39 protein-coding genes and 1 rRNA gene (1 of these 40 only partly in view) are annotated in these 41335 nt (G+C 55.2%); 13 read left to right on the top strand and 27 right to left on the bottom strand.

Annotated features, from left to right (window positions below; translation table 11 throughout):
• On the bottom strand, positions 1 to 1198 hold the 5' portion of the coding sequence (gene glyA, locus KW829_RS05765) for a serine hydroxymethyltransferase (protein ID WP_046888197.1). Its footprint begins 56 nt before the window's first position; the window shows 1198 of its 1254 coding nt (coding positions 1-1198); its start codon is at positions 1196 to 1198; its stop codon lies off the left edge, out of view.
• Positions 1199 to 1503: 305 nt separating this feature from the next.
• On the opposite strand from glyA, the gene hmpA reads away from it, so the two are divergent.
• Entirely contained in the window at positions 1504 to 2694 is a 1191-nt protein-coding gene (hmpA, locus tag KW829_RS05770) for an NO-inducible flavohemoprotein (protein ID WP_218307783.1), read from the top strand.
• Between the two features lie 80 nt (positions 2695 to 2774).
• Here the strand turns inward: hmpA and glnB are convergent, their stop codons facing one another.
• The 5 genes from glnB to purL all read right to left on the bottom strand — a co-directional run bounded on the left by glnB (position 2775) and on the right by purL (position 11117).
• Positions 2775 to 3113 (bottom strand): nitrogen regulatory protein P-II, encoded by a 339-nt coding sequence (glnB, locus tag KW829_RS05775; protein ID WP_003860685.1) that lies wholly within the window; start codon positions 3111 to 3113, stop codon positions 2775 to 2777.
• Positions 3114 to 3178: 65 nt separating this feature from the next.
• Entirely contained in the window at positions 3179 to 4516 is a 1338-nt protein-coding gene (gene glrR / locus KW829_RS05780; protein ID WP_218307784.1) for a two-component system response regulator GlrR, read from the bottom strand.
• Complete coding sequence (qseG, locus tag KW829_RS05785) at positions 4513 to 5265, bottom strand: two-component system QseEF-associated lipoprotein QseG (protein ID WP_218307785.1); 753 nt, start codon at positions 5263 to 5265, stop codon at positions 4513 to 4515. The genes glrR and qseG overlap by 4 nt, the downstream gene beginning before the upstream one ends.
• A 1-nt stretch (position 5266) precedes the next feature.
• Positions 5267 to 6694, bottom strand: a complete 1428-nt coding sequence (qseE, locus tag KW829_RS05790) for a two component system sensor histidine kinase QseE/GlrK (protein ID WP_218307786.1) — start codon at positions 6692 to 6694, stop codon at positions 5267 to 5269.
• A 535-nt stretch (positions 6695 to 7229) separates the two neighbouring features.
• Complete coding sequence (gene purL, locus KW829_RS05795; protein WP_218307787.1) at positions 7230 to 11117, bottom strand: phosphoribosylformylglycinamidine synthase; 3888 nt, start codon at positions 11115 to 11117, stop codon at positions 7230 to 7232.
• Positions 11118 to 11384: 267 nt separating this feature from the next.
• On the opposite strand from purL, the gene mltF reads away from it, so the two are divergent.
• Positions 11385 to 12935 carry a membrane-bound lytic murein transglycosylase MltF gene (gene mltF / locus KW829_RS05800; RefSeq protein ID WP_218307788.1) on the top strand — a complete coding sequence of 517 codons (1551 nt, stop codon included), beginning with the start codon at positions 11385 to 11387 and terminating at the stop codon, positions 12933 to 12935.
• On the opposite strand, the gene tadA is transcribed toward mltF, so the two are convergent.
• Genes tadA through murQ form a run of 4 tightly spaced genes read right to left on the bottom strand, consistent with a single transcriptional unit; the run spans position 12823 to position 16295 of the window.
• Positions 12823 to 13362 carry a tRNA adenosine(34) deaminase TadA gene (gene tadA, locus KW829_RS05805; protein ID WP_089597789.1) on the bottom strand — a complete coding sequence of 180 codons (540 nt, stop codon included), beginning with the start codon at positions 13360 to 13362 and terminating at the stop codon, positions 12823 to 12825. The two genes, mltF and tadA, sit on opposite strands and share 113 nt — an antisense overlap.
• A gap of 24 nt (positions 13363 to 13386) precedes the next feature.
• The gene (gene yfhb / locus KW829_RS05810) at positions 13387 to 14022 is read right to left on the bottom strand and encodes a phosphatidylglycerophosphatase C (RefSeq protein ID WP_042715843.1); all 636 of its coding nucleotides are present in this window, start codon (positions 14020 to 14022) and stop codon (positions 13387 to 13389) included.
• Between the two features lie 3 nt (positions 14023 to 14025).
• A complete protein-coding gene (locus KW829_RS05815; protein ID WP_010434052.1) occupies positions 14026 to 15390 on the bottom strand; it encodes a PTS transporter subunit EIIC in 1365 nt (454 codons plus the stop codon).
• An 11-nt stretch (positions 15391 to 15401) separates the two neighbouring features.
• Positions 15402 to 16295 (bottom strand): N-acetylmuramic acid 6-phosphate etherase, encoded by an 894-nt coding sequence (gene murQ, locus KW829_RS05820; RefSeq protein WP_218307789.1) that lies wholly within the window; start codon positions 16293 to 16295, stop codon positions 15402 to 15404.
• Between the two features lie 118 nt (positions 16296 to 16413).
• Between murQ and KW829_RS05825 the strand changes: the two genes are divergently transcribed.
• Positions 16414 to 17262, top strand: a complete 849-nt coding sequence (locus KW829_RS05825) for a MurR/RpiR family transcriptional regulator (RefSeq protein ID WP_010434058.1) — start codon at positions 16414 to 16416, stop codon at positions 17260 to 17262.
• A 46-nt stretch (positions 17263 to 17308) separates the two neighbouring features.
• The gene (locus KW829_RS05830) at positions 17309 to 17569 is read left to right on the top strand and encodes a YfhL family 4Fe-4S dicluster ferredoxin (RefSeq protein ID WP_010434061.1); all 261 of its coding nucleotides are present in this window, start codon (positions 17309 to 17311) and stop codon (positions 17567 to 17569) included.
• Here the strand turns inward: KW829_RS05830 and acpS are convergent.
• From acpS to rseD, 12 genes are all read right to left on the bottom strand, one after another.
• Positions 17566 to 17946, bottom strand: a complete 381-nt coding sequence (acpS, locus tag KW829_RS05835) for a holo-ACP synthase (protein WP_042715848.1) — start codon at positions 17944 to 17946, stop codon at positions 17566 to 17568. The two genes, KW829_RS05830 and acpS, sit on opposite strands and share 4 nt — an antisense overlap.
• Positions 17946 to 18677 carry a pyridoxine 5'-phosphate synthase gene (pdxJ, locus tag KW829_RS05840; protein WP_218307790.1) on the bottom strand — a complete coding sequence of 244 codons (732 nt, stop codon included), beginning with the start codon at positions 18675 to 18677 and terminating at the stop codon, positions 17946 to 17948. Before pdxJ ends, acpS begins: the two co-directional genes overlap by 1 nt.
• 76 nt (positions 18678 to 18753) lie before the next feature.
• On the bottom strand, positions 18754 to 19461 hold the full coding sequence (recO, locus tag KW829_RS05845; protein WP_089598411.1) for a DNA repair protein RecO: 708 nt from the start codon (positions 19459 to 19461) through the stop codon (positions 18754 to 18756).
• Between the two features lie 18 nt (positions 19462 to 19479).
• Positions 19480 to 20385, bottom strand: coding sequence for a GTPase Era (era, locus tag KW829_RS05850; protein WP_006176722.1), 906 nt, complete (start codon positions 20383 to 20385; stop codon positions 19480 to 19482).
• Positions 20382 to 21062, bottom strand: a complete 681-nt coding sequence (gene rnc, locus KW829_RS05855; RefSeq protein WP_010434072.1) for a ribonuclease III — start codon at positions 21060 to 21062, stop codon at positions 20382 to 20384. The genes era and rnc overlap by 4 nt, the downstream gene beginning before the upstream one ends.
• Positions 21063 to 21284: 222 nt before the next feature.
• Entirely contained in the window at positions 21285 to 22259 is a 975-nt protein-coding gene (gene lepB / locus KW829_RS05860; protein ID WP_089598412.1) for a signal peptidase I, read from the bottom strand.
• Between the two features lie 16 nt (positions 22260 to 22275).
• Positions 22276 to 24075, bottom strand: a complete 1800-nt coding sequence (gene lepA, locus KW829_RS05865) for a translation elongation factor 4 (RefSeq protein WP_089598413.1) — start codon at positions 24073 to 24075, stop codon at positions 22276 to 22278.
• A 185-nt stretch (positions 24076 to 24260) separates the two neighbouring features.
• Positions 24261 to 24737: a SoxR-reducing system protein RseC gene (gene rseC, locus KW829_RS05870; protein WP_010434077.1), complete on the bottom strand. Its 477-nt coding sequence runs from the start codon at positions 24735 to 24737 to the stop codon at positions 24261 to 24263.
• Positions 24734 to 25687, bottom strand: a complete 954-nt coding sequence (gene rseB, locus KW829_RS05875) for a sigma-E factor regulatory protein RseB (protein ID WP_010434078.1) — start codon at positions 25685 to 25687, stop codon at positions 24734 to 24736. Before rseB ends, rseC begins: the two co-directional genes overlap by 4 nt.
• A complete protein-coding gene (rseA, locus tag KW829_RS05880) occupies positions 25687 to 26337 on the bottom strand; it encodes an anti-sigma-E factor RseA (protein WP_010434079.1) in 651 nt (216 codons plus the stop codon). Before rseA ends, rseB begins: the two co-directional genes overlap by 1 nt.
• A gap of 31 nt (positions 26338 to 26368) precedes the next feature.
• Entirely contained in the window at positions 26369 to 26944 is a 576-nt protein-coding gene (rpoE, locus tag KW829_RS05885; protein WP_006176728.1) for an RNA polymerase sigma factor RpoE, read from the bottom strand.
• The gene (gene rseD / locus KW829_RS22910) at positions 26941 to 27006 is read right to left on the bottom strand and encodes a rpoE leader peptide RseD (protein ID WP_226348011.1); all 66 of its coding nucleotides are present in this window, start codon (positions 27004 to 27006) and stop codon (positions 26941 to 26943) included. The genes rpoE and rseD overlap by 4 nt, the downstream gene beginning before the upstream one ends.
• 363 nt (positions 27007 to 27369) lie before the next feature.
• Here rseD and nadB point away from each other — a divergent pair, with 363 nt between their 5' ends.
• Positions 27370 to 28989, top strand: a complete 1620-nt coding sequence (gene nadB, locus KW829_RS05895; RefSeq protein WP_218307791.1) for an L-aspartate oxidase — start codon at positions 27370 to 27372, stop codon at positions 28987 to 28989.
• Here the strand turns inward: nadB and KW829_RS05900 are convergent.
• Positions 28974 to 29711 (bottom strand): tRNA1(Val) (adenine(37)-N6)-methyltransferase, encoded by a 738-nt coding sequence (locus tag KW829_RS05900; protein WP_218307792.1) that lies wholly within the window; start codon positions 29709 to 29711, stop codon positions 28974 to 28976. The genes nadB and KW829_RS05900 overlap by 16 nt on opposite strands.
• Before the next feature lie 132 nt (positions 29712 to 29843).
• Between KW829_RS05900 and srmB the strand changes: the two genes are divergently transcribed.
• Entirely contained in the window at positions 29844 to 31172 is a 1329-nt protein-coding gene (gene srmB / locus KW829_RS05905) for an ATP-dependent RNA helicase SrmB (protein WP_042715662.1), read from the top strand.
• Between the two features lie 54 nt (positions 31173 to 31226).
• On the opposite strand, the gene grcA is transcribed toward srmB, so the two are convergent.
• Complete coding sequence (gene grcA / locus KW829_RS05910; protein WP_008502190.1) at positions 31227 to 31610, bottom strand: autonomous glycyl radical cofactor GrcA; 384 nt, start codon at positions 31608 to 31610, stop codon at positions 31227 to 31229.
• A gap of 313 nt (positions 31611 to 31923) precedes the next feature.
• Between grcA and ung the strand changes: the two genes are divergently transcribed.
• Positions 31924 to 32613: a uracil-DNA glycosylase gene (gene ung / locus KW829_RS05915; protein ID WP_089598417.1), complete on the top strand. Its 690-nt coding sequence runs from the start codon at positions 31924 to 31926 to the stop codon at positions 32611 to 32613.
• Positions 32614 to 32652: 39 nt separating this feature from the next.
• Here ung and KW829_RS05920 read toward each other — a convergent pair whose 3' ends face one another.
• Positions 32653 to 33783 (bottom strand): tRNA/rRNA methyltransferase, encoded by a 1131-nt coding sequence (locus KW829_RS05920; RefSeq protein ID WP_089598418.1) that lies wholly within the window; start codon positions 33781 to 33783, stop codon positions 32653 to 32655.
• Positions 33784 to 33987: 204 nt separating this feature from the next.
• On the opposite strand from KW829_RS05920, the gene trxC reads away from it, so the two are divergent.
• The 6 genes from trxC to KW829_RS05950 all read left to right on the top strand — a co-directional run bounded on the left by trxC (position 33988) and on the right by KW829_RS05950 (position 39708).
• Entirely contained in the window at positions 33988 to 34407 is a 420-nt protein-coding gene (gene trxC / locus KW829_RS05925; protein ID WP_089598419.1) for a thioredoxin TrxC, read from the top strand.
• 69 nt (positions 34408 to 34476) lie between these two features.
• The gene (gene tapT, locus KW829_RS05930) at positions 34477 to 35175 is read left to right on the top strand and encodes a tRNA-uridine aminocarboxypropyltransferase (protein WP_089598420.1); all 699 of its coding nucleotides are present in this window, start codon (positions 34477 to 34479) and stop codon (positions 35173 to 35175) included.
• 35 nt (positions 35176 to 35210) lie between these two features.
• On the top strand, positions 35211 to 37874 hold the full coding sequence (gene pat, locus KW829_RS05935) for a protein lysine acetyltransferase (RefSeq protein WP_218307793.1): 2664 nt from the start codon (positions 35211 to 35213) through the stop codon (positions 37872 to 37874).
• Between the two features lie 84 nt (positions 37875 to 37958).
• Positions 37959 to 38006 (top strand): hypothetical protein, encoded by a 48-nt coding sequence (locus tag KW829_RS05940; RefSeq protein WP_214594211.1) that lies wholly within the window; start codon positions 37959 to 37961, stop codon positions 38004 to 38006.
• Complete coding sequence (pssA, locus tag KW829_RS05945) at positions 37987 to 39339, top strand: CDP-diacylglycerol--serine O-phosphatidyltransferase (protein WP_237702340.1); 1353 nt, start codon at positions 37987 to 37989, stop codon at positions 39337 to 39339. The genes KW829_RS05940 and pssA overlap by 20 nt, the downstream gene beginning before the upstream one ends.
• Before the next feature lie 45 nt (positions 39340 to 39384).
• Entirely contained in the window at positions 39385 to 39708 is a 324-nt protein-coding gene (locus KW829_RS05950; RefSeq protein ID WP_010434103.1) for a YfiM family lipoprotein, read from the top strand.
• Here the strand turns inward: KW829_RS05950 and KW829_RS05955 are convergent.
• Positions 39705 to 41000, bottom strand: a complete 1296-nt coding sequence (locus tag KW829_RS05955) for an MFS transporter (RefSeq protein ID WP_029485167.1) — start codon at positions 40998 to 41000, stop codon at positions 39705 to 39707. The two genes, KW829_RS05950 and KW829_RS05955, sit on opposite strands and share 4 nt — an antisense overlap.
• A gap of 213 nt (positions 41001 to 41213) precedes the next feature.
• Positions 41214 to 41329, bottom strand: a 5S ribosomal RNA gene (rrf, locus tag KW829_RS05960).
• Between the last annotated feature and the right edge of the window lie 6 nt (positions 41330 to 41335).

Below are 41335 nucleotides of genomic sequence, written 5' to 3' on the forward strand. Positions count from 1 at the left end.
CGATAACCGCTTCGTCATTGATGTTGTCCAGAACGTCACACATCCAGCCCGCCAGCTCTTTCACTTCCGCTTCTTTGAAGCCGCGGCGAGTCACGGCCGGAGAACCGATACGGATACCGGAGGTCACGAACGGGCTCTTCGGATCGTTTGGCACGCTGTTTTTGTTCACGGTGATGTTGGCGCGGCCCAGGGCTGCGTCAGCTTCTTTACCGGTCAGGTTCTTATCAACCAGATCCAGCAGGAACAGGTGGTTTTCAGTACCGCCAGACACCACTTTGTAGCCACGGCTCAGGAACACTTCCACCATCGCTTTGGCGTTTTTGGCAACCTGCTGCTGATAAACCTTGAACTCTGGCTCCATCGCTTCTTTCAGCGCTACCGCTTTTGCGGCGATAACGTGCATCAGCGGGCCGCCCTGCGCGCTTGGGAACACGGCGGAGTTCAGTTTCTTATACAGCTCTTCGTCACCGCCTTTCGCCAGGATCAGGCCACCGCGTGGACCCGCCAGGGTTTTGTGGGTGGTGGTGGTCACAACGTGAGCGTGTGGAACCGGGTTCGGGTAAACGCCTGCCGCGATCAGACCCGCAACGTGCGCCATATCAACGAACAGGTAAGCACCGATGCTGTCTGCGATTTCACGCATTTTTGCCCAGTCAACGATACCGGAGTAAGCAGAGAAGCCACCGATGATCATCTTCGGTTTGTGCTCTTTGGCCTGCTTAGCCATGTCTTCGTAGTCAATTTTACCGGACTCATCAATACCGTAAGGGATGATGTTGTACAGTTTGCCGGAGAAGTTAACCGGGGAGCCGTGAGTCAGGTGGCCGCCCTGCGCCAGGTTCATACCCAGAACGGTATCGCCCGGCTGCAGCAGCGCGGTGTAGACAGCGAAGTTAGCCTGAGAGCCTGAGTGCGGCTGCACGTTCGCGTAGTCTGCGCCAAAGAGTTCTTTCGCACGGTCAATCGCCAGCTGCTCAACGATATCAACGTACTCGCAACCGCCGTAGTAGCGCTTGCCCGGATAACCTTCAGCGTATTTGTTGGTCAGCTGAGAACCCTGCGCCTGCATCACGCGCGGGCTGGTGTAGTTTTCGGAGGCGATCAGTTCGATGTGCTCTTCCTGACGTACTTTTTCCTGCTCCATAGCCTGCCACAGTTCGGCATCATAATCGGCAATGTTCATTTCACGCTTTAACATCCGCATCTCCTGACTCAGCTAACAAGTAAATTTTGGCCTGAAAAGGCAGTCCTGTTGGACGACGGGCAACAGTATAACTGAATAGTTCTGCGATAACAGGTCTTGACAAACGATTTTACGCAAACGTTTACCTCCACGCCGCGCAAGGGTTTGAGGAATAAAGCCCTCATCATTTTCAACGGATTTCTTTTCAGGTTTGTGATGCATATTTTTCATCTTGCAAAGAACCATTTACAACGCAGGGTTATTTTTTATAAGATGCATTTAAAATGCATCATTAAATATAACATCAGAAGGACGCGCTCATGCTCGACGCTCAAACCATCGCTACCGTTAAGGCCACCATTCCCCTGCTGGTGGAAACCGGCCCTAAACTCACCGCGCATTTCTACGATCGCATGTTCTCGCACAACCCGGAGCTCAAAGAAATTTTCAACATGAGCAACCAGCGCAATGGCGACCAGCGTGAAGCGTTGTTTAACGCCATCGCAGCCTACGCCAGCAATATCGAAAACCTGGCGGCATTGCTGCCTGCGGTAGAAAAGATTGCGCAGAAACATACCAGCTTCCAGATCCAGCCTGAGCAGTACAACATCGTTGGCGGCCACCTGCTGGCCACGCTGGACGAAATGTTCAGCCCGGGCCAGGAAGTGCTGGACGCGTGGGGTAAAGCCTACGGTGTGCTGGCAAACGTATTTATCAACCGTGAAGCGCAAATCTACCGCGAAAACGCCAGCAAGAACGGCGGCTGGGAAGGCACGCGCGCGTTCCGCATCGTCGAGAAAACCCCACGCAGTGCATTGATTACCAGCTTTGAATTTGAGCCGGTGGACGGTAAACCTGTTGCCGAATATCAACCGGGCCAGTATCTGGGCGTGTGGCTGAAGCCTGAAGGCTTCCCGCACCAGGAGATCCGCCAATATTCTCTTACCCGAAAGCCAAACGGCAAAGGCTACCGCATTGCGGTGAAACGCGAAGATGGCGGTCAGGTTTCAACCTGGCTGCACAACGAAGCCAGCGTGGGCGACGTGGTTCATCTGGCCGCGCCGGCGGGTGATTTCTTTATGGCCGTTGACGGCAATACGCCAGTGACGCTGATCTCTGCGGGTGTTGGTCAAACGCCAATGCTGGCGATGCTCGATACGCTGGCAAAAGCAAACCACGACGCGCAGGTAAACTGGTTCCACGCCGCAGAGAACGGCGACGTGCACGCCTTTGCGGATGAAGTGAAAACGCTCGGGGCGTCCCTGCCGCGCTTCACCGCGCATACCTGGTATCGCCTGCCGACGGACGCAGACCGCCAGGCCTCACGCTTCGACAGCGAAGGTCTGATGAATTTAAGCCAGCATGAAGGGGCGTTTAGCGCACCGGACATGCAGTTTTACGTCTGTGGGCCGGTGGCGTTTATGCAGTATGCTGCGAAGCAGCTGGTTGAGTTGGGCGTGAACAAAGACAACATTCATTACGAATGTTTCGGACCGCATAAGGTGCTGTAATCGCCCGGCGGCGCTTCGCTTGCACGGGCCTACGAAGGGTTTTGTAGGCCGGGTAAGCGCAGCGCCACCCGGCAAGAATGTTAAATCGCAGCGTCGTCTTCTTCACCGGTACGGATACGGATCACGCGCGCCACGTCAAAGACGAAGATTTTCCCGTCGCCAATTTTGCCCGTCTGCGCGGTACGAATGATGGTATCCACGCAGGTATCCACGATATCGTCACTGACCACGATTTCAATTTTCACTTTCGGCAGAAAGTCGACCATGTACTCCGCGCCACGGTAAAGCTCGGTGTGGCCCTTCTGACGACCAAAACCTTTCACTTCCGTTACTGTCATCCCGGTGATGCCAACTTCCGCCAGCGCTTCACGTACATCATCCAGTTTGAAAGGTTTAATAATCGCATCAATCTTTTTCATGGTGGGTCCTTAAACTCATGCCTGTAAGCTGCCTCGTAATCGATTGCTCACAGTACCATACGGCATTACTCTTTAAAATCGTTTGCTTCCAGCTCGTGGCGCGACAGCAGCTTGTAGAACTCGGTGCGGTTGCGTCCGGCCATGCGCGCCGCGTGGGTTACGTTACCCTTCGTAATCTGCAGCAGTTTGCGCAGGTAGTTCAGTTCGAACTGGTTACGCGCTTCGGCAAAGGTCGGCAACGCCGTGTTTTCTCCTTCCAGCGCCTGCTCCACCAGCGCGTCGCTGATAACGGGCGACGACGTCAGCGCCACGCACTGCTCAATCACGTTGACCAACTGGCGCACGTTGCCAGGCCACCCGGCGGTCATTAGCCTTTTCATTGCATCAGTGGAAAACGCGCGCACGAAGGGTTTATGGCGATCCGCGGACTGACGCAGCAGATGGTTTGCCAGCAGTGGGATATCTTCCGCACGCTCGGCCAGCGCAGGAATTTTCAGGTTCACCACGTTCAGGCGGTAGTAGAGATCTTCACGAAACTCATTGCGCGCCATCACTTTTGGCAGATCCCGGTGGGTGGCGGAAATAATACGCACGTTGATGTCGATATCGCGGTTGCTGCCGAGCGGACGCACCTTTCTCTCCTGCAACACGCGCAGCAGTTTCACCTGCAACGGCGCAGGCATATCGCCAATCTCGTCGAGGAACAGCGTGCCGCCTTCCGCCGCCTGGAACAACCCTTCCCGGCTGCTCACCGCGCCGGTGAAGGCGCCGCGCGCGTGACCAAAGAGTTCGGATTCAAGAAGCTGTTCCGGCAGCGCGCCGCAGTTAATGGCGATAAAGGCATTTTTAGCGCGCGGGCTGGCGTTGTGGATCGCCTGTGCCAGGATCTCTTTCCCGGTACCGCTCTGGCCGTTGATCAAAACGCTGACGTCAGATTGCGCCACCATTCGCGCCTGCTCAAGCAGACGCAGCATGACAGGGCTTCGCGTCACGATGGACTCACGCCAGACATCATCACCAGAAGGCGCGGCATGCTCCAGCGCGCTGTCGATGGCTTTATAAAGCGCGTCCTTGTCCACCGGTTTGGTGAGGAAGCTGAACACCCCTTGCTGGGTTGCCGCGACCGCATCCGGGATCGAGCCGTGGGCGGTCAAGATGATAACCGGCATGCCGGGCTGCTGCTTTTGAATCTCTGCAAAAAGCTGCAGGCCATCCATTTCGTCCATCCGCAGATCGCTGATCACCAGATCAATCTTCTCGCGGCTGAGCACTTTCAGCCCCTCCTGCCCGCTTTCCACCGTCACAACGCTGTAGCCTTCACTGACCAGGCGCATTCCCAGCAGCTTTAACAGCCCAGGATCGTCATCGACCAGTAAGAGATGGGCAGGTTTACGGCTTGTCATGGCTTCACATCCTCTTCTTTCTGTGCGTCACCGTCCGGCGACGCGGCAGAATTTCCTTTCGACGAATCTGGCAAATAGCTGCCTGCGGGTTTACGCGTCGACAGTTGCCTTTCAATATCGGTCAGATTTTCAAGCTTGCGCGTGGTGGTCTCAAGCTGGGTGCGCAGATAATTCTGCTGCTGGCGAAGCGTATCAAGCTCGCCGTCCGTTGACTGCTGTAATTTGCTGTAGCGGGAACGCTCTTCAGACAGCTGAAGCTGTAATGCCTGGCCGTCCCGCCAGAGTTGATATATCGGCCGCACCTGCGCAGGAATGTTGGCGCTGAACGCGTCCAGGCGCGTGATATTCGTGCGGCGCTCCACGGGCGTGATTTTGGCATCGCCAAGCAGAATGGCACGTTTAAAGGTCGCCTGCCATGCGTTGTCGCCCCACATCGTGGCTTGCGCCCGTGCCTCTACGGGTTCCAGACGCTGCGCACAATCGATGCCACGCAGCCAAAACAGCGGGTTGGTATCAACTTCATGTCCTGATAAGTGCCAGATGCCCTCGCAGGGGGTGGTCAGGAAATCCGCCAGCTGATTTTCAGGCCATTTTTCTTCCGGCTTTTCACTGATTGCGCTCTTCGGAACATGGGTCACACACCCTGCCAGCAGTAAACACGGCAGACTTAGACGTACAGTATTGCGGGAAAACATCGCGCATGCGGCGCGGAAAAAAACGTGTGACATACTCACCAGACTTAGATTCATTTTATTGATTTTCCGGCTTAAGAGGCAGTTCGATACGAAAGCACACATCCGACCGTTCATCACTGACGATATTAAGTTCGCCGTGCATGCGTCGTATGCCGTCGCGGGCAATACTGAGGCCCAGACCACTTCCTTTTACCGCACCTTTTCGCTGATGACTGCCCTGGAAAAAGGGTTCAAAAATCATCGTTTTTTCTTCATCCGGAATCGGGGTGCCCGTATTCGCTACATCGATAAACACCCGGGAACCCGCCCTGTAGCTTCGGATATAAATGTTACCGGATTCAGTACCATAGTGCACCGCATTGGAATAAAGATTATCCAGAACGCTCATAAACAGCATGGGCTCTGCAAGACAAGCGGGCTCACTAAGATCGACCTGGGTATGCATCATTTTAGCTCTTGCTGGCAGGCTATGGGCGGAGATCACCATATCCACTATCGGTGCAATCTCCACAGTTTCCAGTACCACTGCCCCGTCCGCGAGCTTACGGTTGTAGTCCAGCAGTTGCTCAATCAGCTTTTGCAGATTCCGGCTGCTGTCATCGAGGATCTCGACAATCTCTTTTTGCTCAGAGGTCAGCGGGCCGGCCACTTCGTCCGCCAGCAGCTCGGTGCCTTCTCGCATGCTGGCGAGAGGCGTTTTGAGTTCGTGGGAAATGTGACGGAGGAACTGATGACGCTGCGTTTCCAGCCACGCCAGACGTTCGGAAAGCCAGATGATCCGCTGACCCACTGAACGCAGCTCGCGCGGCCCGGTGAAAACAACCGTATCACCGAGAGACTTCCCCTCACCCAGACGGTTAATCATCCGCTGTATGCCCTTCACCGGACCGATAATCATGCGGGTGAACAGCAGAACCAGAGCAAGACTGACCAGGAACAGGACCAGCGCCTGCCAGCCGAAGAATTGACCGCGCTCGGCGATTTCCTGCTGCAGCTGCTGCCCGCGAGAGAAGATCACCGTGCGTGTAGACTGGACCATTTCCGTATTGGCATTAGCAAAAGCTTCCAGCCGCGCGGCGGCGGCGGCATCCGGGCCGCTATTTTTACACTGTAGCTGAGCCAGATCGTTCAGGTCCTGACGTAATGCCTGGTAGAGTTTGTCGTCCGGCAGCACGCCCGCGTGGGCATCCAGCATTTCGCTGTAGCGTTTACGTTGATTCTGGTAAACCCGCTCCAGGGTGCGATCGTCCAGCACGCAATACTGGCGATAGCTACGCTCCATCTCCAGCGCGGCGTTAGTCATTGCTTCGCTTCGCCTTGCATCAATTAGCGTCGTGCGATTCGTCAATGCCGCCTGTGCGCTTAGCGCATTGAGACTTTGCCAGGCCTGCCACGCCAGTATCAGTAAAGGGAGCAGGATCAGCAGGAATGCCATCATGACGAGCTGTCGCAGGGAGCGAGGGAAAACAGACCAGCGTTTCAACGCATTACTCTCTTAATGGGGGTTTACGCAGAGCGTAACTGAGTCTGCCCTTCAGATACAACAAAGCCGGGTAAAAACCCGGCTTTGTTGTGGAATGAGGCGGTGCCTAACTCGACGTTTCGCCCTGTCCTGATAAAGCATCGCTATGATCAGTAGTTGGACGGCAGGCACCTTTTTGTGCGTCATTCTAAGTTTATGTAGCGCGTCCCGAAGGGGCTGACATAAGAAGGTGAATGAGCCACTGATTAATATTATGCAACAGCCGTGCCAGTTTGCAAAACAATAAATTAACTTGATGAATTAAATAGGTTTTATACACTCAACCTATTACTTGTTGGCAGAATGATTTTCAGGCTAAGTGTCGCTATTTAACAACACCTTTAGACCATGATTTTTGTACTTATATAAATCAACAAGTTAAGTGTCACCTTTTGGAGACATTGACGGAGCGGGATTGTCGCAATTTTGCGACACGCATAAAAAAGCCCGGTTGCGCTCACGCGTACCGGGCCTACAAGGGTGAAGGTGCTAAAACTTAACCCAGTTGCTTACGCGCGTTGCGGAAGATACGCATCCACGGGCTGTCCTCGCCCCAGTTTTCCGGGTGCCAGGAGTTGCTCACGGTGCGGAACACGCGCTCCGGGTGCGGCATCATGATGGTCGCACGACCGCTTTCACTGGTGACTGCCGTAATACCGTTGGCGGAGCCGTTCGGGTTAGCAGGGTAGGTTTCTGTCACCTTGCCGAAGTTATCGACAAAGCGCAGCGCCACCAGACCTTTGCTCTCCAGTTGAGCCAGATGCGCAGCATCACGCACTTCTACCTGACCTTCACCGTGGGAAACGGCGATTGGCATCTGCGAACCCACCATTCCCTGCAGCAGCAGAGACGGGCTTTGGGTCACTTCCACCAGGCTGAAGCGCGCTTCGAAGCGGTCAGACTGGTTACGCACAAAGCGCGGCCAGGCTTCGCTGCCCGGGATCAGTTCTCGCAGGTTAGACATCATCTGGCAGCCGTTACACACGCCCAGCGCCAAGGTCTGCGGACGATGGAAGAAGGTTTCGAACTCGTCACGCACGCGGCTGTTGAACAGGATGGACTTCGCCCAACCTTCGCCCGCGCCCAGCACGTCGCCGTAGGAGAAACCGCCGCACGCCACCAGCGCCTGGAAATCTTCCAGACCGGTACGTCCGGCCAGCAGGTCGCTCATGTGGACGTCGATGGCGTCAAAGCCCGCGCGGTGGAAGGCAGCCGCCATCTCAACGTGGGAGTTAACGCCCTGCTCGCGCAGCACGGCTACCTTTGGACGCGCGCCTGTCGCAATGTACGGTGCAGCGATATCTTCGTTGATATCAAAGGAGAGCTTCACGTTCAGGCCTGGATCCTGGTCATTCGCTTTTGCGTTATGCTCCTGATCGGCACATTCCGGGTTATCACGCAGGCGCTGCATCTGCCAGGTGGTTTCTGCCCACCACATGCGCAGCGTGGTGCGGCTTTCGCTGAACACCGCGTGGCCGTCTGCTTCAATGACGAAGCGGTCACCCTGAACGGCTTTGCCCAGATAGTGCACGCAGTCTGCCAGACCGTGCTTCGCCAGAATCGCTTCAACCGCGTCGCGATCTGCGGCGCGTGCCTGAATCACCGCACCCAGCTCTTCATTGAACAGCGACGCCAGACGGTCTTCGCCAAGCGTTGCAATGTTCGCTTCAACGCCGCAGTGGCCAGTGAAGGCCATCTCTGCCAGCGTCACCAGCAGGCCGCCGTCGGAACGGTCGTGGTAGGCCAGCAGCTTACGCTCCGCCACTAGCGCCTGGATGGCGTCGTAGAATCCTTTCAACTGCGCGACGTCGCGCACATCGGCTGGCTTGTCGCCGAGCTGGCGGTAAACCTGTGCCAGCGCGGTGGCACCCAGCGCGTTTTGGCCTTTACCCAGGTCAATCAGCAGCAGGGCGTTGTCTTCGGTCGCAAGCTGCGGCGTAACGGTGTGGCGCACGTCTTCCACGCGCGCAAACGCGGTGATCACCAGCGACAGCGGAGAGGTCATCTCGCGCTGCTCGCTGCCTTCCTGCCAGCGGGTTTTCATCGACATGGAGTCTTTACCCACCGGAATGGTCAGGCCGAGGGCAGGACACAGCTCCTCGCCCACCGCTTTCACGGCTTCATACAGGCCAGCATCTTCGCCAGGGTGACCGGCTGCGGCCATCCAGTTTGCGGAGAGTTTGATACGTTTGATGTCGCCGATCTGCGTCGCGGCGATGTTGGTCAGCGCTTCACCGACCGCCAGACGGGCGGAGGCGGCGAAGTCCAGCAGCGCCACCGGGGTGCGTTCGCCCAGGGCCATCGCTTCGCCGTAGTAGCTGTCGAGGCTCGCGGTAGTCACCGCGCAGTTTGCCACCGGGATCTGCCACGGGCCAACCATCTGGTCGCGCGATACCATACCGGTCACGGTACGGTCGCCGATGGTCACCAGGAACGTTTTCTCCGCCACGGCAGGCAGGTGCAGCACGCGGTTAACCGCTTCTGCCACGGTGATGCCCTGGCGATCCAGCGCTTTGCCCGCCGCTTTGCGGGTTGTCACGTCGCGGGTCATCTTCGGCGTTTTACCGAGCAGGACGTCCAGCGGCAGATCGATCGGCTGGTTGTCAAAGTGGGTGTCGCTTAAGGAAAGGTGCTGCTCCTCGGTCGCTTCACCGATGACCGCATACGGCGCACGCTCGCGGCGGCACAGCTCGTCAAACAGCGGCAGTTGATCCGCGGCAACCGCCAGCACGTAGCGCTCCTGGGATTCGTTACACCAGATCTCCAGCGGGCTCATGCCCGGCTCATCGCTCAGGATATCGCGCAGGTTGAAACGGCCACCGCGGCCACCGTCGCTCACCAGCTCCGGCATGGCGTTGGACAGACCGCCCGCACCTACGTCGTGGATGAACAGAATCGGGTTGGCGTCGCCCAGCTGCCAGCAGCGGTCGATCACTTCCTGGCAGCGACGCTCCATTTCCGGGTTGTCACGCTGCACGGAAGCAAAATCGAGGTCCGCATCAGACTGGCCGGAAGCCATAGAAGACGCTGCCCCGCCGCCCAGACCGATGTTCATCGCCGGACCACCGAGTACAATCAGCTTCGCGCCGACGACGATCTCGCCTTTCTGCACATGATCGGCACGGATGTTGCCGATCCCGCCCGCCAGCATGATCGGTTTGTGGTAACCGCGCAGCTCTTCGCCGTTGTGGCTGTCCACTTTCTCTTCATAGGTACGGAAGTAACCGTTCAGCGCCGGACGACCAAACTCGTTGTTAAACGCCGCGCCGCCCAGCGGGCCGTCGGTCATGATATCCAGCGCGGTGACAATGCGCTCTGGCTTGCCGAAATCTTCTTCCCACGGCTGTTCAAAGCCCGGGATACGCAGGTTTGAGACGGAGAAACCGACCAGACCCGCTTTAGGCTTAGCGCCACGACCGGTCGCGCCTTCGTCACGGATTTCACCGCCGGAGCCCGTCGCCGCACCCGGCCACGGGGAGATCGCCGTTGGGTGGTTGTGGGTTTCCACTTTCATCAGGATATGCGCGGGCTCCTGATGGAAGTCATAGCGCCCTGCTTCGCGATCGGCGAAGAAGCGGCCCACCTCGGAACCTTCCATCACCGCGGCGTTGTCTTTATAGGCAGACAGCACATGGTCAGGGGTTTGTTCCATGGTGTTTTTGATCATTTTGAACAGCGACTTCGGCTGCTGTTCGCCGTCAATAATCCAGTCGGCGTTGAAAATCTTATGTCGGCAGTGCTCAGAGTTGGCCTGCGCGAACATGTAGAGTTCGATGTCGTTCGGGTTGCGGTTGAGCTTAACGAACGCGTCCTGCAGGTAATCAATTTCGTCTTCTGCCAGCGCCAGGCCGAGACGCAGGTTGGCGTCAATCAGCGCCTGACGGCCCTGCCCCAGCAGGTCTACGCTCTGTACCGGCGCAGGCTGATGGTGTGAGAACAGCTTCTGCGCGTCGTCGAGAGAGGCAAATACGCTCTCCATCATGCGGTCGTGCAGCTCAGCCGCAACCGCCTGCCACTGCGCGTCGCTCAGGGTGGAGGCTTCAACATAGTACGCCACGCCGCGTTCCAGACGGTTAATCTGGCTCAGACCACAGTTGTGGGCGATGTCGGTGGCTTTGGAAGACCAGGGGGAGATGGTGCCCGGACGCGGCGTCGCAAGGATCAGTTTGCCGGTTGGCGTATGGCTGCTCAGGCTTGGACCATACTTGAGCAGGCGTTCCAGCTGTACGCGCTCCTCTGCATTCAGGGGGGCATTCAGGTCAGCAAAATGGACATACTCAGCGTAAATATTGCTTACCGGAAGGTCGGCCGCCTGAAAACGTGCCAGCAGTTTGGTAATACGGAAGGCAGACAGTGCAGGCGAACCACGCAGAATTTCCATCATAAGTCTCTCGTCTTCGAAGCGCCGGGGCGCTTACAGTGTGCGCAAGGGGGGAAAACGGGCGTCATTATAGAGAATCCTGAGCGCCGACGAAACCGTTTGCGTCGAAATAAAATTTGTACAGCGGTTTAACAATAGGTGTGACCTGTCTCTCTAATTTGTTGCCAAGTGGCGTAACTTTGCGCAAAATGCCGCTCATTCAATGGCAAACCTTATTCTTAACATGGCTACAGCATACTGAGGCAACCGGCGTCGCAGAGAATTAACTAATTGAAAAAATTAAAGATTAATTATCTGCTCATCGGCATTGTTACGTTGCTGCTGGCAGTGGCCCTCTGGCCTTCTATCCCCTGGTTCGGTAAAGCCGAAAACCGTATCGCCGCCATTCAGGAGCGGGGGGAATTGCGCGTCAGTACCCTCTCCTCTCCGCTGATTTACGGCGACATCAACGGCAAAACAATTGGTCTGGATTATGAACTGGCCCAGCAGTTTGCCGACTATCTGGGTGTTAAGCTCAAAATTACCGTGCGTCAGAACATCAGCCAATTGTTCGATGACCTGGATAACGACGACGCCGATATCCTTGCAGCCGGGCTGGTGTACAACAGCGAGCGCAGCAAGAACTATCAGCCAGGCCCGACCTACTACTCTGTCTCCCAGCAGCTGGTTTACCGCGTGGGAAGCGTGCGCCCGCGCTCGCTCGCCACCATTAACGAGCAACAGCTGACGATTGCCCCCGGCCATGTCGTGATTGACGACCTGCGTGCGCTCAAAGAGAAAAAGTATCCTGACCTGAGCTGGACGATTGACCCAAAACTGGGCACGACAGAACTGCTCGATCAGGTTAAAGACAAAAAGCTGCCCTACACCATTGCCGATTCGGTGGCCATCAGCCTGTTCCAGCGCGTGCACCCTGAAATCGCCGTGGCGCTGGATGTGACTGACGAACAGCCGGTGACCTGGTTTACCCAACTGGATAACGATCAGACCCTCTCTGCGGCCATGCTCGATTTCTATAACGCCATCAATGAAGACGGTACGCTGGCGCGCCTGGAAGAAAAATACCTCGGCCATGGTGATGACTTCGATTACGTCGACACCCGCAGCTTCTTGCGCGCAGTTGATAGCGTCCTGCCGGACCTGCAGCCGTTGTTCGAAAAATACGCCCAGGAGATTGACTGGAAGCTGCTGGCGGCGATTTCGTATCAGGAATCCCACTGGGATACTCAGGCTACCTCTCCGACCGGCGTGCGTGGTCTCATGATGCTGACGAAAAATACCGCGCTGAGTCTGGGCGTCAATGACCGTACCGATGCGGAGCAAAGCATCAGCGGCGGCGCACAGTATTTACAGGATATGATGGCCAAAGTACCGGAGACCGTGCCGGAAGAAGAGCGGATTTGGTTTGCACTGGCCGCCTACAACATGGGTTATGCGCACATGCTGGACGCGCGCGCGCTGACGGCAAAAACCAAAGGTAACCCGGACAGCTGGTCTGATGTAAAACAGCGTCTGCCGCTGCTGAGCCAGAAACCGTGGTACAACAAGCTGACCTACGGGTATGCGCGCGGGCATGAAGCCTACGCTTACGTGGAAAATATTCGTAAGTATCAGATAAGCCTGGTGGGGTATCTGCTGGAGAAAGAGAAAGAAGCGGCAGAAGCTAAACAGCTGGCTCAGAGCTACCCAGTGGTCGCACCGGACGAACTTAATCGTCCACCTGCTTCAATTCTGCCTTTTGTTGCTTTTTCTGCTGCCGGCGCATTCGAAAGAAGTCACTTAGCAGACCCGAACACTCTGGTGCAAGTACCCCACCGATAGTCTGCACCTGGTGGTTCATCCCCGGATGGCCTAGCACGTCCATTAGCGAACCGGCCGCGCCTGTTTTTTCATCCCGAGCACCAAACACCAGCGTACCGATACGACTGTGCACCATCGCGCCGGAACACATAACGCAGGGTTCAAGGGTGACGTACAGAGTCGTATCGAGCAGACGATAGTTTTGCAGTACCAGCCCGCCCTGACGAAGCGCCATAATTTCGGCGTGCGCGGTAGGATCGTGGCGGCCAATGGGGCGGTTCCACCCTTCGCCAATCACCTGATTATGATGAACCAGCACCGCGCCCACGGGCACTTCGCCCTCATCCCAGGCACGTTGAGCCAGCGTTAGCGCGTGGCGCATCCAGTATTCATGATTGTGTTCAGGGTTGGACAACGGTTGATACTCCAGTCGAAAAGCGGGCGGCATTATACACGCCCGTTTTAGAGAAGACTATTCGAGTTGCTGAAGTTCACCTGATGGCGTGACGCGCCAGCGGTGCTGGCAAAAATAGAGCAGCGGGTTGTCCTGCTTGCTGTCGCTGTAGCCGCTGTACAGGCGCAGCGGCGTGCCAATGCGCTTCTCCAGCTGAACCACTTTCTCGTGTCCCAGGCAGCGCATAGTCAGCACCCAGCCGCCGTAAGCGCGGGAAATTTGCGTGGCGATAAGATTTACGCGCGGCAGCCATGGCGTATCAAAATAGACCTGCTCCACCAGCGTCTGCGGGGAGCCGGTAATCAGCCAGATGTCGGCATCGTTCGCGTCGAGGTAGCTGGTGAGACGCGCCTGCACCACGGGAAACGCGGCGACATGGCCGCGAAACCAGTGCGCAAAATCCTGTTCGAGCTGTTTAAGCCGTGCTTCGCTGTGACCAAAGGTGCATCCCCATAGCAGCAGGCTCATCGGCCAGCGCGCTGCACGGCCTTTCACCAGCAGCGCGATGCCAATCACGGGTAAGAGCGGTAAGACGAGCAGCGCATTCAGAGGCTGACGCCGCAGCAGATAGCGCATAAAGGTGCCAAACATATCCTGCTGGTGCAGCGTTCCATCCAGGTCGAAAAAGACAACGCGACGCGCGTGATTTGCCAAACCTTACTCCTCTGGGTCGTTGAATCCTAACAGCCAGGTAAACAGGAACCCGGCGATTACCGCTACTAAATAGCCTAACAGATAGAGCATCACTTTTCCGGTCACGATGGTTAATGCCAGCGGTAAACCGGAAAGTCCAAAGGTGATCACCGTCGCCACTTTCCAGTAGCTAATGAGCGCCCCGCCCACCGCGCCGCCCAGACAGGCTGCGAGGAAAGGTTTCCCCAGCGGCAGCGTAACGCCGAAAATCAGCGGCTCGCCGATGCCGAGCAGTCCGACCGGGAGCGCGCCTTTAATCACTTTTTTCAGTCGCGCGTTGCGGGTTTTCATCAGTACGGCAATCGCCGCGCCGACCTGCCCCACGCCCGCCATCGACAGGATAGGCAGCAGCGCGTTATAGCCGTGCGCCTGCACCAGCTCGACGTGGATCGGCACCAGCCCCTGATGCAGGCCGGTCAGCACCAGCGGCAGGAAGGTTCCCGACAGCACCGCCCCCACTAACAGGCCGCCGCGGTCAATCGCCAGAGACGCACCGTGGGCGATGGCGTCAGAGATCCAGCCACCTAGCGGCTGAAGGACCACAATCGCTACGCTACCGGTAATTAATGTGGTCAGCAGCGGGTTGAGGATAAGCTCAATCGAACCAGGCAGGATCGCGCGCAGCCTTTTCTCGATCCAGCACATCAGGATGACCACCAGCAGCACGGCAATCACCCCACCGCGGCCCGGCTGAAGCGCCTCACCAAACAGCGTGATCTGCGCCAGTTGCGGGCTGGACAAGATGCCCGCCATTACCCCGCCCATGGCCAGCGATCCGCCAAACACCTTCGCGGTATTCACCCCGACCAGAATGTTCATGATGGCGAAAACTGCGCTGCCGAAGATCCCGAGGATCCCCAGCAGGTTTGGATACTGCGTGGCAAAATCCCCGACGATATCCGGCCGCTTGAGGATATTGATAATCCCGGTGATCAGGCCCGAAGCAATAAACGCCGGGATCAGCGGGATAAAGACGTTTGCCAGCTGTCGCAGCGCATCGCTCATCGGCGCCTTGTATTTGGCTTTTGCCTGCGCTTTGGTGCTTTCGGCATCGTCAAATGAGGCCGTCGCCTCACCGCCAACCATCAGCGCGCGCATGGCATCAACAACCTGCGCCGCTTTCCCCGGTCCGACAATGAGCTGGTGCTGCTGTCCCTGTTTGACGTATCCACTTACGCCGGGGAGTTGCTTCAGGCGCGGTAGATCAAGATCGTCGTCGTTATGCACCTCGACGCGCACGCGCGTCATGCAGTTTTCCAGACGCTGGATATTCTTTTCTCCGCCGATCCCCTGCAGGATGCCGCTGGCGAGCGCTGCTGTCTTTTCCATACACGCCTCTGTTAGTTTTCTAATGCAGCCCGTAAGAACCCGTTATGCGCATCGAGTTTGGTTCTCGCCGCCGTGGCGTCCAGCCCGCTTAAGATCATCAGAATGGCCGGTTTAACATCGTGATCGGTTTGTTTCAGGACCGCTTCTGCCTCTTCACGGCCTGCACCTGTCGCCTCCATCACCATACGGCAGGCTCTGTCCACCAGCTTGACGTTGGTGGCCTGCATATCGACCATCAGGTTCTGATAAACCTTGCCGAACTTCACCATCGCGCCGGTGGAGATCATATTGAGCACCAGCTTTTGCGCGGTCCCTGATTTCAGGCGCGTGGAGCCGGTCAGCGCTTCCGGCCCGACAACCGGAGAGATGGCGATAGCGGCCACCTGGGCAATCGGCGAGCCGGGGTTACAGGAGATGGCAACCGTCGTGCAGCCTGTCTGGTTGGCGTATTCCAGGCCGCCAATGACGTACGGCGTGCGCCCGGATGCCGCCAGCCCAACCACCAGATCCTGCGCGGTCAGGTTCAGCGCTTTGAGATCATCTTCACCGAGCTGTTTGTTGTCTTCCGCCCCTTCAACAGCTTTCAGCAGCGCGCCTGGGCCACCGGCAATCAGCCCGATCACCAGGCCGTGCGGAACGCCAAAGGTTGGCGGACATTCGGAGGCATCCAGAACCCCCAAACGTCCGCTGGTGCCCGCGCCCATGTAAATAATGCGCCCACCGGCCTTTAGCGCAGTTGCGGCCGCATCAACCGCTTTCGCCACCTCAGGTAATGTCTCTTTCACTGCCTGCGCGACCAGCGTATCCTGTTGATTAAAGCGGTTAACCAGCTCCAGCGTGGAGAGTGCGTCAAGATCCATGGTTTGCGGGTTACGCGTTTCAGAAACCAGTGAGCCAAGATTCATTTTTTGTACCTCAAGAATTTTTAATTCATAATAATCACACTATAGTGGAATATAAAATTCATTCAGGCGAGCAAAATTCGTATTTGAGCAGATAATCACATTTTCGCCAGGAGACCGTATGAACTGTTTAATTCGCATTCGCCAGCGTTATGCAGGCTTTGCCCAAAGCGACAAGAAGCTGGCGGATTTTCTACTTTCTCAACCCGACCACGCGCGCCATCTTAGCTCGCAGCAGCTGGCGAGTGAGGCCGGTGTGAGCCAGTCCAGCGTGGTGAAGTTTGCCCAGAAGATTGGGTTTAAGGGCTTTCCGGCCCTCAAGCTTGCGATCAGCGAAGCGCTGGTGAGTAACCCCAATCCGCAGTCGATGCCGGTGCATAATCAGATCCGGGGCGATGACCCGATGCGTCTGGTGGGCGAAAAGCTGATCAAAGAGAACGTGGCGGCCATGCATGCGACGCTGGATGTGAATACCGAAGAGAAGCTGCTGGAAAGCGTGGCGATGCTGCGCGCGGCACGGCGCATTATTCTGACCGGGATAGGTGCATCCGGGCTAGTGGCGCGTAACTTTGGCTGGAAGCTGACGAAGATCGGTTACAACGCGATAGTGGAGCAAGACATGCACGCCCTGCTCGCCACCGTCCAGGCAATGGATCCTGACGATTTGCTGCTGGCGATCTCTTATTCCGGTGAACGTCGAGAGATCAATATGGCGACCGATGAAGCGCTGCGCGTCGGCGGTAAAATTCTGGCGATCACGGGTTTTACGCCAAACGCGCTCCAGCAGCGGGCAACGCGCTGTTTATATACCATTGCCGAGGAGCAGGCCACGCGCAGCGCGGCTATTTCGTCCACCAGTGCTCAAATGATGCTGACGGATTTGCTGTTTATGGCGCTGGTGCAGCAGGATCTTGAGCGCGCGCCCGAGCGCATTCGTCACAGCGAAGAACTGGTAAAGAAACTGGTTTGACGCGTATAATGCCCGCCCAGTTTGTGTTGTTTCTGAGAATTTCCTGATGGCGCTGTTAATTACCAAAAAATGCATTAATTGCGATATGTGCGAGCCCGAATGCCCTAACCAGGCCATTTCGATGGGCGACAGCATTTATGAGATTAACAGCGACCGCTGCACGGAATGCATCGGCCACTATGAAACGCCGACCTGTCAGAAAGTGTGCCCGATCCCGAATACTATCCTGAAGGATCCGGCCCACGTCGAGAACGAAGAACAGTTATGGGATAAGTTTGTCCTGATGCATCATGCAGACAAACTCTAGCTTTCAATGATCACCGTTGCGCAGGCGTAGTGGCGTTCATCGGCGAGCGTCACGTGCATGTGATTCACCCCCAGCTTTTCAGCCAGCTTTTGCGCTTCCCCCCACAGACGCAGGCTCGGTTTGCCCAGCTCATCGTTAAACACTTCGAACTGGTTAAACGCCAGGCCGTTGCGGATACCGGTTCCGAAAGCTTTAGCTGCCGCCTCTTTAACCGCAAAGCGCTTCGCCAGAAAACGCACCGGCTGCTGATGCGCTTCCCAGATGGCCCACTCGTTATCGCTCAGCACGCGTCTTGCGAGGCGATCGCCGCTCCGGGCGATCACCGCTTCAATACGGGCTATTTCAACGATATCAGTGCCTAAGCCCAGAATGGCCATTACTGACGCGCTTCCAGCATCAGGCGTTTCATCTCTGAGACCGCCTCTTTTAGGCCGCTCATCACCGCACGGCCAATAATGGCGTGGCCGATGTTCAGCTCGTGCATTTCCGGCAGCGCGGCAATGGCTTTCACGTTGTGGTAGGTCAGGCCGTGGCCGGCGTTAACCTTCAGGCCTAGGCTTGAAGCGTACGTGGCCGCTTTAGCGATACGCTCCAGCTCTTTCGCCTGCTCGGCGTCGTTTTTGGCATCGGCATAGCTGCCGGTGTGAATTTCGATATACGGTGCGCCCACGTCGGCCGCCGCTTTAATCTGGGTGAAATCAGCGTCGATAAACAGAGAAACCAGGATATCGGCATCCGCCAGACGCTTGCAGGCATCGCGCATTTTGTCGAGCTGCCCGGCTACATCCAGACCTCCTTCGGTGGTCACTTCCTGGCGTTTTTCCGGCACCAGACAGCAGAAATGCGGTTGGGTCTCGCAGGCAATGGCGAGCATCTCTTCAGTGACAGCCATCTCCAGATTCATACGGGTGTCCAGCGTCTGGCGCAGAATGCGCACGTCGCGGTCAGTAATATGGCGGCGGTCTTCACGCAGGTGAACGGTAATGCCATCAGCGCCAGCCTGTTCAGCAATAAACGCCGCCTGAACCGGATCGGGATACGCCGTGCCGCGCGCATTACGCAGCGTGGCGATATGATCAATGTTGACGCCTAACAGTAATTCAGCCATGACAATCCTCGGTATTTTGGTTCATTTCTCTTCCCCCCTCTCCCGCCGGGAGAGGGCTGGGGTGAGGGGTAAAACGTTAACGTTTCGGCACAAACTGCCTGAATAATTCGCGGCTCTTTAAGGGCTTGCCGCCAAGATACGGCTTGAGGGCAATCCGGGTAAAGCGTTTTGCTGCGCGCAGGGTGTCTTGATCGGGAAACTCGCGCTCATACAGCGCCCGGAGCTGGCGCCCGGTAAAAGTGCTGTTGTCTATCACGATACTGGCGATAAAGCCTTTTTCTTCGCGATAGCGGTAGGTCATAGTGTCTTCTACCTCGTCCCCGCTCCCCGCACAGTGCAGAAAATCTACGCCGTACCCGAGATGGCCCAGCAGCGCCAGTTCGAAGCGGCGCAACGCAGGCTCGGGTGTGCCGGTTGCGCCAGCAAGTGCCTGGATACAGTGCAGATAATCGAAGAAAAGCTCCGAGAAGCGAGTCTCATGTTCAAGGACGCGAGAAATGAGTTCGTTGACATACAGACCGCTGTAGAGCGTGATGCCAGAAAGAGGAAGCGCCAGAGAGACGGCTTCAGCGCTGCGCAGGGTTTTGACTTCCCCTCGCCCGCCAAAGCGTACCAGCAGCGGGGTGAAAGGCTGTAAGGCACCTTTCAGGTTAGAACGTTTGGAACGTGCGCCTTTCGCAACAAGGCGCACGCGGCCCGACTCTTCCGTGAAGACGTCCAGCATAAGGCTGGTTTCGCTCCAGGGACGACTATGGAGAACGAAGGCACGCTGCCAACCTTCCATTATACTCGTCGTCTTGCGTTACTGGTCTTCGCCGTAACCGAGGCTGCGCAGAGCACGCTCATCATCGGCCCAGCCAGATTTCACTTTCACCCACAGTTCGAGGTGAACCGGTGCTTCGAACATCTCCATCATGTCCTTACGGGCTTCGATACCGATGGTTTTTATCTTGGCGCCTTTATTGCCGATCACCATCTTCTTCTGCCCTTCGCGCTCAACGAGGATCAGGCCGTTGATGTCGTAGCCACCGCGCTCGTTGGTCTGGAAACGCTCGATCTCCACCGTCACAGAGTACGGCAGTTCAGCGCCCAGGAAACGCATCAGCTTTTCACGGATGATTTCAGACGCCATAAAGCGCTGAGAGCGATCGGTGATGTAGTCTTCCGGGAAGTGATGAATCGCTTCCGGCAGATGCTTACGCACGATGCCCGCGATGGTATCAACGTTCAGGCCGGTCTCAGCAGACAGCGGAACGATGTCGAGGAAGTTCATCTGACTTCCGAGCCACTGCAGATGCGGCAGCAGGTCGGCCTTTTCCTGCACGTTATCAACTTTGTTAACCGCGAGAATGACCGGCGTTTTGCCGTCACGCAGCTTGTTCAGCACCATCTCGTCGTCCGGCGTCCAGCGGGTGCCTTCAACAACGAAAATCACCAGCTCTACGTCGCCAATCGAGCTGCTCGCCGCCTTGTTCATCAGACGGTTGATGGCACGCTTCTCTTCCATGTGCAGGCCCGGGGTATCGACGTAGATCGCCTGATACGCGCCTTCAGTATGGATGCCGACGATGCGGTGACGCGTGGTCTGCGCCTTACGCGAGGTGATGGAAATCTTCTGCCCAAGCAGATTATTCAGCAGGGTGGATTTACCAACGTTCGGACGTCCGACGATGGCAATAAATCCGCAATAGGTTTTTTCTTCGCTCATTCCAGCTCCAGCATTTTTAACGCCTGTTCGGCGGCAGCCTGTTCAGCCTTACGACGGCTTGAACCTGTGCCCACCACCGGTTCACTCAGGCCACTGACCTGGCAATGGATGGTAAATTCCTGATCGTGTGCTTCGCCACGAACCTGCACCACCAGATAGGATGGCAGCGGCAGATGACGACCCTGCAAATATTCCTGCAGACGCGTTTTCGGATCTTTTTGTTTATCGCCCGGACTGATTTCGTCCAGACGGCTCTGATACCAGTTCAGGATCAGCTTTTCTACGGTCTGGATATCGCTGTCCAGGAACACACCACCAATTAATGCTTCGACCGTATCGGCGAGAATAGATTCACGACGAAAGCCGCCGCTTTTCAGTTCACCCGGTCCAAGACGCAGACATTCGCCCAGTTCAAATTCACGCGCGATTTCCGCAAGGGTATTACCCCGAACCAGCGTGGCACGCATGCGGCTCATATCACCCTCGTCCACACGCGGGAAACGATGATAAAGCGCATTCGCAATCACGAAACTTAAAATAGAGTCACCTAAAAACTCGAGGCGCTCATTATGTTTGCTGCTGGCACTGCGGTGGGTTAATGCCTGTTGCAACAACTCCTGATGATGAAAAGTGTAGCCCAGCTTCCGTTGAAGCCGATTAATTACGATGGGGTTCATGCGATACCAATAAATGAATGCGTCAAAAATGCAGCACACGAAACCGACCTGAGAAAACCAACGCGGTTTCGTGTGCCGTGGCTCCCTTGCAGGGCCAACCTTAAACTTCGGGGGAATATTCTATACACAACGACAAGGGATGTCGTTAGTTCGAAGAGATTTATCGTGGAAATAATTCACGTAGCCGCGAAATAATGCGGCTACGTGCTCTTTTCGTGAGAATTAATGGATCCCGCCAATACGATTCAGGCGTACCCCGGTCGGCCATTCGCCTTCCTGCTTCTCAAAACTCATCCAGATCGCCGTCGCTTTACCCACCAGATTCGCTTCCGGCACAAAGCCCCAGTAGCGGCTATCGGCAGAGTTATCGCGGTTATCGCCCATCATGAAGTAATGACCTGGCGGTACGATCCAACTGGCAAGCTGCTGACCCGGCTGCTGGTAATACATACCCACTTGATCCTGCGCGATTGGAACCGTCAGGATACGATGGGTGACATCACCCAGCGTCTCTTTACGCTCAACCAGGCGGATGCCGTTCTCTTTGGTCTCGCCTTTCGGTACCTGGAAGAAACCGCTGGTCGCTTCACCGCCGTTACGACGGGCAAAGGTCTGCACAAAATCACTTGGCTCAACGTTTGAGTAGGTGATGGCCAGCGCGTTTTCACATGCGGTACCGGAACTGCAGCCCGGCTGAACGGTGACTTCCTTCGTGGTCGGATCGTAGGTGACTTTATCACCCGGCAGACCCACCGCTCGCTTGATGTAGTCCAGTCGCGGATCTTCCGGGTATTTAAACACCACGATATCGCCACGTTTCGGATGACCGGTTTCGATCAGCGTTTTCTGGTAGATCGGATCTTTAATGCCGTAGGCAAACTTCTCAACCAGAATAAAATCGCCAATCAGCAGTGTTGGCATCATGGAACCTGATGGGATCTGGAACGGCTCGTAAATGAACGAACGCACCACCAGCACAATGGCCAGCACCGGAAATACCGAGGCTCCCGTTTCCAGCCAGCCCGGTTTCGGGCCGACTTTCTTCAGGGTTTTCGCATCAAGCCCATCGCCAGTGGCTGCCTGCGCAGCAGCCTGACGTTCACGGCGTTTTGGGGCGAAGATAAACTTATCCAGACACCACAGCAGACCTGTCACCAGGGTAGCGATGACCAGGATCAGGGCAAACATGTTCGCCATGCCAACTCCTTAAGGGTTATTTGCCGTCTTTACCAACATGAAGAATGGCAAGGAATGCTTCCTGCGGCAGCTCAACGTTACCGACCTGCTTCATACGCTTCTTACCGTCTTTCTGCTTCTGCAGCAGCTTTTTCTTACGGCTGACGTCACCGCCGTAGCATTTCGCCAGGACGTTTTTACGCAGCTGTTTAACGGTAGAACGGGCGATGATATGGTTACCAATGGCCGCCTGAATCGCGATGTCAAATTGCTGACGAGGGATCAGCTCTTTCATCTTCTCAACCAGCTCACGACCACGGTATGGCGCGTTGTCGTTGTGGGTGATCAGCGCCAGCGCATCGACGCGCTCGCTGTTGATCAGCACGTCCACACGCACCATGTTAGAGGCCTGGAAGCGCTTGAAGTTGTAATCCAGTGACGCATAGCCACGGGAGGTCGACTTCAGACGGTCGAAGAAGTCGAGGACCACTTCCGCCATCGGGATTTCGTAGGTCAGCGCCACCTGGTTACCGTGGTAAACCATGTTGGTCTGCACGCCACGCTTCTCAATACACAGCGTGATGACGTTGCCCAGGAACTCCTGCGGCAGCAGCATGTGACACTCAGCAATAGGCTCACGCAGCTCGTGAATATTGTTCAGCGGTGGCAGCTTGGACGGGCTATCGACGTAGATCACTTCTTTCGAGGTGGTTTCCACTTCATACACTACGGTCGGTGCGGTGGTGATCAGATCCAGATCGTATTCACGCTCCAGACGTTCCTGAATGATCTCCATGTGCAGCAGGCCGAGGAAGCCACAGCGGAAACCGAAGCCCAGCGCCGTTGAACTTTCTGGTTCGTAGAACAGGGAAGCATCGTTCAGGCTCAGCTTACCGAGCGCATCACGGAAGTTTTCGTAGTCGTCAGAGCTGACCGGGAAAAGGCCCGCGTAAACCTGCGGTTTCACCTTTTTGAAGCCTGGCAGCGCTTTGTCCGCCGGGTTACGCGCCAGCGTCAGCGTATCGCCCACCGGAGCACCGAGGATGTCTTTAATAGCGCAGACCAGCCAGCCTACCTCGCCGCATTTCAGCTCGGTACGGTCAACCTGTTTTGGCGTGAAGATACCCAGACGGTCAGCGTTGTAGACCTGGCCGGTACTCATGACCTTAATTTTGTCGCCTTTACGCATGGTGCCGTTTTTGATACGTACCAGCGAAACAACGCCAAGGTAGTTATCGAACCAGGAGTCGATGATCAGCGCCTGCAGCGGCGCTTCCGGGTCACCTTCCGGTGGCGGAATATCACGCACCAGACGTTCCAGCACATCGGGAACACCGACGCCGGTTTTCGCCGAGCAGCGTACCGCGTCGGTCGCATCAATGCCGACGATGTCTTCAATCTCTTCCGCGACGCGCTCAGGATCGGCGGCAGGCAGGTCAATTTTGTTCAGAACCGGCACGACCTCGAGATCCATTTCCATCGCGGTGTAGCAGTTCGCCAGGGTCTGGGCTTCTACGCCCTGCCCGGCATCGACCACCAGCAGCGCGCCTTCACAGGCAGCCAGCGAGCGTGAAACTTCATAGGAGAAGTCAACGTGGCCAGGGGTGTCGATAAAGTTCAGTTGGTAGGTTTCACCGTCGGTCGCTTTATAGTCGAGCGTCACGCTCTGCGCTTTAATGGTGATACCGCGTTCGCGTTCCAGGTCCATGGAGTCCAGTACCTGGGCTGCCATTTCACGATCAGACAGGCCACCGCAAATCTGGATAATACGGTCAGACAGCGTCGACTTACCGTGGTCAATGTGAGCAATGATCGAAAAGTTACGTATGTTCTTCATATAGTTAAATAATTATGCCTTACGAATTCCTGGAGGCCGCTGTTCTTAGCCTGACGTTTTTCAGTGCGAAAACGCAGCATTCTACACTACATCCCCGCAACCTGGAAATGCACTTAGAGCCAAGCATAGCGCGAAGAAACGGCGTTTTCTTTTTTGAGATGTAAATAATGATAAAGCCCGGTGGATCACCGGGCTTCAGAAGAGAGCGTCTCGACACGAAGCTGGTCAGGCGCAAGAGCAACATTGAGGATAACGGGTTGCCACTCTTCTCGTGCAGCGAGCTTTGGCGACAGGCCTTTGGCAAGCCAAAATCCACCTACGCCACCCAGTGCAGCACCACACATGGCAGCCACATCGGTGCCAAACAACGTCTGGAAAATACCGCCCATAACAAACAAACCAACCAGAGGGGAGAGATAAACCAGCATCGCGGAGGTCAACAGACTGCCTTCTGCGATGCCCAGTTCCACCTTCTGCCCTGCCACCAGCGGCTGTTCGCTCGGGACGGCGATCGTATGCGACGTTTGCGGCCCCAGCTTGTTGAGCACGCGACTGCCGCAACCTGCTCTGGACGCACAGCTGTTACATGATGCTTTTACGTCACAGTTCACCAGCGCAACGCCATCCTGCCACGATACGACCGTAGCCCACTCTTTAATCATTGCGCAGCCCTGAATTTAATGCTGTCGGAAATGCGCTTCGCCGTTTGCGGCGGCAATTCCCCGACGATGGTGATCTCGGCGTTATCACGTACCGTGGTACTCACCGTACGGCGCCCGGTACGAAGCATTTGTTCTGAACTGTTTGCCGTTGCACGGTTGATGTTCACCGAGAAGCTGAACAAACCATCTGAATAAAGACGCGATTCGACCGGCGTTTCAATGGTCGGTAACTGGCGACGGCTACTGGAGACTTCACTAAATCCTTGCGGGATCCAGGAAGGAACCCAGTTGAAGTTCACAGAATCACCGGCAGGAACAGAAAGCAGCGGCGGCAGGCTGGCTTTGGCCAGATTCTGCATGCTATTGCCCACCTGATTATTCACGCTGAAGGAGATGACGCGGAACTGTTCCAGCGTTTCACCGTCACGGTCGAGCAGGTCAACGCGCATTGGCAGCTTGGTTTCTGCGTCAATCCAGACGATGTAGCTGTAACGCGTACCGTCTCTGGCCACAACGCGGATAACCTCGCAGAGTCTGTCGGCGATGCGAGTTTTGCCGACCGCGATAAAATCGTAGAAAGGCGCAAGACGCTTGAAATCGGTATAGATAAGCGATGGCAAGGAATCAACGATATAGTCGCCATTCAGAGTGAAAGGTTCCAGGCCAGGTTCAAAGTAGCTGATTTCATTGCCACGCTGAACCACTTCCCGACGTGGACCATCCATCTGTAAAAGCTGGGCGAGCGGCTGGTTATCAAGACGGGCATGGCGATAGCGTAACGATTCGACGCCCTGCTTATTAATGCTGATAAATGCCAACTCGTAATTGAGTGACTGGCTGGCCAGATTCATTTGCTGCAACAACGCCCCGGATGAAACATCAGCCGAGGCGTTGGCAGAGAAGAACAGGCTACCTGTCATCAGAGACATGGCGAACCAAAGTTGCTTCATTACTGCGATTGCGTTCCTAAAGTTTGGTTTCCGGGCACTTGCACAGCAGCCTGCTGGGTTTGTGCCTGCTCAAACTGAAGCTGTTCGGAGTGCAGACGACGCTGCAACTCATAATCCTGCAACATCGCATTGATGCGACGGCGCTGCTCTTGTACCTGCTGTTGCTGACCGCCGCTTGCGGAAGCATCTGCCGGTACGCCCAGGCTAACCGGGCTGGCTTTGCCCATCATCGGCAGTGTATTAAACACTGGCGCTTCAGGTTGCTGATTGGCTTCAGACTGAGTGTTATAGTGCTGGACGCCAACGATAACTGCAAGCGATACGCAAGCAGCCACACCCATTTGGGTAAGCTGGCTGGCCCACGGACGCACCTTTTGCCAGAACGGCATTTTCTGCCACTGGTGAGGCGCGGGCTGAGCTTCAGGAATCAGCGGAGTGGTCTGATGTACTGGCTCGTTCTCGATGGCCGCCATGACGCGAGCCGAGATATCGAAATGGAGAACCTCGCCGGTATCACCACGTAGGGTGTCACGGATGAGATGATAGCTCTCCCAGGTCTCTTGCATTTCGGGAGAATGAGACAGCTCATTGAGCAGCTCACTATCCAGCGTTTCACCATCCATTAAAGCGGAAAGTTGTTCTTTCTGCATGCCTAATACCTTTTCCAGTATCCCGCTATCGTCAACGCCTGATAAGCGGTTGAACTTTATTATCAATTGCTTCTCGCGCACGGAAAATTCGTGAACGAACCGTGCCGACCGGACAATCCATGATGGCCGCTATCTCTTCATAGCTTAGGCCATCCAACTCCCGTAACGTAATTGCCATGCGTAAATCTTCCGGGAGCGACTCGATCGTGCGAAAAACGATTTGTCTCAGTTCTTCTGACAACATTAAGTTCTCAGGGTTCGAAATTTCTTTCAACGCGCCGCCACTTTCGAAGTTTTCGGCGTCGATTGCGTCCACATCACTAGAAGGCGGACGACGGCCCTGAGCGACCAGATAATTTTTTGCTGTATTCACGGCAATGCGATACAGCCAGGTATAAAAAGCACTATCTCCCCGGAATGAATCCAGCGCACGATAGGCCTTAATAAAAGACTCTTGTACCACATCAGGAACGTCTCCCGAGGGGACATAGCGAGAAACCAGACTCGCCACCTTATGCTGGTAGCGAACCACCAGTAGGTTAAAGGCTTTCTGATCTCCCTTTTGGACCCGTTCAACCAGGACCTGGTCCGTTAACTGCTCGCTCATCCGAGGTAATGTCTCCCCAAACCTAAATTCCACGCGCTATCGAAACGCCACTCTAACAGCATTGTACTTTGAGCAAGCACTGGCTTAGAGCGTCTATTCTTCAATAAGTTCCGTCACGCTTTTGTTTTTGTTCATCGCGCCGCAGACCGATCATTTTCTCTCATTATAAGTCTGATCACGATACGCACCCACTTTCTGACAAGAATCATCAACTTTATCGTCAGAAGAGTAACGCAACACCGGCTTTATTTCACCACAAAATCTGAAGCTAACGATCTGCTTCGCAAAATATTTTCGTTCATTTACCTCTTGTTTAGCTCTGACTTTACGTTTAGTCACCATAACAACATACAAAAAAAACGTGCGAAACGTCTCAGCCAGGTGCTATTCTGGCCAAACACTGTTTAGTAAATTAAACAAACATCATGAACACAACGCCAGAACTTCATTGTGATGTACTGATCATCGGCAGCGGTGCTGCTGGTCTCTCCCTTGCGCTGCGCCTTGCTGAGCACCAGAACGTGATCGTCTTGAGTAAGGGCCCGATGAGCGAGGGTTCAACTTTCTATGCGCAAGGCGGGATTGCGGCCGTGTTTGATGAAACGGACAGCATTGCCTCACACGTTGAAGACACCCTCATTGCCGGGGCGGGGATTGTGGATGAACATGCCGCAGAGTTTGTCGCCAGCAACGCCCGACATTGCGTACAGTGGCTTATCGATCAGGGGGTGCTGTTTGATACCCACGTCCAGCCTAACGGTGAAGAGAGCTACCACCTGACCCGTGAAGGCGGACATAGCCATCGTCGGATCCTTCATGCGGCAGACGCGACCGGAAAAGCGGTTGAAACCACACTGGTCAGTAAAGCGCTTAGCCATCCTAATATTCGCGTCCTTGAGCGTAGCAATGCGGTTGACCTGATTATCTCCGATAAAATTGGTCTACCGGGCACGCGACGCGTCGTCGGCGCCTGGGTGTGGAATCGTAATAAAGAGCAGGTGGAAACCTGCCGGGCAAAAGCGGTCGTCCTGGCGACAGGCGGTGCCTCTAAGGTGTATCAGTACACGACTAACCCGGACATTGCCTCCGGGGACGGTATAGCCATGGCCTGGCGTGCCGGTTGTCGCGTGGCGAACCTTGAGTTCAATCAGTTCCATCCAACAGCCCTGTTCCATCCTCAGGCGCGTAATTTCCTGCTCACGGAAGCCCTGCGCGGAGAAGGCGCTTACCTGAAGCGTCCAGACGGCTCCCGCTTTATGCCTGACTTTGATGCGAGGGACGAACTGGCCCCGCGCGATATTGTCGCTCGCGCAATCGACCATGAAATGAAACGTCTTGGCGTGGATTGCATGTATCTGGATATCAGCCATAAGCCAGCTGAGTTCATTCGTCAGCACTTCCCGATGATTTATGAAAAACTACTGGGCCTGGGGATCGATTTGACCCGCGATCCGGTACCCATTGTACCCGCAGCCCACTATACCTGTGGTGGCGTGATGGTTGACGATCATGGTCGCACCGACGTGGACGGCCTGTATGCCATTGGAGAAGTGAGTTATACCGGCCTGCACGGCGCGAACCGCATGGCATCAAACTCGCTGCTGGAGTGTCTGGTATACGGATGGTCTGCAGCAGAGGATATTACCAGCCGTATGCCGTATGCACGTGAAACAGAGCATTTGCCAGCCTGGGATGAAAGTCGTGTAGAAAATCCGGACGAACTGGTTGTTATCCAGCATAACTGGCACGAACTGCGGCTGTTTATGTGGGACTACGTTGGGATTGTACGGACGACAAAACGTCTTGAACGCGCCCTGCGCCGCATCACGATGCTACAGCAGGAGATTGATGAGTATTACGCCAATTTCCGCGTCTCCAATAACCTGCTGGAACTGCGCAACCTGGTACAGGTTGCGGAGCTTATCGTACGCTGCGCAATGATGCGTAAAGAGAGTCGCGGGCTGCATTACACCCTGGACTATCCCGATCAGCTGGAAGCGTCCGGCCCGTCGGTCTTGTCTCCTCACGCTCACATAAACAGATAGAACGCCTGGGTCAGAGCTGTGTAATCTTCGGAATAACGCTGGTCTGGCCCACGGATGACCATTCTGTCATTGAAACACTCCCCTTCTTTCGGTGAGAGTGCCAGCAACACACGATGCGGCAACCGCCCTTCAGTGTCCGAAATGTCGGTGCGTAAACGCAGATTCCAGCCAATCTCCCGGGCAATCTCAATAAAGTTATTGCCGGTACTTTCTGGCAGTACCACGCAGAAAAAACCCTCTTCAGAGATCAGCTCAGCCGCGCTGGTTAACAGCGCCTTATGATCGAGTGAACCGGTATAACGAGCCCGTTCGCGCTCGGGCGTACCGCACTCCACGCCGGGTTCGTAGTAAGGAGGGTTACTGACAATGAGATCGTAACGTGAAGTTTGCTTAGGCGCCCAGGCAAGAATATCCGCACACTCAACGGAAAGGCGCGGCGCCCAGGGGGATTCTGCAGCATTTTCACTCGCCTGCCCTGCGGCCTGCGCATCCAGTTCGACGGCATCAATGGTGACATGTTCTTCCGTGCGCTGCGCCAGCATCAACGCCACCAGCCCGCTGCCCGTACCGATATCAAGAATACGCTTAACACCTGCGACAGGTGCCCAGGCACCCAGTAAAATACCGTCTGTACCGACTTTCATCGCACAGCGATCGTGCGCCACAAAAAACTGCTTAAACGTAAAACCATCGCGGCGCAGCTGCGCTTTGAGTTGAGACATGTCAGGGCAACCTTCTAAGTGAAACTGGAGTAGCATAGGGGAAAGCGAAGTGGTCGAAAAGCGATATCCATACAAACAGATGAAGATTACAGCCGTAACGTCTATAATCAGCGCCCCACACAGAGGTAGAACATGACTGTAACGACTTTTTCCGAACTTGAACTCGATGAAAGCCTGCTCAATGCACTTGAGAGCAAAGGCTTTACACGCCCGACCGCCATTCAGGCCGCGGCCATTCCGCCTGCGCTTGAGGGCCGCGATGTGCTCGGTTCTGCGCCAACCGGCACGGGGAAAACAGCAGCCTACTTGCTGCCTGTCTTGCAGCACCTGCTCGATTTCCCACGTAAAAAATCAGGCCCACCGCGTATTTTAATTCTGACGCCTACGCGCGAACTGGCAATGCAGGTTGCCGATCACGCGCGTGAACTCGCGGCAAATACCCATCTTGATATCGCCACCATCACCGGCGGCGTTGCGTACATGAACCACGCCGAAGTGTTCAGCGAAAACCAGGACATCGTCGTTGCGACGACCGGCCGCCTGCTGCAGTACATCAAAGAAGAGAACTTCGACTGCCGTGCGGTTGAAACGCTGATCCTGGATGAAGCCGACCGCATGCTGGACATGGGCTTCGCGCAGGATATTGAACACATTGCGGGTGAAACGCGCTGGCGTAACCAGACAATGCTGTTCTCTGCCACTCTCGAAGGGGAAGCGATCAAAGACTTCGCAGAGCGTCTGCTGGAAGATCCGGCAGAAGTCTCGGCGACGCCGTCCACCCGTGAGCGTAAGAAGATCCACCAGTGGTACTACCGCGCGGATAACCTTGAGCACAAGGTCGAATTGCTGAAACACCTGCTGAAGCAGGAAGATGCTCTGCGCACAATCGTGTTTGTGCGCAAGCGCGAGCGCGTGCACGAGCTGGCGGAAATGCTGCGTAACGCCGGGATCAACAACTGCTATCTCGAAGGCGAGATGGCGCAGATCAAACGAACTGAAGGCATTAAGCGTCTGACAGACGGTCGCGTGAACGTTCTGGTTGCGACTGACGTTGCCGCACGCGGGATCGACATCCCTGACGTGAGCCACGTCATTAACTTCGATATGCCGCGCAGCGGAGATACCTATCTGCACCGTATTGGCCGCACCGGCCGCGCGGGCCGCAAAGGGATTGCGATTTCACTGGTTGAAGCGCATGACTACCTGCTGCTGCAGAAGATTGGCCGCTATGTTGATGAGCCGCTGAAAGCGCGCGTCATTGATGAGCTTCGCCCGACCACCCGTGCACCGAGCGAAAAAATGACGGGCAAGCCGTCCAAAAAAGCGCTCGCGAAACGTGCTGAGAGAAAAGAGAAAGAAAAAGAGAAGCCGCGCGTTAAGCAACGCCACCGCGACACCAAAAATATTGGTAAACGTCGCAAGCCAAGCGCTGCCGCGCCAGAAACGAAAACTGAAGAGTAAAAAAAAGCCGGGAAATTTCCCGGCTTTTTTATTCCACCCCCGTGGCTGAAACCCTTACAGGCTTTCAGTAAAGGTACGGGCAATAACGTCGCGCTGCTGTTCTGGAGTCAGTGAGTTGAAGCGTACCGCATAGCCAGACACACGAATGGTCAGCTGTGGGTATTTTTCAGGGTGCTCAACGGCATCCATCAGCGTTTCGCGACGCAGCACGTTAACGTTCAGGTGCTGACCACCTTCAACGCGCACTTCTGGTTTCACTTCCATTGGGATTTCACGGTATTCGATTTCGCCCAGTTTGCTCACTGGCACGATTTCGTCTTCTGCAAAACCCGCTTTCGCTACGACACAGCGCGCTTCGTTTTTCTCGCTGTCCAGCAGCCAGAAAGAGTTGAGCAGATCGTCATTTGCAGCTTTAGTAATCTGGATACCTGTAATCATGTGTTGCCTCCCTAGGCTACATTAACTGATGTCGGCCTCTCGCGGCCAATTGGTAAAACCATTGTTTCTTGTGTGTATATATATCATTCACACCTCGGCGATTTATTGATTTAAATCAACAAAAACACCAACCACATAAAGAGTGTGGTTTTAATTTATTGTTTTAGATCAATTTCACAGCCTTACCAATTCAACTTACCCTGCATATTTTCAACATAAATTTAGCCACTTAGCGCACATTTCAGCGTGTAATTTTGCTCGCCGGGGTTAAACAGGTAAGCTAGTCACAGATTGAGATTCGCAGGAGAGCGAGATGACGACACCTTTAACCTGGCATGACGTGCTGGCAGAAGAAAAGCAGCAGCCTTATTTTATCAATACGCTCAGCACCGTTGCTGCTGAGCGCCAGTCCGGACAGACAATTTACCCGCCGCAGAAAGATGTGTTCAACGCCTTTCGCTATACCGAACTGAGCGATGTAAAAGTGGTTATTTTGGGTCAGGATCCCTATCACGGCCCGGGGCAAGCGCATGGGCTGGCGTTTTCCGTACGTCCGGGCGTGGCTATCCCCCCTTCTCTGCTCAACATGTATAAAGAGCTTGAGGGAACCGTGCCCGGGTTTACCCGGCCAAACCACGGCTACCTGGAAAGCTGGGCGCATCAAGGTGTGCTGCTACTGAATACCGTCCTGACCGTGCGCGCGGGCCAGGCGCACTCGCACGCCAGCCTTGGATGGGAGACCTTTACCGATAAAGTCATCAGCCTGATCAACGAGCATCGTGAAGGAGTGGTGTTTTTACTCTGGGGTTCTCACGCGCAGAAGAAAGGGGCGATTATTGACCGTCAACGTCATCATGTGTTGAAAGCACCGCACCCGTCACCGCTGTCTGCTCATCGCGGTTTCTTTGGCAGTAATCATTTTGTTCTGGCGAATGAATGGCTGGAAAAACGTGGCGAAACGCCAATTGACTGGATGCCTGTGTTACCGGCAGAGAGCGAGTAGGATTTGAATGTGCCGGGTCAGACCCGGCACATAAGAGGCTTATGCCTTATTCTGACGCCACCATTCAGCCAGCAGTACGCCGGTTGCAACGGAAACGTTCAGGCTTTCCACATTGCCTGTCCCGTCAATAGAGACGCTCAGATCCGCACTGGAGAGCGCCGCATCAGACAGACCATCGCGTTCCTGACCTAACACCAACACCATCTTACGTGGCAACGTCGCTTTAAACAGCGGCGTACCGGCGTGGCTCGAGGTGGTCACGATGGAATAGCCCGCTTTACGGAACTGCTCAAGGGCATCCAGAACGCTGTCGCCGGTGATCGGCTGTACGTGCTCTGCTCCGCCTTCCGCAGTACGGATCGCGGCACCGGATTCCAGCAGCGCGGCATCCTGCAACAGTACGCCTTTCACGCCAAAGTGCGCGCAGCTACGCATCATCGCACCCAGGTTGTGCGGGTTGCCCACATCTTCCAGCGCCAGCACACAGTCATCGGCATCCGCCTGGCTGACCCACTGCTGCACGGTGGTGCCGTTACGTTTTTTGATCAGGAAGCAAACGCCGCCGTGGTGTTCGGTACCGGACGCTTTGGTCAGCTCGGCATCATCCACAACGTGGTAGGCTTTGCGGTTCGCGGCCATCCAGCGCAGCGCTTCTTTGAAGCGCGGAGTCACGCTCTGGATAAACCAGGCGCGGACGATACACTCAGGACGGCTCTGGAATAGGGCCTGACAGGCATTCTCACCATACACGCGGGTCTCTTCCGCACGCTGACGGCGCAGCACTTCCGGGTCGATAAAGCTCTTACCGCTGATACCGCCGTGATCGGCTTTTTCTGGCGTCTCATCGCCAGGAGCGCGAGAAACGGTGCGCCACGGTGAGGCGTTATCGCGTGAGAAGTCATCACGCGGACGATCGTCGCGTGGACGGTCATTACGTGGGCGGTCGGAACGCGGACGGTCATCGCGTTTTCGATCGTCACGTTTGCGGTCATCACCGCGGGTATTTTTGTCATCGCGGGCGGGGCGACGGCCACCGTCTGCACGAGAAGATGCCGGACGCCCACCACCTTTTCCGGTACGCGGATTTTGGGTGCGTTTATCAGAGTCATCATCACTGCGGACATACATCACTTTGACCTTGCCGCTTTTGTTTTTCATTTCGTCGTTCATGCTTTTCTCCACCAGCGCTGCGCGAAGCGCGCAGATTACCCGATGTGCCAGCGCATAGCCATAATTTCGTACAAAAGCCTGTGACTATTGTTCTCATTGAATAAAACGCATTGTTGTTTCAAACAGGCTCATTGATAATATGTAACATATTAGAAACATTATCGGCGTTCTGCCGCTGTTCCACGGCTCTATCAGAGGTTAGTTATGAATACCGTATGTGCCAACTGTCAGGCTCTTAATCGCATTCCGGACGATCGGATGGAAGATGGTGCGAAATGCGGACGTTGTGGCCATGAATTATTTGATGGCGATGTCATTAACGCGACGGGTGCTACGCTGGACAAACTCCTCAAGGACGATCTTCCTGTGGTGGTCGATTTCTGGGCACCGTGGTGCGGCCCCTGCCGCAGCTTTGCGCCGATCTTCGAAGACGTGGCCGAAGAGCGTAGTGGAAAAATGCGTTTCGTTAAGGTGAACACCGAAGCCGAGCGCGAACTGAGCGCACGTTTTCGTATTCGCAGCATCCCGACCATTATGATTTTCAAAAATGGTGAAGTGATCGACATGCTCAACGGCGCAGTTCCGAAGGCACCATTTGAAAGCTGGTTAAACGAGTCGCTGTAACAATCGCGGGGCACATCTTGTGCCCCGTTCTCGCCTCTGCGAAAATAGGGTTTTTCCTGCATTTCGCCCATGACTGATAACGCTGTTCTCCAATTACGCGCCGAACGCCTTGCGCGCGCCACGCGCCCGTTCCTTGCCCGTGGCAACCGTATCCGCCGCTGTCAGCGCTGCCTGCTGCCGCTGAAGGTTTGCCTCTGCGAGACGCTTACCCCGAGTACGGCAGAAAGCCGTTTTTGTCTCGTCATGTTCGATACCGAGCCGATGAAGCCCAGCAATACGGGGCGTCTTATCGCCGATATTTTACCGAATACCGCCGCGTTTCAATGGTCTCGTACAGAACCCCCTCAGGCACTGCTCGATTTAGTCACAAACCCCGACTATCAGCCAATGGTGGTTTTCCCGGCGTCCTACGCGGGAGAACAGCGTCAGGTTCTTTCTGCGCCGCCATCCGGTAAACCGCCGCTGTTTATTATGCTGGACGGCACCTGGACCGAAGCGCGAAAAATGTTCCGCAAAAGCCCCTATCTGGATGCTTTACCGGTGATTTCGGTCGATTTGTCTCGCGTCTCGGCCTATCGCCTGCGTGAAGCCCATGCTGACGGGCAATATTGTACGGCGGAAGTGGCAATTGCGCTTCTGGATCTGGCTGGAGATACCCTGGCCGCCAGCGCGTTAGGCAGCCATTTTTCCTGTTTCCGCGAGCGTTACCTGGCAGGAAAAACCGTTCATAAGGGCAGCGTCACAGCAGCCGAGGCAGAAAGCGTTTAAAATCATCAGGCCGCTTGCATTCACAGGAGAGTTGCATGAGCCAGCGAGGGTTAGAAGCGCTACTACGACCTAAATCCATTGCCGTTATTGGCGCCTCCATGAAGCCGGATCGTGCGGGTTACCTGATGATGCGTAACCTGCTGGCTGGCGGATTTAATGGCCCTGTTATGCCCGTCACCCCTGCTTATAAGGCCGTTCAGGGCGTGCTTGCGTGGCCAGATATTCAGAGCCTGCCCTTCGTTCCCGACCTCGCCATCATCTGTACGCATGCGAAACGGAATCTGGACTTACTGGAGTCACTTGGCCAAAAAGGGTGCAAAACCTGCATTATCCTCTCCTCACCTCCTGAACAGCAGCCAGAACTCCTGGCTTGTGCCGGTCGCTTTCAGATGCGTATTCTGGGGCCAAACAGTCTGGGACTGCTCGCACCATGGCAAGGACTGAACGCCAGCTTCTCCCCGGTGCCTATCCGCAAAGGAAAACTGGCCTTTATCTCGCAGTCGGCAGCCGTATCGAACACCATTCTCGACTGGGCGCAGCAACGTGAGATGGGATTCTCCTACTTCATCGCTCTGGGTGATAGCCTTGATATCGACGTAGATGAACTGCTGGATTTTCTGGCCAGAGACAGTAAAACCAGCGCGATTCTTCTCTACCTTGAGCACTTAAGCGATGCCCGTCGTTTTGTGTCAGCTTCGCGTAGCGCATCGCGCAATAAACCGATCCTGGTCATCAAAAGTGGGCGTAGCCCGGCGGCGCAGCGTCTGCTGAATTCGCATTCAGGTATGGATCCCGCGTGGGATGCCGCGATCCAGCGTGCCGGTTTACTTCGGGTGCAGGATACGCACGAGCTTTTTTCCGCCGTTGAGACGCTGAGCCATATGCGTCCGTTACGCGGCGAAAAGCTAATGATTGTCAGCAATGGGGCGGCACCTGCAGCGCTGGCACTGGATGAGCTCTGGCTACGCAACGGCAAGCTGGCTACGCTCGGCGAAGAGACGCTTCAACACCTGCGTGAGGCATTACCCGCCAGCGTCGCACCAGGCAACCCGCTGGATTTACGCGATGACGCCAGCAGCGAGCGCTATATAAAGGCTATTTCAATTTTGCTGGACAGCCAGGATTTCGACGCGCTCATGATCATCCACTCGCCCAGTGCGGTTGCGCCTGGTACTGAAAGCGCTCGGACGCTCATTGACGCTGTGCGTAATCATCCGCGCGGCAAATACGTTACCGTGCTCACCAACTGGTGCGGTGAATTTTCCTCTCAGGAGGCACGACGGCTGTTCAGTGAAGCCGGGTTGCCGACGTATCGCACACCAGAGGGCACTATCACCGCATTTATGCATATGGTGGAATACCGTCGTAACCAAAAGCAACTGCGTGAAACCCCGGCTTTACCAGGTAACCTGACTGCGAATGCCGTCGACGTCCACCGACTGCTGCAGCAGGCTATCGAAGAGGGGGCGACCTCGCTCGACACGCATGAGGTACAGCCCGTTCTCGGCAGTTACGGCATGCAAACGCTGCCGACATGGATCGCCAGCGACAGCGCGGAAGCCGTCCATATTGCTGAGCAAATTGGCTACCCGGTTGCCCTGAAGCTTCGCTCTCCGGATATCCCACATAAGTCGGATGTTCAGGGCGTAATGTTGTACTTACGCACGGCAGCGGAAGTGCAGCAAGCTGCAGATGCCATTTTCGACCGCGTCAAAATGGCCTGGCCGCAGGCCAGGATCCACGGCCTTCTCGTGCAAAGCATGGCTAACCGAGCAGGCGCCCAGGAGCTACGCGTGGTGGTTGAGCACGATCCGGTCTTTGGGCCGCTGATTATGCTGGGTGAAGGCGGCGTTGACTGGCGACCTGAAGAGCAGGCGGTGGTGGCATTACCGCCATTGAATATGAATCTGGCACGCTATCTGATAATACAGGCGATAAAGAGCAAAAAAATCCGTGGCCGGAGCGCCCTGCGCCCGCTTGATATTGCCGGATTAAGCCAGTTCCTGGTGCGGGTGTCTAACCTGATTGTGGATTGTGCCGAGATTCAGCGGTTGGATATTCACCCGCTGCTCGCCTCCGGCAATGAGTTTATCGCGCTGGATGTCACGCTGGATATTGCGCCATTCACAGGCGACAGAGAGAGCCGTCTGGCGATCCGCCCTTATCCTTTACACCTCGAAGAATGGGTGGAGATGAAAAACGGCGAACGCGCGCTCTTCCGCCCTATTTTGCCGGAAGATGAGCCGCAGCTACGCACGTTCATCTCTCAGGTGACCAAAGAAGATCTTTACTACCGCTACTTTAGCGAGATCAATGAATTCACTCATGATGATTTAGCCAATATGACGCAGATCGACTACGATCGAGAAATGGCGTTTGTGGCCGTACGGCGTTCCGGGCAGAGTGATGAGATCCTTGGCGTGACGCGTGCTATTTCGGATCCGGATAATATCGATGCGGAGTTTGCCGTGCTGGTACGCTCTGATTTGAAAGGCCTGGGCCTGGGGAGACGGCTGCTGGAAAAACTCATCAGTTATACGCGAGATCACGGATTGCTACGCCTGAATGGCATTACTATGCCCAACAATCGCGGTATGGTCACTCTGGCGCGCAAACTGGGTTTTGACGTGGATGTTCAGCTGGACGAAGGGATTGTGGCCTTGTCCCTCCCCCTGACATCAGCAGATAAACAAGAGTAACCTACTGGAAATGTTACCCACTTTTGATAGCACTGGGGTATCATTGTCCGCTTATGTTGTTTGCATGCTACAGACAACCCTTCAATGAACAGAGAAGAAACGCACTGTGATGTTGTCAAAATTCAAGCGTAATAAACATCAACAACACCTTGCTCAACTACCGAAGATTTCTCAGTCAGTTGATGATGTAGAGTTCTTTTACGCTCCCGCTCATTTTCGGGAGACGATCCTGGAAAAGATCGCCAGCGCTACGCGACGTATTTGTATTGTGGCGCTGTATCTTGAACAAGATGAAGGCGGGCGCGCGATCCTGAACGCGCTCTATGAAGCTAAGCGTCAACGTCCAGAGCTGGATGTTCGCGTTCTGGTCGACTGGCACCGTGCACAGCGCGGCCGCATTGGTGCGGCGGCGTCTAACACGAATGCTGACTGGTATTGCCGTACGGCGCAGGAGAACCCTGGCGTAGATGTGCCGGTTTATGGCGTACCGGTCAATACCCGTGAAGCACTCGGCGTTCTGCATTTCAAAGGCTTCATTATTGATGATAGCGTCCTCTACAGTGGCGCGAGTCTGAATGACGTTTATCTCCATCAGCTCGATAAATATCGCTATGACCGCTACCATCTGATTCGCAATGCGCAGATGGCGGATATCATGTTTAACTGGGTTGACAGACACCTGGTACATGGCCGGGGCGTGAACCGTCTCGACGATCCCCATCGACCTAAAAGCCCCGAAATCAAAAACGATGTTCGCACTTTCCGTCAGGAGCTGCGCGATGCGGTGTATCATTTTCAGGGCGATGCCAATAACGAAGAGCTTTCCGTTACGCCACTCGTTGGTTTAGGCAAATCGAGCCTGCTGAACAAGACCATTTTCCATTTAATGCCGTGTGCGGAACAGAAACTGACCATCTGCACGCCGTACTTTAACCTCCCCGCGGTGCTGGTTCGCAATATTATCCAGCTGCTGCGTGATGGTAAAAAAGTGGAAATCATTGTCGGGGATAAAACGGCAAACGACTTCTTCATTCCGGAAGATCAGCCGTTCAAGATTATCGGCGCGTTACCTTATCTCTATGAGATCAACCTGCGTCGATTCCTGAGCCGTTTGCAGTACTATGTGAATACCGACCAACTGGTTGTGCGTCTCTGGAAAGAGGAAGACAACAGCTATCACCTTAAAGGTATGTGGGTCGACGATGAGTGGATGCTGCTAACAGGCAATAACCTGAATCCACGCGCCTGGCGCCTGGATCTGGAAAATGCCATTTTGATCCACGATCCGCAGCATGAATTAGCCGCGAAACGCGAGCGCGAGCTGGAATTGATTCGTACTCATACCACCGTCGTTCGCCATTACCGCGATCTGCAGAGCATTGCCGATTATCCTGTGAAGGTCCGTAAACTTATTCGTCGTTTACGTCGGATCCGGATAGACCGCCTCATCAGCCGTATTCTGTAATGTTCAGGCCCTGTCATTAGCAGGGCTTTTTTATGGAGTTCGTTAATGCGCATCCCTCTCTTATTCGCCCTCTTGTGCCTGACAGGATGTAGCCACATGGCTAACGATAGCTGGTCCGGTCAGGATAAAGCCCAACACTTTATCGCTTCTGCCATGTTGTCCGCTGCCGGTAATGAGTATGCGCAACATCAGGGATACAGCAGGGATCGGAGTGCGGCAATCGGCCTGATGTTCTCAGTAAGCCTTGGAGCATCAAAAGAGCTTTGGGACAGCCGCCCCGCAGGGAGCGGCTGGAGCTGGAAAGACTTTGCCTGGGATGTCGCCGGCGCAACGACCGGCTATGCCGTGTGGCAGATGGCGCATTATTAAAGTCGAATACCTTTGCCCTTGCGGTGCAGCATCAGGGACACGATGAAAGCCAGAGCCCCCATCACCGTGACATACCAGAAAAACGTTGTTTCACTGCCCCATGATTTTAGCGACAGGGCAACGTATTCCGCGGACCCGCCAAAAATCGCATTCGCCACTGCATACGAAAGCCCAACCCCCAGCGCACGAACCTGAGCCGGGAACATTTCCGCCTTGAGTATGCCGCTGATCGAGGTATAGAAACTAACGATCACCATCGCCACCATCACCAGCGCAAATGCCGCATACGGTGAGGAAACATGCTGAAGCGCAGTCAAAATGGGGACGGTACATAATGCAGATAATCCGCCAAAAATGAGCATCGACGTACGTCGACCCATCTTATCCGAGAGCGCTCCGATGAGCGGTTGTATGAGCATAAAAACAAATAAAGCCACCGTCATGACAACGCTGGCGACATTCGCATGCATACCTGTAGTGTTCACCAGATACTTCTGCATATAAGTGGTGAAAGTGTAAAAACTGAGAGAGCCGCCCGCAGTAAAGCCCAGCACCATCAGGAAAGCCTTGCGGTTACGCCATAGCCCTTTGAATGTTCCCGCTTCCTTCAGCGTTCTGACTTCCTTCTGAGAGGTCTCATCTAACTGACGACGCAGCCAAAGTGCGACGATAGCCAGTACTGCGCCCATGGCGAAAGGAATCCGCCACCCCCAGGTGTGAAGCTGTTCATCCGTCAAAATCTGCTGCAGGATCACCACGACAAGGATGGCCAACAGTTGACCACCAATTAGCGTGACGTACTGGAATGAGGCGTAAAAACCTTTACGGCCTTCCAGTGCAATCTCACTCATGTAAGTCGCGCTGGTACCGTATTCGCCCCCGACTGATAGCCCCTGGAATAAGCGAGCCAGCAAAAGTAGCGCCGGTGCCCATGTACCAATCGTTTCATACCCTGGCAAACAGGCGATCACCAGCGAGCCAAAGCACATCATACAAACCGAGATCAGCATGGATGCCTTACGACCACGACGATCCGCAATGCGACCGAACAGCCAGCCACCGATTGGTCGCATTAAGAATCCTGCAGCGAATACCCCTGCCGTTTGTAGCAACTGCGTCGTGGTGTTACCGGATGGAAAGAAAATATGTGCGAAATAGAGTGAACAGAATGAATAGACGTAAAAGTCGAACCATTCAACAAGGTTCCCTGAAGAGGCACTGACGATTGCCCATACCCTTCTGCGGGTATCACTGTTAGCCAGCGTCCCGTTTGATGCAATGCTTTCTGTCATTGTGATTATGCTCCAGCCATAAACAGCGGCGTGTTGAGTCCAGAAAGACTCGATCGCCTCGTAAATGAAATGTTATAATTTTGTTATAACAGACATTGCGATGAAGATCACACATTCCATTAGCAGGATAAGCGATTAGGAAAAAGGCTAATTAAGAGAAAATCCAAAAGCAAAAAACCCCGCACCTTTCGGTACGGGGTTCTTCTAATTGATGCCTGGCAGTTCCCTACTCTCACATGGGGAGACCCCACACTACCATCGGCGCTACGGCGTTTCACTTCTGAGTTCGGCATGGGGTCAGGTGGGACCACCGCGCTAAAGCCGCCAGGCAAATT

The sequence above is a fragment of the Enterobacter sp. ENT02 genome (assembly GCF_019219165.1).
Lineage (GTDB): Bacteria > Pseudomonadota > Gammaproteobacteria > Enterobacterales > Enterobacteriaceae > Enterobacter > Enterobacter mori.

Excerpts from the sequence above, each read along its gene's own strand:
- hmpA (WP_218307783.1), top strand. The coding sequence starts at position 1,504 with ATGCTCGACGCTCAAACCATCGCTACCGTTAAGGCCACCATTCCCCTG.
- glnB (WP_003860685.1), bottom strand. The coding sequence starts at position 3,113 with ATGAAAAAGATTGATGCGATTATTAAACCTTTCAAACTGGATGATGTA.
- glrR (WP_218307784.1), bottom strand. The coding sequence starts at position 4,516 with ATGACAAGCCGTAAACCTGCCCATCTCTTACTGGTCGATGACGATCCT.
- qseG (WP_218307785.1), bottom strand. The coding sequence starts at position 5,265 with ATGAATCTAAGTCTGGTGAGTATGTCACACGTTTTTTTCCGCGCCGCA.
- purL (WP_218307787.1), bottom strand. The coding sequence starts at position 11,117 with ATGATGGAAATTCTGCGTGGTTCGCCTGCACTGTCTGCCTTCCGTATT.
- tadA (WP_089597789.1), bottom strand. The coding sequence starts at position 13,362 with ATGCCGCCCGCTTTTCGACTGGAGTATCAACCGTTGTCCAACCCTGAA.
- KW829_RS05815 (WP_010434052.1), bottom strand. The coding sequence starts at position 15,390 with ATGGAAAAGACAGCAGCGCTCGCCAGCGGCATCCTGCAGGGGATCGGC.
- murQ (WP_218307789.1), bottom strand. The coding sequence starts at position 16,295 with ATGAATCTTGGCTCACTGGTTTCTGAAACGCGTAACCCGCAAACCATG.
- KW829_RS05825 (WP_010434058.1), top strand. The coding sequence starts at position 16,414 with ATGAACTGTTTAATTCGCATTCGCCAGCGTTATGCAGGCTTTGCCCAA.
- KW829_RS05830 (WP_010434061.1), top strand. The coding sequence starts at position 17,309 with ATGGCGCTGTTAATTACCAAAAAATGCATTAATTGCGATATGTGCGAG.
- acpS (WP_042715848.1), bottom strand. The coding sequence starts at position 17,946 with ATGGCCATTCTGGGCTTAGGCACTGATATCGTTGAAATAGCCCGTATT.
- pdxJ (WP_218307790.1), bottom strand. The coding sequence starts at position 18,677 with ATGGCTGAATTACTGTTAGGCGTCAACATTGATCATATCGCCACGCTG.
- recO (WP_089598411.1), bottom strand. The coding sequence starts at position 19,461 with ATGGAAGGTTGGCAGCGTGCCTTCGTTCTCCATAGTCGTCCCTGGAGC.
- era (WP_006176722.1), bottom strand. The coding sequence starts at position 20,385 with ATGAGCGAAGAAAAAACCTATTGCGGATTTATTGCCATCGTCGGACGT.
- rnc (WP_010434072.1), bottom strand. The coding sequence starts at position 21,062 with ATGAACCCCATCGTAATTAATCGGCTTCAACGGAAGCTGGGCTACACT.
- lepB (WP_089598412.1), bottom strand. The coding sequence starts at position 22,259 with ATGGCGAACATGTTTGCCCTGATCCTGGTCATCGCTACCCTGGTGACA.
- lepA (WP_089598413.1), bottom strand. The coding sequence starts at position 24,075 with ATGAAGAACATACGTAACTTTTCGATCATTGCTCACATTGACCACGGT.
- rseC (WP_010434077.1), bottom strand. The coding sequence starts at position 24,737 with ATGATTAAAGAGTGGGCTACGGTCGTATCGTGGCAGGATGGCGTTGCG.
- rseB (WP_010434078.1), bottom strand. The coding sequence starts at position 25,687 with ATGAAGCAACTTTGGTTCGCCATGTCTCTGATGACAGGTAGCCTGTTC.
- rseA (WP_010434079.1), bottom strand. The coding sequence starts at position 26,337 with ATGCAGAAAGAACAACTTTCCGCTTTAATGGATGGTGAAACGCTGGAT.
- rpoE (WP_006176728.1), bottom strand. The coding sequence starts at position 26,944 with ATGAGCGAGCAGTTAACGGACCAGGTCCTGGTTGAACGGGTCCAAAAG.
- nadB (WP_218307791.1), top strand. The coding sequence starts at position 27,370 with ATGAACACAACGCCAGAACTTCATTGTGATGTACTGATCATCGGCAGC.
- KW829_RS05900 (WP_218307792.1), bottom strand. The coding sequence starts at position 29,711 with ATGTCTCAACTCAAAGCGCAGCTGCGCCGCGATGGTTTTACGTTTAAG.
- srmB (WP_042715662.1), top strand. The coding sequence starts at position 29,844 with ATGACTGTAACGACTTTTTCCGAACTTGAACTCGATGAAAGCCTGCTC.
- grcA (WP_008502190.1), bottom strand. The coding sequence starts at position 31,610 with ATGATTACAGGTATCCAGATTACTAAAGCTGCAAATGACGATCTGCTC.
- ung (WP_089598417.1), top strand. The coding sequence starts at position 31,924 with ATGACGACACCTTTAACCTGGCATGACGTGCTGGCAGAAGAAAAGCAG.
- KW829_RS05920 (WP_089598418.1), bottom strand. The coding sequence starts at position 33,783 with ATGAACGACGAAATGAAAAACAAAAGCGGCAAGGTCAAAGTGATGTAT.
- trxC (WP_089598419.1), top strand. The coding sequence starts at position 33,988 with ATGAATACCGTATGTGCCAACTGTCAGGCTCTTAATCGCATTCCGGAC.
- tapT (WP_089598420.1), top strand. The coding sequence starts at position 34,477 with ATGACTGATAACGCTGTTCTCCAATTACGCGCCGAACGCCTTGCGCGC.
- pat (WP_218307793.1), top strand. The coding sequence starts at position 35,211 with ATGAGCCAGCGAGGGTTAGAAGCGCTACTACGACCTAAATCCATTGCC.
- KW829_RS05950 (WP_010434103.1), top strand. The coding sequence starts at position 39,385 with ATGCGCATCCCTCTCTTATTCGCCCTCTTGTGCCTGACAGGATGTAGC.
- KW829_RS05955 (WP_029485167.1), bottom strand. The coding sequence starts at position 41,000 with ATGACAGAAAGCATTGCATCAAACGGGACGCTGGCTAACAGTGATACC.